The organism is Rhodococcus sp. RS1C4 (assembly GCF_002258225.1).
Taxonomy (GTDB): Bacteria; Actinomycetota; Actinomycetes; order Mycobacteriales; family Mycobacteriaceae; genus Rhodococcoides; species Rhodococcoides fascians_E.
On sequence record NZ_NOXZ01000012.1, the window covers coordinates 1 to 57671 of the forward strand.

At 65.5% G+C, this 57671-nt stretch carries 54 protein-coding genes (1 of these 54 running past the window's edge); 32 read left to right on the forward strand and 22 right to left on the reverse strand.

The features are described 5' to 3' along the window. Positions 1–86: 86 nt before the first annotated feature. The gene (locus CH289_RS04630) at positions 87–638 is read right to left on the reverse strand and encodes a TetR/AcrR family transcriptional regulator (protein ID WP_033189243.1); all 552 of its coding nucleotides are present in this window, start codon (positions 636–638) and stop codon (positions 87–89) included. Positions 639–666: 28 nt separating this feature from the next. Continuing rightward, positions 667–1563, reverse strand: a complete 897-nt coding sequence (locus CH289_RS04635) for a LysR family transcriptional regulator (protein ID WP_019663714.1) — start codon at positions 1561–1563, stop codon at positions 667–669. A 137-nt stretch (positions 1564–1700) separates the two neighbouring features. Between CH289_RS04635 and CH289_RS04640 the strand changes: the two genes are divergently transcribed. Beyond that, positions 1701–2792, forward strand: a complete 1092-nt coding sequence (locus CH289_RS04640) for a tartrate dehydrogenase (RefSeq protein ID WP_094727449.1) — start codon at positions 1701–1703, stop codon at positions 2790–2792. Between the two features lie 2 nt (positions 2793–2794). Further along, positions 2795–3739 carry a phosphoglycerate dehydrogenase gene (locus CH289_RS04645; protein ID WP_019663716.1) on the forward strand — a complete coding sequence of 315 codons (945 nt, stop codon included), beginning with the start codon at positions 2795–2797 and terminating at the stop codon, positions 3737–3739. 34 nt (positions 3740–3773) lie between these two features. Here the strand turns inward: CH289_RS04645 and CH289_RS04650 are convergent, their stop codons facing one another. Beyond that, positions 3774–4352: a hypothetical protein gene (locus CH289_RS04650; protein ID WP_094727450.1), complete on the reverse strand. Its 579-nt coding sequence runs from the start codon at positions 4350–4352 to the stop codon at positions 3774–3776. Positions 4353–4362: 10 nt separating this feature from the next. After that, positions 4363–5049 (reverse strand): TetR/AcrR family transcriptional regulator, encoded by a 687-nt coding sequence (locus tag CH289_RS04655; RefSeq protein ID WP_256977029.1) that lies wholly within the window; start codon positions 5047–5049, stop codon positions 4363–4365. 119 nt (positions 5050–5168) lie between these two features. Here CH289_RS04655 and CH289_RS04665 point away from each other — a divergent pair, with 119 nt between their 5' ends. The 4 genes from CH289_RS04665 to CH289_RS04680 all read left to right on the forward strand — a co-directional run bounded on the left by CH289_RS04665 (position 5169) and on the right by CH289_RS04680 (position 8447). Next, a complete protein-coding gene (locus tag CH289_RS04665; RefSeq protein WP_019663719.1) occupies positions 5169–6656 on the forward strand; it encodes an MDR family MFS transporter in 1488 nt (495 codons plus the stop codon). 55 nt (positions 6657–6711) lie between these two features. Next, positions 6712–6912, forward strand: a complete 201-nt coding sequence (locus tag CH289_RS04670; protein WP_033189238.1) for a hypothetical protein — start codon at positions 6712–6714, stop codon at positions 6910–6912. An 84-nt stretch (positions 6913–6996) separates the two neighbouring features. Continuing rightward, the gene (locus CH289_RS04675) at positions 6997–7716 is read left to right on the forward strand and encodes a haloacid dehalogenase type II (protein ID WP_033189237.1); all 720 of its coding nucleotides are present in this window, start codon (positions 6997–6999) and stop codon (positions 7714–7716) included. Between the two features lie 59 nt (positions 7717–7775). After that, a complete protein-coding gene (locus CH289_RS04680; RefSeq protein ID WP_019663722.1) occupies positions 7776–8447 on the forward strand; it encodes a response regulator in 672 nt (223 codons plus the stop codon). On the opposite strand, the gene CH289_RS04685 is transcribed toward CH289_RS04680, so the two are convergent. Next, positions 8422–8808 carry a response regulator transcription factor gene (locus CH289_RS04685; RefSeq protein WP_230594269.1) on the reverse strand — a complete coding sequence of 129 codons (387 nt, stop codon included), beginning with the start codon at positions 8806–8808 and terminating at the stop codon, positions 8422–8424. The two genes, CH289_RS04680 and CH289_RS04685, sit on opposite strands and share 26 nt — an antisense overlap. A 75-nt stretch (positions 8809–8883) precedes the next feature. On the opposite strand from CH289_RS04685, the gene CH289_RS04690 reads away from it, so the two are divergent. The 6 genes from CH289_RS04690 to CH289_RS04715 all read left to right on the forward strand — a co-directional run bounded on the left by CH289_RS04690 (position 8884) and on the right by CH289_RS04715 (position 17067). Then, the gene (locus CH289_RS04690; RefSeq protein WP_094727452.1) at positions 8884–10443 is read left to right on the forward strand and encodes a sensor histidine kinase; all 1560 of its coding nucleotides are present in this window, start codon (positions 8884–8886) and stop codon (positions 10441–10443) included. 130 nt (positions 10444–10573) lie between these two features. Beyond that, positions 10574–11395 carry an alpha/beta fold hydrolase gene (locus CH289_RS04695; RefSeq protein ID WP_019663725.1) on the forward strand — a complete coding sequence of 274 codons (822 nt, stop codon included), beginning with the start codon at positions 10574–10576 and terminating at the stop codon, positions 11393–11395. Positions 11396–11649: 254 nt separating this feature from the next. Then, positions 11650–13308 (forward strand): serine hydrolase, encoded by a 1659-nt coding sequence (locus CH289_RS04700; protein WP_094727453.1) that lies wholly within the window; start codon positions 11650–11652, stop codon positions 13306–13308. Positions 13309–13345: 37 nt separating this feature from the next. Next, on the forward strand, positions 13346–14632 hold the full coding sequence (locus CH289_RS04705; RefSeq protein ID WP_094727486.1) for a serine hydrolase domain-containing protein: 1287 nt from the start codon (positions 13346–13348) through the stop codon (positions 14630–14632). An 89-nt stretch (positions 14633–14721) separates the two neighbouring features. Further along, entirely contained in the window at positions 14722–15369 is a 648-nt protein-coding gene (locus CH289_RS04710) for a PadR family transcriptional regulator (protein WP_019663728.1), read from the forward strand. Positions 15370–15387: 18 nt separating this feature from the next. Beyond that, complete coding sequence (locus tag CH289_RS04715; protein ID WP_094708687.1) at positions 15388–17067, forward strand: Na+/H+ antiporter; 1680 nt, start codon at positions 15388–15390, stop codon at positions 17065–17067. Positions 17068–17130: 63 nt separating this feature from the next. Here CH289_RS04715 and CH289_RS04720 read toward each other — a convergent pair whose 3' ends face one another. The 9 genes from CH289_RS04720 to CH289_RS04760 all read right to left on the reverse strand — a co-directional run bounded on the left by CH289_RS04720 (position 17131) and on the right by CH289_RS04760 (position 27616). Beyond that, positions 17131–18117, reverse strand: a complete 987-nt coding sequence (locus tag CH289_RS04720; protein ID WP_179276737.1) for a LacI family DNA-binding transcriptional regulator — start codon at positions 18115–18117, stop codon at positions 17131–17133. Between the two features lie 39 nt (positions 18118–18156). Further along, positions 18157–19392: an alpha-hydroxy acid oxidase gene (locus CH289_RS04725; RefSeq protein ID WP_033189226.1), complete on the reverse strand. Its 1236-nt coding sequence runs from the start codon at positions 19390–19392 to the stop codon at positions 18157–18159. Positions 19393–19429: 37 nt separating this feature from the next. Continuing rightward, a complete protein-coding gene (locus tag CH289_RS04730; RefSeq protein WP_037144943.1) occupies positions 19430–20890 on the reverse strand; it encodes a rhamnulokinase in 1461 nt (486 codons plus the stop codon). A 7-nt stretch (positions 20891–20897) separates the two neighbouring features. Next, positions 20898–22958, reverse strand: coding sequence for a bifunctional rhamnulose-1-phosphate aldolase/short-chain dehydrogenase (locus CH289_RS04735; protein ID WP_080738095.1), 2061 nt, complete (start codon positions 22956–22958; stop codon positions 20898–20900). A gap of 3 nt (positions 22959–22961) precedes the next feature. Then, positions 22962–24131: an L-rhamnose isomerase gene (rhaI, locus tag CH289_RS04740; RefSeq protein WP_037144944.1), complete on the reverse strand. Its 1170-nt coding sequence runs from the start codon at positions 24129–24131 to the stop codon at positions 22962–22964. Continuing rightward, positions 24128–25474, reverse strand: coding sequence for an MFS transporter (locus CH289_RS04745; RefSeq protein ID WP_094727455.1), 1347 nt, complete (start codon positions 25472–25474; stop codon positions 24128–24130). The genes rhaI and CH289_RS04745 overlap by 4 nt, the downstream gene beginning before the upstream one ends. Positions 25475–25529: 55 nt before the next feature. Then, the gene (locus CH289_RS04750; protein WP_019663736.1) at positions 25530–25868 is read right to left on the reverse strand and encodes an L-rhamnose mutarotase; all 339 of its coding nucleotides are present in this window, start codon (positions 25866–25868) and stop codon (positions 25530–25532) included. A 148-nt stretch (positions 25869–26016) separates the two neighbouring features. Then, entirely contained in the window at positions 26017–27168 is a 1152-nt protein-coding gene (locus CH289_RS04755; protein WP_179276734.1) for an RNA polymerase sigma factor, read from the reverse strand. A gap of 40 nt (positions 27169–27208) precedes the next feature. Then, positions 27209–27616 carry a YciI family protein gene (locus CH289_RS04760; protein ID WP_027498833.1) on the reverse strand — a complete coding sequence of 136 codons (408 nt, stop codon included), beginning with the start codon at positions 27614–27616 and terminating at the stop codon, positions 27209–27211. A gap of 150 nt (positions 27617–27766) precedes the next feature. Between CH289_RS04760 and CH289_RS04765 the strand changes: the two genes are divergently transcribed. Next, on the forward strand, positions 27767–28561 hold the full coding sequence (locus tag CH289_RS04765) for an alpha/beta fold hydrolase (protein ID WP_020111901.1): 795 nt from the start codon (positions 27767–27769) through the stop codon (positions 28559–28561). Here the strand turns inward: CH289_RS04765 and CH289_RS04770 are convergent. From CH289_RS04770 to CH289_RS04780, 3 genes are all read right to left on the reverse strand, one after another. After that, positions 28558–29979: an alpha/beta hydrolase gene (locus CH289_RS04770; protein ID WP_256977030.1), complete on the reverse strand. Its 1422-nt coding sequence runs from the start codon at positions 29977–29979 to the stop codon at positions 28558–28560. The two genes, CH289_RS04765 and CH289_RS04770, sit on opposite strands and share 4 nt — an antisense overlap. 128 nt (positions 29980–30107) lie before the next feature. Then, on the reverse strand, positions 30108–30785 hold the full coding sequence (locus tag CH289_RS04775; RefSeq protein ID WP_256977031.1) for a DUF3159 domain-containing protein: 678 nt from the start codon (positions 30783–30785) through the stop codon (positions 30108–30110). Positions 30786–30929: 144 nt separating this feature from the next. Then, positions 30930–31832: an EamA family transporter gene (locus CH289_RS04780; protein ID WP_230594266.1), complete on the reverse strand. Its 903-nt coding sequence runs from the start codon at positions 31830–31832 to the stop codon at positions 30930–30932. Positions 31833–31923: 91 nt separating this feature from the next. Here CH289_RS04780 and CH289_RS04785 point away from each other — a divergent pair, with 91 nt between their 5' ends. The 10 genes from CH289_RS04785 (at position 31924) to CH289_RS04830 (ending at position 43519) form a co-directional block, all read left to right on the forward strand. Beyond that, positions 31924–32898 carry a LysR family transcriptional regulator gene (locus CH289_RS04785; RefSeq protein ID WP_020111905.1) on the forward strand — a complete coding sequence of 325 codons (975 nt, stop codon included), beginning with the start codon at positions 31924–31926 and terminating at the stop codon, positions 32896–32898. Positions 32899–32931: 33 nt separating this feature from the next. Beyond that, on the forward strand, positions 32932–36396 hold the full coding sequence (locus tag CH289_RS04790; protein WP_256977032.1) for a bifunctional proline dehydrogenase/L-glutamate gamma-semialdehyde dehydrogenase: 3465 nt from the start codon (positions 32932–32934) through the stop codon (positions 36394–36396). A 17-nt stretch (positions 36397–36413) separates the two neighbouring features. Then, on the forward strand, positions 36414–36818 hold the full coding sequence (locus CH289_RS04795) for an SRPBCC family protein (protein WP_019663745.1): 405 nt from the start codon (positions 36414–36416) through the stop codon (positions 36816–36818). Between the two features lie 181 nt (positions 36819–36999). Further along, on the forward strand, positions 37000–37563 hold the full coding sequence (gene ahpC, locus CH289_RS04800; protein WP_019663746.1) for an alkyl hydroperoxide reductase subunit C: 564 nt from the start codon (positions 37000–37002) through the stop codon (positions 37561–37563). Between the two features lie 130 nt (positions 37564–37693). Beyond that, complete coding sequence (gene ahpF, locus CH289_RS04805; RefSeq protein WP_094727460.1) at positions 37694–39277, forward strand: alkyl hydroperoxide reductase subunit F; 1584 nt, start codon at positions 37694–37696, stop codon at positions 39275–39277. 22 nt (positions 39278–39299) lie between these two features. Continuing rightward, the gene (locus CH289_RS04810; RefSeq protein WP_037144950.1) at positions 39300–40406 is read left to right on the forward strand and encodes a CdaR family transcriptional regulator; all 1107 of its coding nucleotides are present in this window, start codon (positions 39300–39302) and stop codon (positions 40404–40406) included. Positions 40407–40500: 94 nt separating this feature from the next. Then, the gene (locus CH289_RS04815; RefSeq protein WP_094727461.1) at positions 40501–41679 is read left to right on the forward strand and encodes a glycerate kinase; all 1179 of its coding nucleotides are present in this window, start codon (positions 40501–40503) and stop codon (positions 41677–41679) included. Between the two features lie 9 nt (positions 41680–41688). Then, on the forward strand, positions 41689–42195 hold the full coding sequence (locus CH289_RS04820) for a WhiB family transcriptional regulator (protein ID WP_052062064.1): 507 nt from the start codon (positions 41689–41691) through the stop codon (positions 42193–42195). A gap of 137 nt (positions 42196–42332) precedes the next feature. Then, entirely contained in the window at positions 42333–42887 is a 555-nt protein-coding gene (locus CH289_RS04825) for a hypothetical protein (protein ID WP_094727462.1), read from the forward strand. Then, positions 42887–43519 carry a DUF6636 domain-containing protein gene (locus tag CH289_RS04830; protein WP_094727463.1) on the forward strand — a complete coding sequence of 211 codons (633 nt, stop codon included), beginning with the start codon at positions 42887–42889 and terminating at the stop codon, positions 43517–43519. The genes CH289_RS04825 and CH289_RS04830 overlap by 1 nt, the downstream gene beginning before the upstream one ends. A gap of 165 nt (positions 43520–43684) precedes the next feature. Here the strand turns inward: CH289_RS04830 and CH289_RS04835 are convergent, their stop codons facing one another. Next, complete coding sequence (locus CH289_RS04835; RefSeq protein ID WP_019663760.1) at positions 43685–44332, reverse strand: TetR family transcriptional regulator; 648 nt, start codon at positions 44330–44332, stop codon at positions 43685–43687. A gap of 490 nt (positions 44333–44822) precedes the next feature. On the opposite strand from CH289_RS04835, the gene CH289_RS04840 reads away from it, so the two are divergent. From CH289_RS04840 to CH289_RS04860, 5 genes are read left to right on the forward strand one after another with little or no spacing between them, the layout of a single operon-like run. Further along, the gene (locus tag CH289_RS04840) at positions 44823–45677 is read left to right on the forward strand and encodes an ABC transporter permease (protein ID WP_230594264.1); all 855 of its coding nucleotides are present in this window, start codon (positions 44823–44825) and stop codon (positions 45675–45677) included. A gap of 21 nt (positions 45678–45698) precedes the next feature. Next, entirely contained in the window at positions 45699–46721 is a 1023-nt protein-coding gene (locus tag CH289_RS04845) for an ABC transporter substrate-binding protein (RefSeq protein ID WP_020111919.1), read from the forward strand. Between the two features lie 25 nt (positions 46722–46746). Continuing rightward, entirely contained in the window at positions 46747–47520 is a 774-nt protein-coding gene (locus CH289_RS04850) for an ABC transporter ATP-binding protein (RefSeq protein WP_019663763.1), read from the forward strand. 31 nt (positions 47521–47551) lie between these two features. Continuing rightward, positions 47552–49210, forward strand: coding sequence for a M24 family metallopeptidase (locus tag CH289_RS04855; RefSeq protein WP_094727464.1), 1659 nt, complete (start codon positions 47552–47554; stop codon positions 49208–49210). Continuing rightward, positions 49207–49683 (forward strand): RidA family protein, encoded by a 477-nt coding sequence (locus CH289_RS04860; RefSeq protein WP_019663765.1) that lies wholly within the window; start codon positions 49207–49209, stop codon positions 49681–49683. The genes CH289_RS04855 and CH289_RS04860 overlap by 4 nt, the downstream gene beginning before the upstream one ends. A gap of 3 nt (positions 49684–49686) precedes the next feature. Here CH289_RS04860 and CH289_RS04865 read toward each other — a convergent pair whose 3' ends face one another. Next, positions 49687–50823, reverse strand: coding sequence for a PrpF domain-containing protein (locus CH289_RS04865; protein WP_094727465.1), 1137 nt, complete (start codon positions 50821–50823; stop codon positions 49687–49689). Positions 50824–50931: 108 nt separating this feature from the next. Then, positions 50932–52329 carry an SLC13 family permease gene (locus CH289_RS04870; protein ID WP_019663767.1) on the reverse strand — a complete coding sequence of 466 codons (1398 nt, stop codon included), beginning with the start codon at positions 52327–52329 and terminating at the stop codon, positions 50932–50934. 141 nt (positions 52330–52470) lie between these two features. On the opposite strand from CH289_RS04870, the gene CH289_RS04875 reads away from it, so the two are divergent. Then, positions 52471–53403 carry a LysR family transcriptional regulator gene (locus tag CH289_RS04875; RefSeq protein WP_094727466.1) on the forward strand — a complete coding sequence of 311 codons (933 nt, stop codon included), beginning with the start codon at positions 52471–52473 and terminating at the stop codon, positions 53401–53403. A 60-nt stretch (positions 53404–53463) separates the two neighbouring features. Then, the gene (gene ggt, locus CH289_RS04880; RefSeq protein WP_094727467.1) at positions 53464–55392 is read left to right on the forward strand and encodes a gamma-glutamyltransferase; all 1929 of its coding nucleotides are present in this window, start codon (positions 53464–53466) and stop codon (positions 55390–55392) included. Positions 55393–55433: 41 nt separating this feature from the next. On the opposite strand, the gene CH289_RS04885 is transcribed toward ggt, so the two are convergent. Beyond that, positions 55434–55856 (reverse strand): phosphate acetyltransferase, encoded by a 423-nt coding sequence (locus CH289_RS04885; RefSeq protein ID WP_094727468.1) that lies wholly within the window; start codon positions 55854–55856, stop codon positions 55434–55436. A 93-nt stretch (positions 55857–55949) separates the two neighbouring features. On the opposite strand from CH289_RS04885, the gene CH289_RS04890 reads away from it, so the two are divergent. Then, positions 55950–56915: a sugar phosphate isomerase/epimerase family protein gene (locus tag CH289_RS04890; protein WP_094727469.1), complete on the forward strand. Its 966-nt coding sequence runs from the start codon at positions 55950–55952 to the stop codon at positions 56913–56915. A 143-nt stretch (positions 56916–57058) separates the two neighbouring features. Then, positions 57059–57427: an LmrA/YxaF family transcription factor gene (locus CH289_RS29000; protein WP_020111926.1), complete on the forward strand. Its 369-nt coding sequence runs from the start codon at positions 57059–57061 to the stop codon at positions 57425–57427. Positions 57428–57435: 8 nt separating this feature from the next. Here the strand turns inward: CH289_RS29000 and CH289_RS04900 are convergent, their stop codons facing one another. Next, positions 57436–57671, reverse strand: the 3' portion of a protein-coding gene (locus CH289_RS04900) for an ATP-binding protein (protein ID WP_094727470.1). 181 nt of this gene lie beyond the right edge of the window; the window shows 236 of its 417 coding nt (coding positions 182–417); the start codon falls outside the window, past its right edge — the gene reads right to left on this strand; its stop codon occupies positions 57436–57438.

Below are 57671 nucleotides of genomic sequence, written 5' to 3' on the forward strand. Positions count from 1 at the left end.
AGTGGAAACGACAGCCCCTTCGGACCGCGTCGACCCAAAACTAGACACTCCAGCGAAGAAGTGTCAAGGTTTTCTCGGGCGCGGTGTCAGGCCAATCGGTCGAGCGCGGGTTCGAGCCACCTGCCGAGGAACTCACGAAGGGACTCGTCCGTACGCACCGCATCGCTGTCGAAAACGATCACCGACAGGCCGAGGCGCACGGTGATCTCGACGATCTCGTCCAGGTGCCGCTCGTCGACCATGCCGCGATCGACGAGCGAGTCGAAGAACTGCCGCGCAACAGGTTTGGCGCGCGCGATCATCCCGTAGTCGAAGACAGGGTTTCCCTGCTCCGCCACCAGAAGCGCCGCGAGCACGGGATTGGAGCGAAACGCGTCACGTCCCGACACGATCATCTCGGTCGCGAACTCCGCCACGGAGCCGGTGGATTCGAGCCTCGCACGAATGCCGCCCAGAATCTCCAGCACCAGACTGGCCACCGCCTGAGACACGACCTCTTCGCGAGACCCGAAGATGCTGTAGACGGTTTGCCGCGAGACCCCCGCGGCACCGGCGACCGCGGCAACGTTGACCCCCTCGAATCCACCGTCCTCGATCAACCGCAGAGTTGCGTTGAGGACCTTCTGGCGCGACCGCATTCGTCCATTATCTACGTCGTCAGCAGTTTCACGCGGACAGGCGCGGTGGCAGGTGTTCGCGAAGATGGTCGACGGCCGCGCGCACCCGTCGTGGAACCTGCGGAGCCGCCGAGTAGACGGCATGAATGTCCGCGTCGGGGGTAGCGATGTCCGGAAGAACCTGCACCAACGAGCCGTCGCGCAGCATCGGACCGACGTGCCACAGCGATCGCATCAGCAGACCGCGTCCCTCCACACACCACGCGGTGGTGACGTCCCCGTCGTTGCTCGTCATGTTCCCGGAGACCCGCAGCGCCGTCTCGTCGGCGCCGACGCCGAATCGCCACAGCGCGAAGTCACCCGCGTCCTGCCGCAGCACGATGCAGTTGTGCCGGCGGATCTCCTCGATGGTGCGAGGCGATCCGTGTTCGGCGACGTACCCGGGCGAGGCGACCACGATCCGACGGCTGCGCGCGAGCCGCTTGGCGGTGGACCTCGAATCCTGCAGCGCACCAACCCGGATGGAGAGGTCGTACGGCGTCATCGATGCCGCCGGAGGTGTCGCGGAGAGTTCCACGTCCACCTCGAGTCTCGGGTGCAACGCCACGAACTCCGCCATCAGTGGCGCGATGTGCGCCCGCCCCAACCCGACCGACGAGTGAACCCGAAGTCGACCCCGCAGCTCCGCGTAGTGGCCGCTGATCGATTCCTCCAGCTCGGCCACGTCGGCCGAAATGGCCGCGGCACCGCGTGCGTACCGCTCACCTTCCGGCGTCAACGTGAGCCTGCGGGTACTGCGATGGACCAGGCGGACCGCCAACCTGGATTCGAGCTGAGCGAGTCGTTTGCTGACCGAGGAGACGGACACCCCCAGCTCGCGCCCCACAGCGGTGAGGCTCGCCGATCTGGCCACCACCTCGAAGAATCCGAGATCGTCCTTCTGCATTCGACGCCTTTCTTTCCTCCAAGGAAAGAATACTTTGCCAGATGCCCCCTTTCTCCGCGGCTTCTTGCGAATTACTGTCGAACCGAACGTTCACCTACAGACCGACGCCTACAGACCGACACCAGGAGGACCGCTCGATGGGTTCCACGCACAGAATCGCTGTCATCGCCGGAGACGGAATCGGCAAGGAAGTGGTTCCCGAGGGTCTCGCGGTTCTGCAGGCGGCCGCGTCGACGTTCGACTTCACGCTCGACATCGAGGAGTTCGACTACGCGAGTGCGGAGTACTACACCGCCCACGGAAAGATGTTGCCCGACGGCTGGTTCGATCAACTGAATCGCTTCGACGCCATCTTCTTCGGCGCGGTCGGGTGGCCGGATGTGGTGCCGGATCACGTGTCGTTGTGGGGCAGCCTCCTGCAGTTTCGTCGCACGTTCGATCAGTACGTCAACCTCCGGCCGGTCAAGTCGATGCCGGGCGTGACAAGCCCTCTGGCCGGACGCGAGCCGGGCGAGATCGACTTCTATGTCGTTCGCGAGAACACCGAGGGTGAGTACTCGAGCATCGGCGGCACGATGTTCGAGGGCACGGACCGGGAGACCGTCATCCAGGAAACCGTGATGACCAGGACGGGAGTCGATCGAATCCTGAAGTACGCCTTCGATCTCGCCCAGCAGCGACCTGCGCGCCACCTGACCTCGGCCACGAAGAGCAACGGGATTTCCATCACCATGCCGTACTGGGACGAACGCGTCGAGAAGATGGCCGCCGGGTACGACGACGTCCGAGTGGACAAGTACCACATCGACATTCTGACCGCGAACTTCGTGATGCATCCGGATTGGTTCGACGTGGTCGTCGCCAGCAACCTGTTCGGCGACATCCTGTCCGATCTCGGCCCGGCCTGCACCGGGACGATCGGGATCGCACCCAGCGCGAACATCAACCCGGAGAGGATGTTCCCGAGCCTGTTCGAGCCGGTACACGGTTCCGCACCCGACATCGCCGGGCAGGGCGTCGCCAATCCGATCGGGCAGATCTGGAGCGCGTCGCTGATGCTCGAGCACCTCGGCGAGCCCGAGGCAGGCGCCGCGGTTCTGCGTGCCGTCGAGTCCGTTCTGGCCGACGGCTCCTACGCCACACCGGATCTGGGTGGCACGGGTACCACCGCCGGCCTCGGCGCCGCGGTGAAGGATGCCCTGCTCGCGTCCGGCGTCAGCGGCCACTGAGCATGGCACGGATTCTGATCACCACCGACTATCTCGAACCGGGTGACGACGTCGACCGGCTTCTTCGCGGCCGTGGGCACACCACCGTCCACAGCCCGGCACGCGGTGCGCGCCCTCCGGGTGAGATGGCCTCGCTGCTCTCCGTCGCCGACGCCGCCCTCGTGGCGGGAGAACCGATCACGGCCGAGATGATCGATGCAGCACCCGATCTCACCGTCATTGCGCGCAGCGGGGTGGGTTACGACACCATCGACGTGGACGCGGCCTCGCGGCGTGGGGTCGCCGTGTGCAACACACCGGGGGCCAACAGCAACGCCGTCGCCGAGATGGCGTTCATGCTGGTCTCGATGTGCGCTCGACGCGTCGGCGAGACGCTCGCCGGGGTGGCGAGCGGAGGTTGGCCGCGGCACGACACCGTCGAACTACGCGGGTCGACGCTGGGGATCATCGGATTCGGGCCGAGCGGGTCACGTCTGGCCGAGCTCGCCGCGTGTTTCGGAATGAGAGTACTGGTTCACACGTCGTACCCCGACCCCGCGAGGCGGGTGCAGTACTGCGGTCTCGACGAGGTGCTTGCCGAGTCCGATTTCGTGTCGCTGCACGTGCGGCCGACGGCCCGGAACAAGCGCATGATCGGCGTTCGCGAACTGTCGATCATGAAAAGCACTGCTTCGCTGATCAATACGGCCCGAGGTTCCCTGGTCGACGAGGACGCCGTGGCGGACGCGGTGCGCTCGGGCGGTATCGCAGGGGCCGGGCTCGACGTGGTGGACGTCGAGCCGTTGCCGACCGCCAGTGCGCTGCGCGAGCTTCCGAGCGTCGTGGTCACTTCTCACCTCGCCGGCCAGACCGCGCAGGCACGCGCGAGCGCGAGTCGCTCGGCAGCGGAAGACATTCTGCGAGTCCTGGACGGGGGCGAGCCGCTCGGTCGGGTGAACCTGACCTGACTCTGCCTGGCCTGAGACTGCCGGCCCTGACAGTTCAGTGCGAGGTGTAGACCTTCAGCAACACGATGACGGCGGCCAGAGCCGCGGTCACCAGGCCGGCGACGAACACCTTGAACGTGAGGGGTTCGCCGCGTAGTCGCTGAGCGACGATCTGCAGTGTCGCGATGCGGAACACCACGACCCCACCGGCGATGAGCTGCGCCCAGTACGTCGGCAGGATCCACAGCCAGGCGAGGGCGAGGATCGCCGCCGGAACGGTGCCGGACGACGCGATGGGGACGGCGTCTCGGATCTCGTCGATCACCGTCTGCTTCTTCTGGGTGTCGGTCGATCCGTGCACCGACTCGGGAATGTTGCTGCGCGCGACGATCTCGGCGAACACGTGGGCAACGAACGTCGTCGATGCGGTGGCCAGCACGAGGAGGAACGCGTCGCCGTCGTCGATGCTCGCGGGCGACGCCGCGACCACCGCGGTCAGCACGAGGATGTTTCCGTAGACGTACGCCGACAGCCTGGCGGCAGCGCGGGTGGGGGTCAGCGGTCCGCTCGCCCGAGTGGACAGGCGCCGGTACGCAGCCGTCCGAACGATGCGGCTCCGCAGTGTGGCAATCATGTGGAGAAGACTATTGCTGCCCGATCACCTGTCGCAGTTCACCGCGCGTAGTTCGATAGATTTCCGCGAGATCGGCGTCCTCGCCTGCATCGACGCGTGTGGCCCACTCGTCGAACGCGATCCGAAGCGTCATCCCCGCACTCTCGACCGTCAGCCGTGCGAACGTGCGTGATCGCGTGCCGTTCAGGGCGCTCGTCAGCGCGTCGGACAGGCGGCACAGCGCGGTCGCATCCATCGCGATCGCAGTGGCTCGCAACTGCGCGTCTCCGTTGATGAGTCGACGCGCACGCAGCACGCGGCTCGTGGTTTCCTCCGAGGCTCCGACGAGCCGAAGAGCGGCGCGTTCGTAGATCGCTTCCATCCCGGCGAGGTCGATGTCGCGTGCGTCGGTGTGCTCGAGCCACTGCTCGATCTCGGCGTCCAGATCGAGATCCACCGACAGGATCGACTCTTCCTTCGTCTTGAAATGACGAAAGAACGTACTGGGCGACACGCCTGCCGCTTTGGCGATCTCGTCGACGGTCGTCGCGGCCACTCCCCGCTGCTCGAACAAGTCGAGCGCAGCCAGGTTGATGTCCAGCCGGGTCTCGCGCCGCCGTCGTTCCCTCAGATCGAGCACCGGCGGCGCGTGATCGGACTGCGCATGATCGGACTGCGCGTGATCGGACTGCGCTGGCGCCCCACCCGCATTGTTCATCTCCGCGTCACCCTTTCTGTTGGCCTCAACATACCAGTCCATTCCAAGTTGACAGTCACTGTCAGTTCGCCGCACACTGTCAACAAGAACGTCGGCCACACTTCGAGGAATCACTGAACATGCAGACAGACGCGATGGATACTTCGCCGAGCAAGAACGAGGCCTCACAGCTGCCGCCGGGCGGGAAGCTGCTCATCGGCGTCCTGGTGGTCGCGGCATTCGTCATGATCCTCAACGAGACGATCATGAGTGTCGCGCTGCCGCGGTTGATGGTGGACCTGAGCATCACCGCAACGACCGCACAATGGCTGACCACCGGCTTCATGCTCACCATGGCCGTCGTCATCCCGACGACCGGATACCTGTTCCAGCGCTTCACGTTGCGTCAGGTGTTCGTCGCCGCGATGACGTTGTTCACCGTCGGCACCCTGCTGGCGGCGTCGGCTCCCGGGTTCGAACTGTTGCTCGCGGGCCGCATCGTCCAGGCCAGCGGCACCGCCCTCATGCTGCCGTTGCTGATGAACACCGTCCTCAACCTCGTTCCGGCCCACGAGCGAGGAAAGATGATGGGCGTCATCTCCATCGTGATCGCCGTGGCTCCTGCCGTCGGCCCGACGATCTCCGGCATCATCCTCGACGCACTCGACTGGCGCTGGATGTTCTGGCTCGTGCTGCCGATCGCGTTGATCGCCTTCGGCATCGGCGTCGGACTGGTCAAGAACGTGACGCCGACCAGCAGGCCATCCTTCGATGGGTTGTCGGTCGTACTGTCCGCGCTGGCATTCGGTGGACTCGTCTACGGGCTGAGCAGCATCGGCCACTCCGCCGAGGGATCGTCGATCCCCGTGTGGATTCCGTTGACCGTCGGAGTGGTTGCGCTGGCGATCTTCGTGATGCGACAGATCGCCCGTCAGGACTCGGAGCGTGCCCTGCTCAACATGCGGCCGTTCTCCACACCGACGTTCACCATCGGACTCGGCATGCTGATGATCAGCATGATGGCCCTGTTCGGTGCCTTGATCCTGCTGCCGATGTACCTGCAGAACATCCTCGGACTCGACACGCTGACCACCGGACTCATGCTTCTGCCCGGCGGTCTGACGATGGGCTTGCTCGCGCCGTTCGTCGGACGCGCGTTCGACCGAATCGGCCCGCGGCCCCTCGTCATTCCCGGGGCGATGATCGTCAGCGCTGCTCTCTGGGCGATGACCCTGCTCGACGCCGAGTCCTCGCTCCCGATGGTCGTCGCGATCCACTGTGTTCTGTCGGTCGGTCTCGCCACGATCATGACACCGCTGATGACGTCGTCGCTGGGATCGCTGCCGAAGCACCTGTACTCGCACGGCAGCGCGATCTTCAACACCCTCCAGCAGTTGGCGGGCGCCGCCGGTACGGCACTGTTCGTGACCGTCATGTCCACGACGGCAGCCTCACGCGTTGCCTCCGGAGTCGCGGAGACCGCGGCCAGCCAGGACGGTATCCACACCGCCTTCCTGTGCGGAGGCGTCGTCTCCCTCGTCGCGGTAGCGGCCTCGTTCTTCATCCGCAGGCCTGCAGCCGACCAGCCGGCCGAGCGCGTTCAGCCGGAGGAAGTGAGGACCGCCTAGCGCCCGTACCGTGCCCGGCGGTTGAAGCCGCTGGACAACGGTTACTCCAGTCGGCATGACCAACACCCCTGACCACAGCAACACCCCTGACCACAGCAACACCGATGCCCGCTCCGAGGATTCTCCGAAGGGCGGGCATCCTGGTCCCGTCGACGAAGGCAAGAACGGCGGCATGGCCACCCGCGAGCTCGCTCCGGATCTCGCCGACGGGGATGCAAACGACGGGGATGCAGCTGAAGGCAAGTCCTCGGACTGACGCCCGGCGTCGAACTCGCACCACGTGCGGTCCGCGATATCCGGCGTTACGGTGTTGAGCCGAGCCGAGCAGTGAGGACCGTCCGTGGATCTTGCCCAGTACGACGCATTGAGTTTCGATTGTTACGGCACTCTGATCGATTGGGAAACCGGAATCGCCGCGGTTCTCGCGCCCTGGGCGCGGGATGTCGGGCTGACGATGTCCGACGAGGAACTGTTGCTCGCGTACGCCGCGAACGAGGCGCAGGCCGAGGTGGATTCACCCGGGTCGCTGTATCCCGACATCCTCGCCGACGCGTTCCGTCGCACCGGCGAGGTTCTCGGGGCTCCGGTCTCCGATACGTGGGCGACGCGCCTGGGCAGTTCGGTCCCCGAGTGGCCCGCGTTCGCAGACAGTCACGACGCTCTGGCGGCTCTCGCGTCGAGATACTCGTTGATCATCCTGTCCAACGTTCACCGCGACGGATTCGCCGGAAGCAACGCCCGTCTCGGCGTTCGATTCGACCGGATCATCACCGCGGAGGATGTCGGAGCGTACAAGCCGGCACCCCAGCACTTCGACGCTCTCGACGCCACGCTCGCGGATCTCGGCATCCCGAGGACCCGACTTCTGCACGTCGCGCAGAGCCTGTTCCACGACCACGTCCCTGCTGCGCGCCACGGCCTCGACTCCGTGTGGATCAACCGTCGACACGCACGACCGGGGTGGGGCGCGACACCCGAGCCGACGGGCGACGTCGGCTACGGTCTCGAGTTTCCGTCCATGGCGGACTTCGCCGCCGCAGCTTTAGAGTCGAACGACTGATGACGGCGGACGCACCGCCGATGCACACTGCTCTCTCGACACCAGCGTGAGGGAGCGTGATGGCAGGGCTGCGGGTAGTGATCGCCGATGACGACGTACTGCTGAGGGAGGGGCTGTCCAGCCTGCTGACTCGGGCCGAGCTCGACGTGGTCGGCACGGCAGGCGACGCCGAGGAACTGCTCGCACTGGTGGACCGTGAGCGTCCGCAGTTGGCGATCGTCGACATCAGAATGCCGCCGACCTACACCGCGGAGGGGCTCGACGCCGCACTCCGCATTCGCAGCGAATTCCCGGGCGTCTCGATGCTTCTGCTCTCCGCTCACGTCGAGGTGGAGCATGCGCTGGAACTGCTCGACGACATGAAGAACGGGTCGGCCCAGGGCATCGGGTATCTGCTCAAGAGTCGCGTCACCGATGTCGACGATTTCGTCGGCGTCGTCGAACGCGTCGCCGCAGGATCGTCCGTGATCGATCCTGCGCTCGTCTACGAGTTGGTTGCGGCGAAACGCCGCGACGATCCGCTGGGCGCGCTGACCGCACGGGAACGTGACGTGCTCACTCACATGGCCGAGGGGCTGTCCAACGCCGGTATCGGACGTCGCCTGTGGATCACCGAGGGCACCGTCGAGAAGCACGTCCGCAGCATTCTCACCAAGCTGGATCTGGCCGAGACCGCGGACGACCACCGACGCGTGCGCGCCGTGATCATGTATCTCGACACACTGTCGTGAGCAGCGTTCGGATCGACTCGGCCGACAGGTCGAACTTCGGCAGGAACCCGACGGCCGAGCTCGATTCCACGAGGTCCGCGAAGTCGTCTTCGTCGTGCGTGGACACCAGAATGATCGACGGCCGTGATTCGGCGCCCGCCTCGGCGATTGCTTCCACCACGTCGAACCCGCTCTCGTCACCGAGGTCGATGTCGACCAGAACCAGATCCGGGCGTGCGCCCAGGACGATCTCCACCGCCTGCGCGAGCGTCGACGCAGTTCCGACGACCGTGACGTCTGTCGCCTCCAACATTCGGCGCGCCGACAGGCAGAACGCGTCGCTGTCGTCGACGATGAGGCAGCTGCGGGCGAAGGACTTCACTTCACCCAGGGTGTCAGACGCCGCCTCGGCCGACATGCCCGCTAGCCGGAATACTCGTCCCGCGGGCTACGTCCGATGACTACGTCCGTTGCACGCAAGGAGCGCCTCGTCACCCTGGTGCTGCGTCCCAGCTCCCCTCCCGTCGCCTGCGGAATCGCCCTCGCCGCGGCGCTCGTTCTGGTCGAGATCGTCGTGGTTCTGATGCTCAAACGGATCGCACCCGAGAACGCCTTCGGCGCGGTCTTCCTGTTCGGTGTGCTGGTCGTCTCCGCCGGTTGGGGATTTCGGTTGTCGATCGCGACCTCGATTGCCAGCGCCGCGGCATACGCGTACATCCACGTCATCGAAAGCAGCGAAAGCCTGGTCCCCGCAGTCGTCGTCTTCCTGGCTCTCGCGCTGCTGACGAACACGCTCGTCGGGCAGTCCCGTTTGCGTGCAGTGGAATCGGCGCGGCAGAACCGCCGAGCCACGGCGTTGGCGCGACAACAAGCGTCGCTTCGACGGGTCGCCACCCTCGTCGCCTCCAGGGCCGAGCCGGACGAGGTCTACGCCGCCGTCACCGCCGAGCTCGCCGGAGGTCTCGGCATCGAGCACGTCTCCGTCGTGCATTTCGAACCCGTGCATTTCGACCCCGTGCAGGCTCGTTCGGGGTTGGACAGCTCGACGCCGGGGACGTACGTGGTGCTCGCGGGGCGTGACACCACCGAAGGACATCGGCTCACTCCCGGTGAAAGGCTCACGCTCGGCGGACACAACGTGTGCACCGCGGTCGCCGCGACGGGCCGACCCGCGACGATCGACTTCACCACCGCAACAGGCGATATCGTCGACCGTCTCCAGGGCCGAGGAATTGCACTCGGCCTGGGCGTACCGATCAGCGTCGACGGAAGAATCTGGGGTGCGATCGTCGTCGGCTCCACCGAGAGCTCGGTCGAGCCCGATCTGCAAGACCGACTGACCGACTTCGCGGACCTCCTCGCCACCGCCGTCTACAACAGCGAGACGCGAGAAGAGCTCACCCGGTCGCGGGCTCGTGTCGTCGCCGCTGCGGACCAGGCCCGACGGAGCATCGAACGAGACCTGCACGACGGCGCGCAACAGAGAATCGTCTCTCTCGGAATGGAATTGAGAACAGCACAGGCCGTCGTTCCCGAGGATCTGCGCGAGCTGAGACAGAGCCTGGACCGCAGTGTCGACACACTCGCGCAGATACACTCCGATCTCCGCGAGCTCTCACGCGGCATACACCCCGCCATCCTCTCGCGCGGCGGACTGGCGCCTGCACTCAAGACGCTTGCTCGTCGCAGCCCGGTACCGGTATCGCTCACGACGGACATTCCGGTCCGCCTGGACGACTCCATCGAAGTGGCAGCGTATTACGTCGTCGCCGAATCACTCACCAACACAGCCAAATACGCCGGCGCCTCACATGTCCAGGTGACTGCGGTCGTCACCGACGGCGACCTGACCCTCACCGTCGCCGACGACGGTCGGGGCGGCGCCGACCCCACCCTCGGATCGGGCCTGATCGGTCTGCACGACAGGGTGGCGGCAGCAGGCGGCACGCTGGCACTGCACAGCCCTCCCGGTGCGGGCACGTCTCTCACGGTCACCATCGCGGCGCCTACCGGCTAGCCGGTATCGCGCCCGGCCGAAATCAGGCACACGGTGTGGACGCCAGCCGCGACGACATCGACGCGCGCGTGGACGAGTGTTCTGGGTACCACCCTTTCGGGGCCCAGCATTTCCATTCGAGGAGCTCACCATGCCGTACATCACCACAACCGACGGAACCGAGATCTACTACACCGAGCAGGGCACCGGTAAGCCGGTGCTGCTCAGCCACGGGTGGCCGCTGTCCTCGGATGCGTGGCAGCTCGAACTCAAGCTGCTCGCCGACGCCGGATACCGCGCCATTGCCCACGATCGCCGCGGCCACGGACGTTCCTCGAAGACCTACACCGGCAACGACATGGACACGTATGCTCGCGACCTCGCCGAACTCGTCGAGGCACTCGATCTGCAGGAGCTCACTCTCATCGGTCACTCCACCGGAGGCGGCGAGGTCGTCCGCTACGCAGCGCAGCACGGCGGAACCCGCGTCGCCCGGGTCATCACGGCGGGTGCCGTACCTCCCATCATGCTGAAGTCCGACGCCAATCCGGAGGGCACCCCGATCGAGGCGCTCGACGACATCCGCAACGGCGTCCTGACCGACCGGTCGCAGTTCTACAAGGATCTCGCCGAGCCGTTCTTCGGGGCCAACCGCGACGGCGCACAGGTGTCGCAGGGAGCGAAGGACGACTTCTGGCGTCAGGGCATGCTGGTGAACCTCGCCGCGGCGTACGACTGCGTCAAGGCGTTCTCCGAGACCGACTTCACCGAGGACCTGAAGGCTCTGACCGTTCCCGTGTTCATCGCTCAGGGCGACGACGATCAGATCGTGCCGATCGCCGCGGCAGCGCTGAAGTCCATCGGCCTCGTCAAGGACGGCACGCTCAAAGTCTATCCCGGTGCACCGCACGGCATCCACGGCGATTACCAGAAGGCCTTGGACGCAGACATTCTCGCTTTCATCGCGAAGTAGCGCGGGCCGTACCTCTCTTCCGTGCGTGTGGAGTCACGACCGTGGTGGTTCCACACGCACGGCACGGAATCTGCCCGATACTGCAAATTACATAGTGCAACATGCAGTCACGGGTGTATCGTCATCGCCACAGTGCGCAGCGTCCATCGTCGGGATCGGCGCGCCTGCCAAATCGATCTGTGCTCGTGGACTCGTGGACAGTGCCCACGAACCGTCCCCGTGAGAACACGTGACGCTTCGGACGGAGCAACTCGATGGTCGGGACATGCACTCCCCTCGTTCGTGCGCGATTGTCGGCTCTCACCGTCCTCGCACTCGGGATGACCGTGCTTCTGGCGTGTAGTTCCACCGCCGGCACGGACTCCGCTTCCAACGCCGACTCCAATGCAGGATCGGAGACGAACGCGAGCGCACTCGCCGAGACTCCTCCGCAGGTTCCACCCGCGTCGATCGACCGGGCAGCCGTCGACGCCGCCGTCGGACAACTCGACGGGTACGTGGAGGACATGATGGCACGAACGGGCGCTCCCGGTATCGCCGTCGCGGTCGTCTACCAGGACGAAGTGCTGTATTCGAAGGGATTCGGTGTTCGGAAGGTCGGCGAACCGGACCCGGTGGACACCAGCACGATGTTCCAGCTTGCCTCGGTGTCGAAGCCCGTTGCGTCGTCGGTGGTCGCCTCGCTGGTCGGCGAAGGCAAGCTCGAGTGGGACGAGCCGATCCGCCGGTTCGAACCGGGTTTCGCGGTGTCCGATCCGTACGTCACCGAGAACGCCGGCTTCACCGACCTGATGTCGCACCGCTCCGGCCTGCCCGACCACGCAGGCGACCTCCTCGAGGACCTCGGCTACAGCTACGACGAGATCATCGCTCGCTTGAATCAGGTTCCGTTGGAACCGTTTCGAGACAACTACGACTACACCAACTACGGGTTCTCCGCAGCAGGCGTGGCAGCAGCCAAATCCCAGGGCACCACGTGGGCGGAACTGTCCGAGGAGAAGATCTACGAACCCCTCGGCATGACCAACACGACGTCGAGCCAGCAAGAATGGGTCGACTCACCCAACCGTGCCTTCAATCACGTTCCGACGGAACCGGGTTCGACAACGTGGGAAGCGAAGTACGTCAGCGATCCCGAAGGCCAGGCCCCGGCGGGTGGTGCAGCGTCCTCCGTCGACGACATGGCCCAGTGGATCCGCATGGAACTCGCGGGCGGGGAGTACGACGGCACCACCGTCGTCGAGCCCGAAGCCCTGCAGTTCACCCACCAAGCGCATTCTCTCGCCCACCCCGCGGAGACGCCAGGAGCGCGAGACACTTTCTACGGCATCGGCTTCAATGTCGGCACCGACAGTCAGGGCCGCGTCGAGGTCAGTCATGCAGGGGCGTTCGGACTCGGCGCGAGCACCGACGTCGTGATGCTACCGAGCGAGCAACTCGGCATCGTCGTACTCGCCAACACCGCACCCGTCGGTGTCTCGGAAACCATTGCGGCACAGTTCATGGACTACGCCAAGAACGGTGATCTCACCGTCGACTGGGCGCCGTTCATCGCAGGCCAGTTCGAGAAGATGGTCGCGCACGGCCGTTCCGAGACGGACTACGAGAATCCGCCCGCGTCGACGACGCCTGCGCGGGAGCCGAGCAGCTACGTCGGCACGTACACAAGCCCGTTCTACGGCGCTGCCGAAGTCACTGCCGAAGGCGACGAACTGGTGCTGAAACTCGGCAAGGAACTGCAGTCGAGTTACCCCCTCACCCACTACGACGGCGACACCTACTGGTTCGAACCCGTCGGCGAGAACGCGTCGGGGCCGACAGGCGCCGAGTTCGCCCTCACCCCCGGAGCGCCGACCACACTCACCGTCGAGTATCTCGATCCTCTCGGACTCGGCACGTTCACCCGCTCCTGACTTCGTAGACGCCCACGACACGAACGGACCCCAGATGATGCACCGCACTTCAGGCAAACTACTGACCATTCTGTTCACTGCAGGACTGCTCGTCGCGGCATGTTCGTCGGGCAACGACAGTGCTGTGTCCGAGAGTGCTGTGTCCGAGAGTGCTGATTCGTCCTCGGCCCTCGTGCCGTTCGACACTGCGGCGATGGACGCGGTAGTGGACGAGATGGCGAAGGAATACCGCGAGATCGGCATGGTGGTGTTGATCCGGACTCCGAACGGCGAGTACGTGAACACCTGGGGCAGCACGGATGCTGGTACCGCGACGCCACCTACGCTCGACACCAAGGTGCGCGTCGGGTCCAACACCAAGACGTGGACGGGCACCGTCATCCTGCAGATGGTTCAGGAAGGCAAGATCTCCGTCGACGATCCGGTGAGCCAGTATCGCCCCGATGTTCCCAACGGTGAGAACATCACCATCGGACAACTCCTCGACATGCGCAGCGGTCTCTACAGCTACACCCAGACCGTCGAGCTCAACCGAGCGCTCGACGAGGATCCCGAAAGAGTCTGGCAACCAGAGGAACTGGTTGCACTCGGGCTCTCGAACCCGCCGACGTCCGCTCCGGGCACCGAATACAACTACTCCAACACCAACACCGTGCTGCTCGGGCTGATCGCGGAGCAGTTGGACGGAAAGCCGATCGCGCAGATCTACCAGGATCGACTGTTCTCCGCGCTCGAGTTGACGGACACCTCGTTCCCGGCGAACACCGACACCTCCATTCCCGCGCCGTACACCGCCGGATACTCCTACAGCGGAAACCTCGAAACCCTGGGCGAAGGAAAGGAATCGCTGTCGCCCGAACGTATCGCCGCCATCGACGCAGGCTCCGTCACGCCGAGAACGACGACGAACGACAACCCGTCGTGGACGTGGTCGGCCGGACAAGGAATTTCGACGGCGAACGAGATGGCCACGTGGGTGAAGGCTCTCGCCGTGGGCGAGCTGCTCGACGCCGACACCCAGCAGCTCCGGATGAACAGCATCACCCCGAGCGACGACACGGGAACCGCAGCGTACGGCTACGGAATCGCACAGATGGGTCCGCTGTACGGGCACATCGGCGAGATGCCGGGATACAACTCCTTCATGGGATACGACCCGGAGAACGACGTCACGTTCGTAGTCTGGGCCAACCTCGCCCCGGCGGTCGACGGCAGCGCACCCGCCGCCAAGGTCGCCCGAGAACTGTTCCCGTTCGTGTACGCGGCGCCGTCCGCCGAAGCCTCGAACGCCGTCGAGGAGCACAGTGACGATGCCGGCGAGTGACAGGCAGGCACATGACAGCTCGGGCCGATAGTTAGGATCGGGACGTCGGCGCCGATCGGCGATCGGTCTTTCGGCAGGAAGGACCATCGGTGGCGCAGGGCGATCTGAACACAACCTCGTACGTCATCCTCGGATTGCTCGCCACGCGGGATTGGACGGCCTACGACATCTCGGTGCAGTTCGGCCGTGGAGTCGCCGAACTGTGGCCCCGGGCCGACCGCCAGCTGTACAACGCGCCGAAGAAGCTGCTCGAACGGGGCCTCGTCTCGGCATCGACGGATCCTGTGGGCACCGGCCGCAGCCGCACCGTCTACTCGATCACCGACGCAGGCCGCGACGCCCTCGCATCATGGCTCGCGACGGCGTCCAGGCCGTCGGCCATGGAGTTCGAAGGCATGATTCGGGTGCTGTTCGCCGAACAGGGTTCGCTCACCGACCTGCGCAACAACATCACCACGATGCGCGATCAAGCCCGGCAGACCCGTGCACTGTTCCTGGCCCACGCCGAGCGTCTGCACGACGTCGACAACTCGACGTTCCCCGAACGCCAACACCTGATGACGCTGGCCAACCGCTTCATGATCGGCCACTTCACCCACATCTCCGACTGGGCGGAGTGGGCTCTGACCGAAACCGATACGTGGTCGGACACGACGTCTCCGGCCACCACTCACCGCGAACGCAGCCGCGCCATTCTCGAGGAATCTCTGGAGCAGGATCGAACGCCGCCGGACTGAACACTCCGGCCTGCAGGTTTGAGAGCACGCCGGGGTGGAATCCATGCTCGTGAACTCACCCAGCGGCGCAACTACGTGCTGAGCATCCTCGGACTCGTGTTGGCCGCGACGGCGCTGATAGTGCTGGCGCAGGTCGTGTCCGAGAAGTCGTCGATCCCTGCCGCAGCGTTGCTCACCGTGGCAGGTCTTGCGGTGTCGACGTCGTCGCTACCGGACATCGTATTGGACCCGGAACTCGTGCTGACGCTGGTGATTCCGCCGCTGCTCTACAGTGCAGCGTTGAACTCGTCGCTGGTCGCGATCCGTCGCAACGTGTGGACGATCCTGAGTCTGTCCGTCGCGTTGGTCGTGGTGACGGCCTCCATCGTCGGCGTCGGATTGGCGCTGCTGATACCCGGGGCGACCCTCGCCGCGGGAATGGCCCTGGGAGCTGCCGTCGCACCGCCCGATCCCGTGGCTGCACTCGCGGTCGGCAGGCGAGCCGGCATACCGCCGAAGTTGATCACGCTGATCGAAGGCGAGGGACTGCTCAACGACGCGACCGCGCTGACGATGCTGACTGTCGCGGCCACCGCGATCGCGTCGCAGGACATGACCTTCACGCACGCGGGCGGACTCTTCGTGCTGGCCGCGGTCGGCGGAGTCATCGTCGGGTGCGCGATCGCGCTCGTCATCAGATTCGTGCAGATGTTCCTCGGCGATGCGCTTCTGCTCAACGTCGTATCCCTGGCCACACCGTTCGTCGCCTACGTCGCCGCGGAGGAAGTGCACGCGTCGGGAGTGCTCGCTGTCGTCGTCGCTGCTCTCTTCATCGGCCACGACACTCGCCACGCCGTGTCCGGAGCGAGCAGATTGCAGACGGGCGCCGTGTGGAGATTGATCGATCTGCTGCTCGAGGGTTTCGTGTTCCTGCTGATCGGCGAACAATTGCCGACGGTGATCGAGGGGCTTGCGGCCTACCCGCTCACCACCGTCGTCGGCGCCGTCGCGGTCACGCTCGCCGGCGTGCTGCTCGTCCGTCCCCTGTGGCTGCTCGGCACCGAGGCAGCGGCACGCATGGCCGACCGGTCTTCCTCTCGGTCTTCGCGGCTGTCGGGACGCGAGGTTGTGGTGATGAGCTGGGCGGGAACTCGCGGAGTGATCACCGTCGCCGCCGTGTTCTCGCTACCGCTGACGACGGAATCGGGTGAGCCGTTCGAGATCCGAAATCTGTTGCTGTTCTGTGCTTTCGTGGTCGTCCTGGTGACCGTGGTGGCGCAGGGCACGACGTTCGCCCCTCTCGTGCGACTGCTGAACGTGCGGGCCGACCCCGCCGCCGAATCGAGGTTGCGCAACGAAGCGCGCGTGGGCGTGACGAAAGCGGCCTTGCAGCAACTCGATCACATCGCCGACGAGGAGGAGATCGACGACGACGGCCGCGCGCTCATGCGCCGCGAGCTCGAGGAGCGCATCGACCGGTACAACCGCAGGCTCGATCATCTCGACGAGACCGACGACGACGCACCCGTCATCTCCCCCGAGCAGCAGGCCGCGACAACGGTCCGCCGTCGCCTCATCGACGCCCAGCGCGAGGAACTGGTGCGCTGGCGTGACGCCGGGCGCCTCCCCGACGCCGGGATGCGGAGCCTCGAGCACGAACTCGACCACGAGGAGCATTCCTTCAAACAGCACCCGGACGAGACGGACCAACCGGGCTAGGTTTTCCTCAGCGCAGTTTCCTCAGTGCAGTTTCCTCAGTGCAGTTTCCTCAGTGCAGTTTCCTCAGTGCGTGGAATCGCGGATGGTGAGCGTCGGCTGGAACTGCACGTGGCGTGGTTCGGCGCGGTGGTCCTGTGCCGATTCCTCCAGCAGATCCACCGCAGCACTGCCGATGTCGCGGCTGGGCTGCCTGATCGAGGACAGCGACACGACGGCCGACGCTGCGAAATCGATGTCGTCGTAGCCGATCACGGCGATGTCGTCGGGGACGACCGAGTTGCCCAGCATCACCAGGCTCTGCAGAACTCCCAGTGCGAGCAGGTCGTTGGCGCAGAATATGGCATCCGGTCGATCTTTCGGGGCGCGCTCGGCGATCGAGGCCGCAGCCGCTCGGCCTGCCAGCACGCTGGGCTCGCGGGTCGGCACGACCTCGATGACGGCGCCCGCCGCCTCCGCGGCCATGCGCGCGCCTCGCAGTCGATCCGCGACCTGTCTCAGCGAGGTGGGCCCACCGACGTAGGCGATTCTGCGCCGGCCCTGCTCACACAGATGACGGACGGCGAGTTCGCCTCCGGCGATGTCGTCCACCGCGACGGACGAGAACGACGTACCCGTTCCGTCGCGGTCGACCAGTACCACCGGGGTGCCTCGGGACTGGAGGAGTTCGAGTCGCTCGAGATCCTCCCCGACCGGAGACACCAGCAGGCCGTGGACACGTTGCTCGTCGAACGTGTCCAGGTAGAGACGCTCACGTTCCGGATCGTCGTCCGTGGACCCCAGCAGAACGGTGAGCCCTCGGTCGGTGGCACTGGACTCGACGCCTCGTGCGATCTCGGTGAAGAACGGGTTGCCGATGTCGAGCACCACCAGCCCGACGCATCGAGACCGGCCGGCACGCAGCTGCCGGGCAGCGTCGTTGCGGACGAATCCGAGTCGGTCGATCGCGGACATGACACGTTTCACCGTCGCGGGCGCAACCTTGTCGGGTGCATTGAGCACGTTGGACACCGTGCCGACGGACACACCCGCCGCCGCAGCAACCTGCTTCATGCTCTTCGCCACGACTGCAGTCTTACCAGCCGACCACGGTCACCGTGGGCGCGGGACCAACCGCTCGAGCTGAGTGACGTGGCCAGGGCCCAGTTCCTCCAACGCGGTGACACCCAAGAGACGCATGGTGCGTTCGACCTGCTCGGACAGAATGTCCACGGCACGGTTGACCCCGGCTTCGCCGCCCGCCATGAGCCCGTACAGGTAGGCGCGGCCGACGAGCGTGAATCGGGCTCCGAGGGCGATCGACGCCACGATGTCGGCGCCGGACATGATGCCGGTGTCGATCATGACCTCGGTGTCCTTGCCGACCTCGCGGGCCACCTCGGGCAGAAGGTGGAACGGAATCGGAGCACGGTCGAGTTGTCGTCCGCCGTGGTTGGACAGAACGAGACCGTCGACGCCCAGTGCGGTGACGGCCTTGGCGTCGTCGAGCGTCTGGATTCCCTTGACGACGAGCTTGCCCGGCCACTGCTCCTTGATCCACGCCAGGTCCTCGAAGGTGACCGTCGGGTCGAACATCGTGTCGAGCAGTTCCGCCACGGTGCCGGACCAACGGTCGATCGACGCGAACGACAGCGGTTCGGTGGTGAGGAAGTCGATCCACCACTGTGGACGCGGCAGCGCGTTCAACACGGTTCCCGGTGTCAGTGCAGGCGGAATCGTCATGCCGTTGCGCTTGTCTCGCAGCCTCGCTCCCGCCACAGGAACGTCGACGGTGACCAGAAGGGTGTCGTACCCCGCCTTCGCGGCACGGTCGACGAGGCTCATCGACCGCTCGCGGTCCTTCCACATGTACAGCTGAAACCAGTTGCGACCGTGCGGGTTGGCGTCGCGGACGTCCTCGATCGAGGTCGTTCCCATCGTGGACAACGAGAACGGGATGCCCGCGCGAGCTGCCGCATGCGCACCGGCGATCTCCCCCTCGGTCTGCATCATGCGGGTGAAGCCCGTCGGGGCGATACCGAAGGGCTGCGCCACCGGTGCGCCGAGCACGTCCCATCCCGTCGACACCTTGGACACGTCGCGCAGGATCGACGGCGAGAACTCGATGTCCTGGAACGCCTGACGCGCCCGGCTGATCGACAGTTCGGCCTCCGCCGAGCCGTCGGTGTAGTCGAACGCCGCCGTCGGGGTTCGACGCTTGGCGATCCGGCGAAGATCCTCGATGGTCAGGGCGGCGTCGAGCCTGCGCTTCTTGCCGTTCAACTCCGGCTTCTTGAACTGCATCAGGGGCGCGAGATCGCGCACCTTGGGGATTTGCCTCTTGACCATGGTCAATCCTTTGTCGTGTTTGTCATAGCGCTGTGGTTCAAAGGGATGCCGCCCGGCGGGAGGACGCAGGTTCGTGACGAACGGGAGGGAAGGTGGTTGCGACCGTGTGCCGCAGCCGTGTCAGATCTCCGGAGATCAACCCGTGGGTCCGTGCCTGTACCAGCACGTTACCCAACGCGGTCGCTTCGACGGGCCCGGCCAGTACGTCGAGTCCGGACCTGTCGGCGAGAATCCGGCACAGCAACGAATTCTGTGCTCCGCCGCCGACGACGTGGATCCGCCGCACGTCGATGCCTGCGAGTTCCGCGGCGTCGTACACCGCCGCGCTGAAGGCGACGGCCAGGGATTCGACGATCGCCCGAACCATCTCCACCCGTGACGACGGAACCGCAAGGCCACGATCGGAGTACCAGGCCGCGATTCGTGTCGGCATGTCGCCGCGAGGAAGGAACATCGGATCTTCGGCGTCGAAGACATGCGTGGGGGCCGGGCAGTGTGCCGCTGCCGCCAACATCTCCGGCAGGTCCACCGCCGCGCCGTCGGCTCGGCTCCATTCGCGCACCGATTCCGACAGCAGCCACAGACCCATCACGTTGTGCAACAACCGGTTGCGACCGTCCACTCCGGCTTCGTTGGTGAACCCCGCGTCGCGCACTCGGGAATTCACCACCGGCGAGGAGGTCTCGGCGCCGACGAGACCCCAGGTGCCGCAGGAGATGTAGACCGCCGAATCAGGATCCATCGGTACCGCGGCAACGGCGGAGGCGGTGTCGTGGGAACCGACAGCAGTGACCGACACCGACGGATCACCGTCCACGACACCGGGCAGGATGGGCCCGAGAACCTCGCCCGGGTCGACGACATCGGGAAACAGCGACCTGTCGATTCCCAGGAGATCCAGCAGGACATCGTCGAGCACGCCGTCGGTACCGAAAATGCCCGTCGTCGACGCGTTGGTACGCTCGGCGACCTCGCGGCCGGTGAGCCAGTACGACACGAGATCCGGCACCAGTAGCACGCGGTCCGCTGGTTCGAGCAGACCGTCGGCCCGGTCCACCGCAAGCTGGTACACGGTGGTGAACGGGAGGAACTGCAAACCGTTGCGGGCGAACAACTCCGCGCGGTCGACGACGGATTCCACGAGCTCGACGCCCCGCTGGGATCGTTCGTCCCGGTAGTGGTGCGGCAACCCGACCAGGCGACCTCCGCGCATGAGGCCGTAATCGACGGCCCACGAGTCGACTCCGACGCTCACCAGGTTGTCCGCGTCGCGAGCGGCGTCGGCGAGACCACGCCGAACGTGCCCGAACAATCCGGGCACGTCGGTGTGCAGCGCTGCCCGCGACCCGTTCCAGAGCCGGCAGGGTTCGTTGGGAAAACGGGTGACGACGTCGAGACGCAGCACGTCCCTGCCTGCGGTATCGCTGCCGACGGTGCCGACCACGACGCGACCGCTCGTCGCACCGAGGTCGACGGCCGCGACCTGAGCTGTACTCATGCCCGTCTCATCTCAGGAAGGCGGCGGCGACACCCGCGTCGACGGGCACGTGCAGTCCGGTCGTGTGCGAGAAGTCCGACGTGCACAGTGCGAACGCGGCATTGGCGATGTTCTCCGGCAACACCTCTCGCTTGAGCAGCGTGCGCTGCGCGTAGAACTTGCCGAGGTCGGCCTCGTCGACGCCGTAGACCGCAGCGCGGGACGCTCCCCAGCCGGCGGCGAATATGCCCGATCCCTGCACCACCCCGTCGGGGTTGATGCCGTTGACCTTGACACCGTGTTCGCCGAGTTCGGCGGCGAGCAACCGAACCTGATGTGCCTGATCGGCTTTCGTCGCCGAGTAGGCGATGTTGTTCGGTCCGGCGAACACCGAGTTCTTCGACGAGATGTACAGGATGTCGCCGCCCATCTTCTGGGCGATCAGCGCGGCCGCCGCAGCGCGCGAGACGAGGAACGATCCGCGAGCCATCACGTCGTGCTGCAGATCCCAGTCCGCGACGGTCGTCTCCAGCAGAGGCTTCGACAGCGAGAGGCCTGCGTTGTTGACCACCAGGTCGATACCGCCGAACGCGAGCACCGTCGCGTCGACGGCTGCCTGCACCGCAGCTTCGTCGGTGACGTCGGCCCGAACTCCGATCGCCACGTCCGTCGAGCCGATCTCGGCGGCGACGTCGGATGCTTTCTGCGCGTCGAGGTCGGCGATGACGACGCACGCGCCCTCCGCGGCCAATCGTGTGGCGATCGCCTTGCCGATGCCCGACGCCGCGCCGGTGACCAGGGCGATGCGCGTCGCGAGCGGCTTGGGTTTCGGCATCCGAGCGAGCTTGGCTTCTTCCAGCGCCCAGTACTCGATGTCGAACTTCTCCGACTCGTCGATGGGGCTGTAGGTGGACACCGATTCGGCGCCCCGCATCACGTTGATCGCGTTGACGTAGAACTCGCCTGCCACCCGGGCGGTCTGCTTGGTGGCGCCGTAACTGAACATGCCGACGCCGGGGATCAACACGATGGCCGGATCGGCGCCGCGCATCGCAGGTGAGTCCTCGGTCGCGAAGCGCTCGTAGTAGGCCTGGTAGTCCTTGCGGTACGCCTCGTGCAGTGTCTGCAGGCGTTCGACGGACTGCTCGATCGATGCGTCCGCAGGCAGGTCCAGAACGAGGGGCTTCACCTTGGTCCGCAGGAAGTGGTCGGGGCAGCTGGTGCCGAGCGCGGCCAGACGCGGATGCTCGGCGGCAGCCAGGTAGTCCAGGACCACGTCGGAGTCGGTGAAGTGCCCGACCTTGGGTTCGTCGGTGGATGCCATCCCTCGGATGTACGGGGCCAGGGCTGCTGCCTTGGCGCGTCGCTCGGCCTCCGGCAGGGCCGAGTAGCCGTCGAGCGCGGCGCCGAACGGTTCTGCTCGGCCGTGTTCGGCAAGGTAGGCCTGGGCAGCGCGGATGATCTCGAGCGAGTTCGCCTCCGACTCCTCGGACGTCTCACCCCATGCGGTGATGCCGTGTCCGCCGAGAATGCAGCCGATCGCCTGCGGGTTCTCGGCTTTGATAGCGGCGATGTCGAGTCCGAGCTGGAATCCGGGTCGTCGCCACGGAACCCACACCACCGTGTCGCCGAATATCTTTCGGGTCAGTTCGGGACCGTCCGCGGCGGTCGCGATCGCGATGCCGGAGTCCGGATGCAGGTGGTCGACGTGTGCTGCGTCGACGAGTCCGTGCATCGCCGTGTCGATCGACGGCGCCGCTCCCCCGCGTCCGTGCAGGGTGTAGTCGAACGACGCGACCATCTCGTCCTCGCGGTCCAGTCCCGGATAGACATCGACCAGTGCGCGCAGCCGATCGAGCCGCAGGACGGCCAGGCCGGACTCGGTCAGCGTTCCGAGATCGCCGCCGGATCCCTTCACCCACATGAGTTCGACATCGGCACCGGTCACCGGGTCGGTGTCGGTTCCCTTGGCGGAGGTGTTACCGCCGGCGTAGTTGGTGTTGCTCGGGTCGGACCCGAGACGGTTCGATCGTGCCAACAACGCTGCGACAGTCTCGTTCATCGTGTTCGCTTCCTGCTGTGTCGTCATTGCTCATGCACCCCAGGAGGTCTGGGTGCCGCCGACGCGGTCGGCTTCGATCTGCTGCTGATAACCCGATTCCGCGAAGGCTCGCATCGGGTCGGCCGGTAGACCGCGGCTCTCTCGCCACTCGGCGAGCCGCGGACGCACGTCGGTGTAGAAGGCATCCATGAAGATGCCGTTGGCGCCCAGTACGTCTCCGGCTTCCTGCGCCGTGGTGAGTGCCTCGGTGTCCACGAGAGCCGCACGCAACGTCATCTCCTGGACGTTGAGGACCGAGCGAATCTGCCCGGGGATCTTCGCCTCGACGTTGTGACACTGGTCCAGCATGAGCGCGAGGTCCGATTCGGGTGCGAGCCCTCCGCCGCGGATGACCTCGAACAGAATCCTGAACAGCTGGAACGGATCCGCCGCGCCGACGATCAGGTCGTCGTCGGCGTAGAAGCGTGAATTGAAGTCGAAGGAACCGAGTTTGCCGAGGCGCAGAAGCTGCGCGACGATGAACTCGATGTTCGTTCCCGGCGCGTGGTGCCCGGTGTCGAGGCACACTGCCGCGCGCTCACCGAGCGCGACGGTGTGCGCGTAGGACGTGCCCCAGTCCGGCACGTCCGTCACGTAGACGGCAGGCTCGAAGAACTTGTACTCGAGCACCAACCGCTGGCCCTCGCCGACGTGCTGGTAGATCGCGGCCAGCGATTCCGCGAGACGGTCCTGCCGACCGCGAATATCGCCCTGACCCGGATAGTTGGTGCCGTCGGCCAGCCAGACCTTCAGATCCTGCGAGCCGATCTCGGTCATGACCTCGAGGCACCGCAGATGGTGGTCGATCGCCTTCTGTCGCACGGCCTTGTCGGTGTGCGTGAGACTGCCGAACTTGTAGTCGTCGTCCTGGAAGGTATTGGAGTTCACCGTTCCCAGACGAACACCGAGATCGGCGGCGTAGGACTTCAGTGCCGTGAAGCTGTCGACGTTGTCCCACGGGATGTGAAGCGCGACAACGGGAGCCAATCCGGTGAGCCGATGCACGGTGGCTGCGTCGGCGATCTTCTCCTCGATCGTGCGGGGTGTGCCGGGGGTGCCGAACACCTTGAAGCGGGTTCCGGAGTTTCCGAACGCCCACGACGGGAGTTCGATGGCGAGGGCGTCGAGGATCGCGTCGGGACTGACGGTATGTGTGGTCACAGTGCAGGCTCTCGGGTCTGGGTGACTCCGTCTCGGGAGTCGGGAAGTTCAGGGGACACGACCGCACCGTATCGCTCGGTCTCGATCTCCGGCAGGGACTTTCCACGCGTGTTCGGTGCGAAGATCGCACCGATCGCGAGGGCGACGGTGAGCAGGCCGATGAGCAGCAGGCCGACGGTGGTGAGTCCGGTGGCGGCGAGCAGGGTCGGGAAGAAGTAACTCAGCAGGCCGGTGGCGGTGCGGACGACGAAGAACATGAAGCCCTGGGCGCTGGCGCGGTACGGCGTCGCGAACAGCTCGCTCGCCCAGAGGCTGTAGAACGCCTGGGCACCGATGCCGCTGGAGGTACCCCAGGTGATGGCGAAGATCAGCAGCGTCGGGAGTCCGTTGTCGGTGAAGAACACCAGGATTGCCCAGGCCGCGATGCCGAGCAGAGCCCCGATGGAGTAGAGCAGCTTCTGGGACACGCGATCGGCGAACTTCATGAAGCCGAAGTACGTGGCGAGCACGGTGCAGCCCCACACCAGAACCTGCAGGAGGTTCTGTTCGACGGCGCTCTCGACGCCTGCGCTCTCGTACACACGCGGCATGAAGATGCCTGCCTGTCCCGCGACGGTGTTCCAGAAGCCGTAGATCCCGATGAGGACCAGCAGCGCGGTGATGTTCACTTTCTTGGTGAACAGGCCCTTCAATCCGGCTGCGCCGAAGGTCTTCTCGCGTGCAGCCGCCCCTGCGGTGTCGCCCGTTTCGTTCTTCCAGATCACCGACTCGGGCAAGCCCTGGCGAATCCACCACACCACCGCGGCCACGACGAAGAGGTGCAGGAAGATGATGCGAGAGCCGAGTAGATCCAGGGGCGCGAGCAACGCAGCGAGTGCGAATCCGACGAACGGCCCGACCGACCACGCCAATTGCGCGGTTCCGACGTGTCGTGCCCGCTCACGCGACGGCGCCTGTTCGGCAATGTACGTCCACGATGCGGGTACACCTGCTCCGACGGCGATGCCGGTGATCACGAACGCGGTCAGCAACATGGCGAAGTTCATCGCGAACGCTGCGATCAGCACACCGACCATGTAGACCATCAGGTCGTAGGTGTAGATCGCCTTGCGGCCGAACCTGTCGCACAGCGGACCGCCGATGCCGGCGCCGATCGCCGCACCGAATGCATTGGCGCTGAACGCGGCCAGCAGCCCGACGGCGAGGTTGCTGATGCCGAACTCGTTCTGCCACAACGTCAACGACGTGGCGATGGCGATGATCGATCCGGCTTCGATGTAGTTGCTCATCGCGACCGATATGGTCGCTCGCCACCCGGTGGTGGACTTGGCGCCGATCTTCATGAGGGCTCCATGTAGTGAGGGGGGGTCAGTGTGAGGGGGGTCGGTGTGAGGGTGATCAGGGGAGATGGAAGTAGTGGTGCAGAAACTCGAGAGGGGCGTCGGGGCGGGCCGCGGGTTCGAAGTACTGGGCCATGGTGGCCTGCCAGCGTGCGTCGACGTCGGTCGCGCTCATGGCCGTGGTCATCGCCGCGGGGTCGTCCGACTCGACGTAGCCGACGACGAGACCGTCCTCGGGTCGAAGGAACAGCGAGTAGTTCTTCCACCCCGTCTCGCGCAGAGCATCGAGCATCTCCGGCCAGACGGTCTCGTGCGCGGCCAGGTAGTCCTGCACCCGCTCGGGGCGCAGTTTCAACAGGAAGCACAGCTTCTTCGTGTCGGACAGAACCGATGCCATGGAGGACCTTCTCGACGATCAGAGTGTGGGGGCCACCATCGACTGTTGCAGATTCGACGGGATTGAAACGTTTCAATCGATGGCTTGGATCACATTAGGGCTCTCCAGTGCGCCGCGTCAACCCCTTGGTCTTCCGGAGCCGGGCTCGTCACTCGGACTCGCGCAGCACCTTGCTCAGACGCGCTGCCTGCACCGACAGGTGATGCCGCTCGGCGAGGTTCGATGCTGCCTGCGCTGCCTCGCCGTACAGCCGCGCGGCCGAGACCAGGTCCCCCGCCTTTTCGTGGAGGTACGCCGAAGCAGCGGCGAAGCGGGGCACGCTCGGATCCACTGCGCCGAGCGCCGCGAGACCCGAGGCCGCGCCGTCGGCCTCCCCCACGGCGATCGCCCGATTGAGCTGCACGACGGGGCTCGCGGTGATGGCGAGAAGTTCGTCGTACCAGCTCACGATCTGCACCCAGTCGGTCTCGTCGACGCTTCTGGCGTCGGCGTGCAGTGCGGCGATCGCCGCGTGCACTTGGAACTCGCCCAGTCGGTCGCGTCCCAACGCGGCCTGCAGGATGTCGACGCCTTCGCCGATCAGCGTGGTGTCCCACTGCGATCGGTCCTGCTCGGCCAGGGGGACGACGCTGCCGTCGGGCCGTGTCCTGGCACTCCGGCGGGCATGATGCAGCAACATCAGCGCGAGTAGTCCCGACGTCTCCTCGTCGGAGGTCGACGCGGCCAACTGCCGGGTCAGTCGGATCGCCTCGGCCGCGAGGTCGACGTCGCCGGTGTACCCCTCGTTGAAGATCAGGTAGAGCACCCGGCGAACCGTCGACAGATCTCCGTTCTCCGTGAATCGCACGTGCCCGACGGTTTTCTTCGCGCGGCTGATGCGCTGACCCATCGTCTTCTCCGGGACGAGGTATGCGTCGGCGATCTGCTCGGTGGTCAGGCCACCGACCGCGCGCAACGTCAACGCGACCGCCGCCGACGGCGTCAACGACGGATGAGCGCACAGGAAGAGCAGTTGCAGGGTGTCGTCGACGTTCTCGGTGTCCCCCGGTGGCGGCTCGGCCCAGGTCCGCAGCTCCCGTGTTCGACGGGCCTCGTCGGCTCGATGCCCGTCGAGAAACTTCCGCCAGGCGACGGTGACGAGCCACCCCTTGGGGTCCGACGGCATCCTCGTCGGCCAGGACGTCGTGGCCTGGATCAACGCTTCCTGCACGGCGTCCTCGGCTGTCGCGAAATCGAGTCCGCGACGAGTGAGGACGCCGATCACAGCGGGAGTCAACTGCCGGACCAGGACGTCGTCCATCCCGGGCCGATCCGGAGACGTGCCGGACCCGAGGTGCATGTCAGTCTTCGATGGTGGTGGGCGTGCTCATCAGCGGGCGGACTTCGAGCCACTCGTGAATCGGCTCACCGCCTGCACCGGGTGCGGCGGACAGTTCGGCCGCGAGCTCCAGCGCGCGGTCGTAGGAGTCGACGTCGATGACCATCCATCCGGCGATGAGATCCTTCGTCTCGGCGAACGGGCCGTCGGTGACCGGCGGCTTTCCCTGGCCGTCGTACCGGACCCACGCACCGGCCTGCTTCAGCGCCTGACTGTCGACGAACTCGCCGGTCTGCTGCAGCTTGGCGGCGAAGTCGTCCATGTACTTCAGGTGGGCCTCCACCTCGTCCTGTGTCCATTCGTTCATGGGGACGTCGTTGACTGCCTCGGGAGCGCCGCGGTAATGCTTGAGAAACAGGTACTTGGCCATGATGATCTCCTCGTCTCTGTGCAGCCTCTGTGGTTGCATCCAACCCTGGGACGGAACCGGGTGAGCGTTTTCGACATCGTCCCCGAAGATATTTCTCCGATTCGGCAAAAGAGTAGGTGTTACCTCTATTCACAGCTACTATGTGCTCCCATGAAGATGCGGTACGACGTCGCCGGTAGCGGGCCCACTCTCGTCCTCGTTCACGGAGTGGTTCACCGGAGGCAGGCGTGGGATCCGATCCTCGATCTACTCACGCCCTATCGACGGGTGGTCACCGTCGACCTGCTCGGTCACGGCGAGTCCCCCGCACTCGAGGCGAACGTAAGCGATCCGCTCGGCTACGTCGTCGATGCCCTCGACGATCTGCTCGGAGACTTCGACACTCCGGACGCGAAGCCTCACATCGGTGGTAACTCCCTGGGGGGCTGGCTGGCGATCGCCATGGCGTGCCGCGGGCGGGTGGCGTCGGCGACCGCGCTGTCTCCCGCCGGGTTCTTCGTGAACGACCTCGATCGACGCCGGGCGATCGGCACGTTCCGCGTTCTGCGGACCCTGGCCCGCGGAATGGGCGAGCATGCGCCTCGTCTGCTCTCCTACAAAGCCGTGCGCTACCCGGCCATCTCCGCGTTCTTCGCCCACCCCAGCCGTGTGCCGTACGCCGACGCCGTGGTGGACACCGCGTCCCTGGTCTCCAACACCTTCGTCGACGAAGGATTGGACGCGGTGTTCGAACTTCCCGTCGCGGCCGAGCCGCAGGTTCCCATCACCATCGCCTGGGGCCGACGCGACCTCACCCTGCCGATCTACGAGCGTGCAGTCGCGAAGCGGAACCTGCCGCACGCCACGTTCATCACCGTGCCGGGCGTCGGCCACGTCCCGATGAGTGACAACCCAGAGCTCATCGCGTCGATCCTGTTGGCGGGAAGCGAAACTCGCACGGCCTAGTCGAGAGCGCAGCGGGCCCCCTCCGGTGGGGATTTCAGGTCTACGAGGTACTCGGCCACGACCGTGTCGACGCAGTCGTTCGCTCCGGAGAACGCGACGGTGTGCTGGTCTCCGTCGACGGAGAGCAGTGACCCACCCAGCGTCTCGGCAAGGCTGACACCACCCGCGTAGGGCGTGGACGGGTCGCCGGTGATGGAGATGGTCAACGTGTCGGGCAGACCGTCGATATTGGTTGCGTACGGGAATCCCAGAGTGGGTTCGACGGGCCAGGATTCACACGGGTCGCGTGCGCCTTCCGGCCCCAGACCGGAGTCGGTGAACGGCGCGATGCCCTGAATTCGCTCCTTGAGCTCGACCTCCTGTTCGGCAGTGTTGCGCTGCTCGTCGTTGCAGTTGATCGCGTACAGCGCCTCGGCGAAGTTCGGGTAGGCGCCGTCGACGTCACGCCCACCGAACACGTCACTGATCTTCAGCAACGTCTCCGCCTGCCCCACCTGTAGTTCCGCGATGCCCTTGGTGATGACCGGCCAGACGGTCGAGTCGTACAGCCCGGCGATCACGGCCCCGTAGGCGGCGTCGAAGTCCATCTTCCTGCCGTCCGGGGTCACGATCGGATCGTCGATCAGCGGGCGGACGATGTTCTGGAAATTCTCGACGGACCTCGTCGGATCCTGCCCGAGAGGGCAGTCGGGCTCGGTGGCGCAGTCCGCAGCCATGGCGTCGAATGCCTCCTGGAACGCCGTGAACTGATCGATCCGACGGTCCGCTGTGCTCTGCAGTGGATCGATGGCACCGTCGAGCACCATGGCTCGAACGTTCTGCGGGAACATCTCTCCGTAGACCGCGCCCAGGCGCGTGCCGTAACTCTGCCCCAGGTAACTGAGCTGGTCGTCGCCCAGCACTTCGCGCAGCACATCCATGTCCCGGGCTGCGTCACGAGTTCCGACGTTCGCCAGAACGTCCTCGCCGCCGGACCGCTCGGCACATTGCCGAACCAGCTCGCGTGCCCCGTCTTCCGACAGTGACCTCGCTCCCGTCAGAACTGTCGTGTACGCCTCGCCTGCTTCGTTCTCGGCGTCGGTGAAGCAGTCGATGGCCGGCGTCGACGCCGCGACGCCGCGCGGATCGAATCCGACGATGTCGAACTTCTCGGTCAACGGACTGTCCGCCAGCGTTGTCGCCGCGGCTGCGGCCATGCTCATGCCAGGCCCTCCGGGGCCGCCCGAGTTGAGCAGCAACGACCCGATGGGCTCGCCTTTCGCGGGGACTTTCAGCAACGCGATCTGCGCCGTCCGTCCGTCGGGATCGTCGTAGTCGAGCGGGACGTCCACGCGCGCGCACCGAAACGTCGGATCGCTGACGAACGCTGCCTCGTCGGTCGACGTCGTGCCGTACCCCTCGCACGGCTCGAACGTCACCGCCTGATCATAGAAGCGATCCAGATCTGCAGTCGTGTTCGGCTCCGGCTCGGACTGGCTGCATGCCCCGAGGACGAGAACTGTTGCGGCCAGGACGCTTACGCTCCGGCGCGGTCGGTGACGATAGTTCACGGGTGGCTCACTCCCTGTGTGTTCGGAAAGGTGTCGTTCACGAGACGCTTCGTGGAGCCTCGGAAAGCCCAGACGGTGACCAGGATCGCGAGGGCGAACAGCGGGGTGCCCATGGAGATCTTCGCGAAGGCCAACCATCCGGTGGCGTCGGTGTCGTAGAGGTGATCCTGCACGATGTAGCGGGCACCGAACAGCAGCGCGAAGGCGCCGGTCGCGATGTCGTGCGCACGCAGAGTGGAGCGATCCGATCGCCACGGGTACTTGTTGCCGTGCAGCGCGTTCCACAGGAGTCCGGTCAGTGGTCGACGCGCGAGCAGGGATGCCACCATCAGCGCACCCATGACCAGGCTGGTCCAGATTCCGATCAGGAAGTATCCGCCGGCCGAGCCCGTCCACGCGGCAACGGCACCGGCCGTCACGACGCCGATCAGTCCACCGCTCGCCTGGACGATCGGTTCACCGCGCACCATTCTCAGCGCTGTCAGCACGACGGCGATGGCGACGGCGATTCCGATGGCAATCGGAAGCGAGGCCACCGCGTTGGCGGTCACGAAGGCGACCACAGGGACCGCCGTGTAGATCATTCCGCTCACGCCGCCGAGGTTGTCCAGCAGGAGTTGGGTGGCGTCGGCTTTCTTCTCGTCTCGAATCGGTGTGGGGTCCGGAGTCGTCATCGTGTCCTCCTCGTGTCGGAGTCGTCGCTCGGTCGTCTGTTCCCAGAGTCGTCGACACGCACGCTCCACAACAGTGCAGACGGGAATCGAAACCGCGCTACTTCGTCACGGGTCGGGCATGACAGATGTCATGCAGGCGCCGGCTCAGACGGCTTCGACCTCGGGCCGGGCGGGTACCGACGCGACGCGCTCGGCCGTCAGGACGGTTCCCACCGTCGCGGCGATGACCAGTCCGATGGCAGTCAGCCGGATCGCCCCTGCGGCTTGGTGCAGCAGCAGCCATCCCGCCAGTGTCGCGAAGATCGGTTCCAGGGCCAGTAGGACGCCGAAGACGTTGCGCGGAACGATTCGCAGCGCAGCAAGTTCGAGGGTGTACGGAACGACCGACGACAACAGCGCCACCACCGTTGCGAGGGCCAGGGTTTCGGGGTCCGCGAAGGCGGTGAGCCCTTGCATCATCCCGACGGGAAGGACGCAGACCGCGGCGATCACCATTGCCGCAGCCAGGCCTCCTGTGCCGGGAACCGTTGCCGCTACCCGTGCATTGGTCAGGATGTAGAGGACCCAGAACGACGCGGCGAACAGCGCGAACATGATGCCGACAGGATCGAGACTTGTTGCGTGAACCGCGGATTCGACGCCCAACAGCACCATTCCGACCAGCGCGAGGCACGCCCACCCGACGTCGGCGCGCCGACGTGACAGGACGGCGGCCAGAACGAGTGGACCGAGAAACTCGATCGATACGGCCACGCCGAGGGGGATTCGATCGATCGCGGCATAGAAGCATCCGTTCATGGCGGCCAATGCGAATCCCAGCGCAGCCATGCTCTTCCACTGCTCCCTCGACCATCCGCGTACCCGTGGACGCACCAGCAGGAGCAGCAGAGCGGCTGCGATGGCCAACCGGGCTGCAGTGACGGCCCACGACCCGGCGACAGGAAATATCTGAACGGCAAGTGCCGCGCCGAACTGCAGGGACAGACACGACCCGACCATCATCGCTACTGCTGATCCCGTGCCGGGTGTCCGGGAGGTTGCCGTCATGACAGTGAATGCTTCTCGCGTAACTCACGTAAGTCCAGCGAATCATTTTGTAGAATAACGGTCATTATTGCTTACCTATGACGGGAACCCGATGCTCAACGTCCCTCGCCTGCGGATCCTCCTCGAATTGCAGCGGCGCGGCACGCTCGCCGAGGTAGCCCGTGTGATGTCCTACACGCCGTCGGCGGTGTCGCAGCAGCTGTCGCTGCTCGAGAAGGAGTCCGGCGTTCGGCTGCTGGAACCGGTGGGGCGAGGGGTGACACTGACCGACGCCGCCATCGGACTCGCCGCTCACGCCGAGATCGTCCTTCGCCAACTCGAGGAAGCCGAGGCGGATCTCGCGTCGGCTCAGTCCGCAGTTCAGGGAACACTGCGGGTCGCGTCGTTTCAGACGGTCGTGTTCGCGATCGTGCCTGCAGTGCTGGACCTGCTGGCTGCCGAGGAACCGTCGTTGACCGTCGAGTTCGACCAACTTCAGGTCGTCGCTGCCTACGACGGCCTGTTGTCGCACTCCTTCGACCTGATTCTCGGTGAGGAATACCCCGGTATGCCCGAGCCGGTCCGAGCCAACATCGACCGGGCGGATCTCGCCGTCGATCCACTTCTGCTCGCCGTCCCGTCCGAGGCCGCGTGGTTGCCGTCCGCGCGTACCGACCTGGCAGGCCTGTTCGACGTGCCCTGGGCGATGGACCCGCCGGACAGTGCGACAGGAACGTGGGCCCGGTCGGTGTGCCGTGCCGCAGGATTCGAGCCCCGAGTCCGCTTCGTCAGCCCGGACCCCCTGATGCACGCCCATCTGGTGCGCACCGGCCACGCCGCGGCGTTCATTCCCGCACTGATCGCCGCGAACCAGTCCGACGGACTTGATCTCCGCGCACTGCCGGGGCGTCCGGACCGCACCATCTACACCGCAGTTCGTGCCGGACGCGGCGGGCACCCCGCGATCCGGGCGTTCCGAGCAGCGCTCGCGTCGACGGCGGCAGCTCGAACCTCCGAGTGGAACACCGCCGACGGACTTCGCATACAGAATGGACTGGTGACACCCGAAACAAGCCCTGCCCCCTAGTCGAAGCCCGTCAATCCCGGAGGAGTGTGGACCATGGCACCGAGGACGCGCGAAGAGCTGGCGGACGACGCGGTTGCCCTGGCACGGCGTTGGCTGACTCTCTCCGCCGACCGTCCCGCCGACCGTGCCGCCGTGCGTCTCGCGGGCCTGCTGCGCGACGAGCGTGGTCTGGAGTTCGCCGTGGGGTTCATCGACGGCGTCGTACGGCCGGAGGACGTGCGGGTCGCCGCCAGGAACTGGGCGCATCTGACGGACGGTGATCTGCCGCAGTTCCTGGGCGTGCATCTGCGTGTCGCCCTTCGTCTCGGCAACGTGGCCGCGAGGGTCGCACCGGCATTGGTCGTGCCCATCGCGAAGAAGGCGTTGCGAGCGATGGTCGGCCACCTCGTGCTCGACGCCTCGCCGCGCGCACTCTCTCGCGGTCTCGCTCGCATCCGCCGGAACGGAATGCGTCCGGGCATCAATCTGCTCGGCGAGGCCGTGATGGGGTCGGCCGGGGCTCGGGCACGTCTCGACGGAACCACGGCGTTACTGGCGCGATCGGATGTCGACTACGTGTCCGTCAAGGTGTCGGCGGTCGTTGCGCCGCACTCGCCCTGGGCGTTCGAGGAGGCCGTCGCACACACCGTCGACGAGCTCGCACCGCTGTACTCGGCGGCCGCGCAGTCCGGCACACCCAAGTTCATCAACCTGGACATGGAGGAATACCACGATCTCGATCTGACGATCGCGGTGTTCACGACCCTGCTGGACCGACCTGAACTTCTGTCGCTCGAGGCGGGAATCGTGTTGCAGGCGTACCTTCCTGACTCGTTGTCCGCGATGATGCGGTTGCAGGACTGGGCCGCCCGGCGTACTGCACGCGGAGGTGCAGCGGTCAAAGTCCGCGTCGTCAAGGGCGCGAATCTTCCGCTCGAGCGAGTCGAATCCGCTCTGCACGGATGGCCCCTGGCCACGTGGTCGTCCAAACAGGACACCGACACCAACTACAAGCGCATCCTCGACCACGCGCTCGAACCCGATCGAATCCGCAACGTGCACATCGGCGTTGCCGGGCACAACCTCTTCGACCTCGCCTGGGCACGGTGTCTCGCCGAACAGCGCGGCATCGACTCCGGATACGAATTCGAGATGCTGCTGGGCATGGCGTCGGCGACGGCGCAGGTGATCGCCGAGGACACCGGAGGGATGCTTCTCTACACCCCCGTTGTCGGCGCCGACGAGTTCGACGTCGCGATCGCCTACCTCGTCCGCCGACTGGAAGAAGGAGCAGCGCCGGAGAACTTCATGCCCTCGATGTTCGAACTGACCACCGAGAGCGGGCAACCGACCCCGCAGTTCACGATGCAGGAGAATCGATTCCGTGCTTCCCTGACCGCCCTGGACGACTCCGTCCCCGCGCCGCGACGGAGCCAGAACCGCACCACCGACAGCGCCGACCGCACCGATGTCGCAGTACCTTTCGCCAACACCCCCGACACGGATCCCTCCTCGGCCGCCAACAGAGGGTGGGGCCGCGGCATTCTCGAGCGCGCCGAGGCGTCGGGCATCGGGGAAGACCTCGTCGTCGAGTACACCGTCGACGATCCCGTCCGCCTCGACGAGCTGATTCAGCAGACGTGCGACGCAGGGGTGGGCTGGGGTTCGCTCCCGTCGACCGAGCGAGCACGCATCCTGAGGTCCGCGGCGCGCGAGCTGTCTCGCGCACGTGCGGACCTGCTCGAAGTCATGGCCGCGGAGTGCGGCAAGACCCTGGAGGAGGGCGACCCCGAGGTCAGCGAGGCCATCGACTTCGCCGGGTACTACGCCGAACTCGCCGAGGAGCTTGCGCAGGTGGACGGCGCTCTCCATCGGCCGAGGCGTCTGACCGTCGTCACACCACCGTGGAACTTCCCGGTGGCGATACCGGCGGGATCGACCCTGGCCGCGCTTGCCGCGGGTTCTGCCGTCGTGATCAAGCCTGCGCCGCAGGCGAAACGCTGCGGTTCGGTGATGGTCGACGCTCTGTGGCGGGCGGGCGTGCCGCGAGATGTGTTGCGCCTCGTCCACGTCGACGAGGCGTCCCTCGCCGGCACCCTCGTCGCGGATCCGCGGGTCGATCAGGTGATCCTCACCGGTGGCTACGAGACGGCGGAGCTGTTCCACCGGCTACGCCCCGGCATTCGGCTGTTCGCGGAGACGAGCGGTAAGAACGCCATGGTCGTCACACCCGCTGCCGATCTCGACCTGGCGGTGAAGGACCTCGCGAAGTCTGCCTTCGGCCACGCGGGCCAGAAGTGCTCCGCAGCGTCCCTGGCGATTCTGGTCGGATCCGTCGGCACATCGGACCGTTTCCTGGGCCAGCTGGTCGACGCCGTCCGGTCCATGAAGGTCGCGTACCCGACGGACCCGGAATCGCGCATCGGTCCACTCGTCGAACCTGCGAGCGGCAAGGTTCTCCGGGGTCTCACCCACCTCGATCCCGGTGAGTCGTGGTTGCTCGAACCCCGCGCACTGGACGACGAGAGCCGGCTGTGGTCGCCGGGAATCCGCGTCGGCGTTTCTCCTGGTTCCGAGTTCCACCGAACCGAGTACTTCGGTCCGATCCTCGGCATCATCACCGTCGCCACCCTTGCCGAGGCGATCGAGGTACAGAACGACGTCGACTACGGGCTCACCGCTGGCCTTCACTCCCTCGACGACGCGGAACAGGCGCAGTGGATTCAAGGCGTCGCCGCAGGCAATCTCTACGTGGGCCGAGGAATCACCGGAGCCGTCGTGCGACGGCAGCCCTTCGGCGGGTGGAAGAAATCGACGGTCGGCACGGGGAGCAAGGCCGGCGGACCGAACTACCTCGTCGGCCTGTCCGACTGGTCGCCCCTCCCCTCGTCCGGCACGACCGTCGGCTGTGTGGCCGACGCGTGGGCGGAGGCCTTCCTGCGCGAGACCGCAGCGGTCGGCGACGACCTCGACTTTCTACGGCGCTCTCTGGCAAGCGATCTCGTGGCGTGGGACACGGAGTTCGGCACCACCCGTGACGTATCGCATCTCGGGGTGGAGGCGAACGTGCTGCGCTACCTTCCTACCCCGGTGACCGTACGAGCGGAGGCCGACGCTCGCCCCGTGGAGGTTCTGCGCGTCGTCGCCGCCGGGTTGCGAGCCCGTTCCCCTCTTCGCCTGTCCGTGCACGCGTCCGTCGCTCTCGGGGAGGACGTGCTCGGGTTCCTGACAACCAATGACGTGACGGTCGACACCGAAACGGACTGGGCGCGTGCGGTTTCGCGCGGCGGGACGGACAGAACCCGCGTCGTCGGGTCCGGAACCGACGTGCCCACCGGGCCGTCTGCCGCAGTGTGGTCGGGCGCCGTGACCGAAGCGGGTCGCGTCGAGATGCTGCCGTTCCTGCGTGAGCAGGCCCTCAGCATCACCCACCACCGGTTCGGTACCTACCGCGAGATGCCTCGGGTGGACGCTCTGCTGAACATCACGCCAGGCGGCGGCCGTTTCGATTCGCCGTGAACGGCTACTCACACCGCATGCGCCTGAACCTTCGTCGCGGGATGCCCGTCGTCGAACTCCCTATGTCCGTTCCGCCTGCCGCGGCATGGGAGGTTCTGGTGGACCTGACGGCGTGGCCGGTGTGGGGTCCGACGGTGGCCGGCGCCGAACTGGACCGCCCCGGTCCGCTTGCCCTGGGTTCCCGAGGCCGGGTGTTCACCCCGGTCGGGGTGCCTCTGCCGTTTCGCATCACCGAGTTCGAGGACGGTCGTCTCTGGGCGTGGCGGGTGGCGGGTGTTCCGGCGACTCGACACGAGGTGATCCCCGACGGCGAGGGCTGCGTGGTGAGCTTCGGCGTACCTATCTGGGCGCCCGCGTATCTGACGATCATGGCCGTTGCGCTCCCCCGGATCGAGCGATTGGCAGCGGAACGCGCGCACTGATCGCGGGAGGCTGTGTAGTCCGTCACGCCCGGTCCTAGGTTTGATCGAGTCCAGAAAGCCCACGCTGGATCGATAAGCTCGAGCTATCGAGATCTGAGCAATCATCGATTGGCCCGATCAATCCAAGATCATTAGGGTCGTCAACCGACACCAACGCACCCGAATACGAATGAGGCCGTACATGTCGCTCATCAACAAGAAGATCAAGCCGTTCACCGCTGAGGCCTTCAAAGACGGTGCCTTCGTTACCGTTTCCGACGAGGACATCAAGGACAAGTGGGCGGTCTTCTACTTCTACCCCGCCGACTTCACATTCGTCTGCCCCACCGAGCTCGGCGACCTCGCCGATCACTACGAAGAGCTGCAGCGTCTCGGCGTCGAGGTGTTCTCGGTCTCGACCGACACCCACTTCACCCACAAGGCGTGGCACGCGTCGTCCGACACGATCGGCAAGATCAAGTACACGATGATCGGTGACCCGACACTGAAGATCAGCACCGACTTCGAGGTTCTCCGCGAGAACCAGGGCCTCGCCGACCGCGGCACCTTCCTGGTCGACCCGGACGGTGTCGTTCAGTTCACCGAGGTGACCGCAGAAGGCATCGGCCGCAACGCATCCGAGCTTCTCCGCAAGGTCAAGGCCGCACAGTACGTGCGCAGCCACCCGGGTGAGGTCTGCCCGGCGAAGTGGGAAGAGGGCGAAGACACCCTCGCACCGTCGCTGGAGCTCGTCGGCAAGATCTGATTCGTTCGGATCGGTGCGCGGCGGCACAGGAGCGTAATGCCCTGTGCCGCCGGTGCATCCCCCACGTTCGGATCACTCGGCCCGAGCTGAGAATCCACGACCATCCCTTCCGATCTCAGGAGAAAACCTCATGCTCGACGCCGCACTTGCCAATCAACTGAAGTCCCTGCTCGAGAACGTGACGCAGCCGATCGAGCTCGTGTCCTCTCTTGGCGACGCACCCAAGTCCGTCGAGCTCGGCGAACTCCTCGACCAGATCGCCGGCCTGTCGGACTCGGTCACCCACTCCCGCACCGGTACCGACCCACGCAAGCCGTCGTTCGCCATCCGCCGGATCGGCACCGACATCGAGGTTCAGTTCGCCGGTATCCCGCTCGGACACGAGTTCACCTCGCTCGTGCTCGCGCTGTTGCAGGTCGGTGGCCACCCCTCCAAGGAAGACGCCGCGCTGCTCGCCCAGGTCCGCGACCTCGAAGGCGACTTCTACTTCGAAACCTACTTCTCCCTCTCCTGCCAGAACTGCCCGGACGTGGTGCAGGCGTTGAACGTGATGTCGGTGCTCAACGCCAACGTCAAGCACATCGCCATCGACGGTGCGCTGTTCCAGGACGAGATCGACGACCGCGGCATCATGGCCGTTCCGTCGGTGTTCCTCAACGGTGAGCCCTTCGGGTCCGGCCGCATGACCCTCGAACAGATCGTCGGCAAGCTCGACACCGGTTCCGCGGAACGCACCGCGACGGCGATTTCCGAGAAGGACCCGTTCGACGTGCTCGTCGTCGGAGGCGGCCCTGCGGGTGCAACCGCAGCACTCTACGCTGCGCGCAAGGGAATTCGCACCGGCGTCGTCGCCGAGCGCTTCGGTGGTCAGACGCTGGACACCATGGGTATCGAGAACTTCGCGTCCGTTGCGTACACCGAAGGACCGAAGTTCGCCGCCGAGCTGGAGAACCACGTTCGCCAGTACGACGTCGACATCATGAACGTCCAGAACGCCACCAAGCTGACCCCCGCCGCCACCCCGCAGGGACTCGTCGAGGTCGAACTCGCCAGCGGCGCACGACTTCTCTCCCGTAGCGTGATCCTGTCCACCGGCGCACGGTGGCGCTCGATGAACGTTCCCGGCGAGAGCGAGTACCGCAACAAGGGCGTCACGTACTGCCCGCACTGCGACGGCCCGCTGTTCAAGGGCAAGCGCGTCGCCGTCATCGGTGGCGGCAACTCCGGTGTCGAAGCAGCCATCGACCTGGCCGGCATCGTCGCGCACGTGACCCTCGTGGAGTTCGACTCGCACCTGCGCGCCGACGACGTGCTGCAGCGCAAGCTCCGCAGCCTCCCCAACGTCGACATCCTGGTCAGCACCCTGAGCACCCAGGTCATCGGCGACGGTTCCAAGGTCACCGGGCTGGCGTACAACGACCGCACGAACGACACCGCGCACACCGTCGACCTCGACGGAGTGTTCGTTCAGATCGGCCTGCTACCCAACACCGAGTTCCTCTCCGGCACCGTCGATCTCACCCCGCGCGGGGAGATCATCGTCGACGATCACGCACGGACCTCGGTACCGGGCGTCTTCGCAGCAGGTGATTGCACCACCGCGCCGTTCAAGCAGATCATCGTCGCGGCAGGATCGGGCGCGACGGCAGCGCTCAGCGCGTTCGATCACTTGATCCGCACCAGCACCCCGGCCGAGGAAGCAGTCTCGGTCTGACGCTCCCGGGTACGCTCGGGCGATGCTGACCGCCGAACTCGCCCAGCGCGTGGTCGACCAAGTGCGTCCAGTCGTCGCACACAACGTCAACATCATGGATGCCCACGGCATCATCATCGCGTCCGTCGATCCAGCGCGCCTGGGCACGCTGCACGACGGCGCGGTGCGAGCACTCGAGCGCGGGGACGTCGTCCGGATCGACGCCGACGGTGCCGATCCGGACATGCGCGAGGGTGTGAACGTGCCGTTCTACCTGAGCGACGACGGGGCGGAACCCGGCGCAGTGAAGAACGAAGCGGTGGGGGTCGTCGGAATCACCGGCGACCCCGCCGTCGTCGAGCCTCTCGCCCGCATCCTCGTGCTCACCGTGTCGCTTCTGCTGAAGCAGGAGCAGCACCTCGACGACGCGCGGTGGAGGGAATCGTCGCTGCGAGATCTACTGAACGCGATGATCGTCGACTCCCGAGTGTCCGAGGCTCGCGTCGTGGCCATGCTCCGCGACGTGGGCAGACCGATCCGGCCGCCGTGGTCGATCGTGACTGCCCGCAGTACGTCGACCGGCCCCGCTGCGCTCGGTCGGTTCCGCAACAGCGTGGTGGGCATCGGCAACGTCGTCGCATGGGAACGCGACACCACACTGTGGCTCCTCGTCGGTTCGTCCGACGCGAGCACCCGCGCCGTCGTCGTCGATCGACTGCGCGCCGCAGGCGCCTCCGTCGTCACCGGGCGTGTGGGAGCATCCACGCCCGAACTGGTCGTCGACGTGCAGCAGATGGACGTACTGCTCCGGCACCACCTGCCGGACGGCGTCGTCCACGAGCTCACCGCACTCGACATCGACATCCTCGTCGGCCGTCAGCCCGAGGCCATCGCGCTGGACTCCGCGAGGCGAATCGTCGGCCCACTGTCGGACGCGTTGCGCGAGACCGCGGCAGTACTGATCGAGAACAATCTGTCGATCGTGACGACGGCATCCGCTCTGCACACCCACCGGAACACCGTCGTGCAGCGGTTGAACCGCATCGAGCAACTGACGGGGCTGGACCTGCGGGTCTTCGACGACGCCGTGGCCATGAAGCTGGCTCTCGCGTCGGCCCGACGGGTCGACGCGGACGACATCCGTCGATGACTGTGCGCCGTGCACCGATATCTGCCACAATTTCACTCGAACAATGTGCACGAAGCCCATACCTCGACCGGAGTCGGTGACCTAACCTACTGTCATGGAACAGCACAGAACCGACGCGCGGCGAACCACGATCGTCGTTGCCCCGGATTCGTTCAAGGGCTCCGGCACGGCCGCCGACGTGGCGTCGGCGATGGCCGCCGGCTTCCGGGACGTGCTGGGACCGGAAGCGAGGATCGTCGAATGCCCGATGGCCGACGGCGGGGAAGGGACGCTGGATGCGCTCGCAGCATCCCTCGACGCGCGGATCAGCGAGATCGACACCGTCGACGCGATCGGGCGAACCCGATCCGCGCGGATCGCGGTGTCCGCCGACGGCAGGACCGGCGTCATCGAAGCTGCTGAAGCCAACGGTCTCCCTCATGTCTCCGACGCCACGCTGCAGCCTCTGCGAGCGGACAGTCACGGCGTGGGCGTACTCGCCCGGCAACTTCTCGACGACGGGGTCTCCGAAATCCTGCTGTGCATCGGCGGGAGCGCGAGCAACGACGGCGGTACCGGTTTCCTGTCCGCCCTCGGCGCACGGTTTCTCGACGGCGCGGGCAGCGTCGTCGAGCCGGGTGCCGCCGGTCTGGCCGACATCGACAGCATCGACGTCAGCGGCCTGCATCCGCGCGCGGGCGAGGTGACCGTTCGGATCGCCGTCGACGTCGACAATCCGTTGCTCGGGAACAGCGGTGCCGCAGCGGTGTTCGGGCCGCAGAAGGGCGCAACCCCGACGGACGTGGAGACCATCGACTCCGGTTTGGCGCATCTCGCCGACGTGCTGAAATCCGCCACCGGGACCGACGTCACCACGACCGAGGGCATGGGCGCGGCGGGCGGGTTGCCTGCGTCTCTTGCGGCCTACCTCGATGTGCAGCTGATGCCCGGATCGGACATGGTCATGAGTGCTATCGGGTTCGAGGAACTGTGCTCCGACGCATCCATGATCGTGACCGGCGAGGGATCCTTCGATTCGCAGTCGTTGCGAGGCAAGGTCGTTGCCGGTGTGCGACGGGCCGCGCCTCCCACCTGCCCCGTCGTCGTCATCGCCGGACGGGTCGTCCTGACGCCCGAGGAGATACGCGACGCGGGGATCGCCGCGGCCTTCTCCATCGCGGCGGGTCCGTCCACCCTCGCGGACATGTCCTCGCGGACAGGGGAACTGGTACACGACACGGCCGCGCACGTCGCAGGCCTGTACAAGACGCTCGCGCAGCACGCGGCGGTGTGAAGGAGAACGATGTCGCTCGATCCGCATTCCGCCGTCACGCGCTACCGTTCGTTGCCGCCGAGCCTGCCTCAGCCCGTCGCCGAGCAGTGGGATTGGCAGCTGCGTGGGTCGTGCAGACACGAGGACCCTGTGCTGTTCTACCCGCCGACCAGCGCGCGGGGTAGATCGCTCGCGGCCATGGAAGCTCGGGCCAAAGCCATCTGCACCGGCTGCCCGGTGATGCGCACCTGCAGGGACTACGCACTGGAAGCCGCCGAGCCGCACGGTATCTGGGGTGCCACCACATCGAAGGAACGGGCCCTGGCCGGTGCCTCGTTCGACATCGGGCCGGCACCGACACCACCGGCACCGACACCACAGCCCCCGGAACCCCCGGCAGTGGAGAAGATCGACGAGACCGAGCAGCCACCGCGCCGTATGCACCGCATCGGACCACCACAGCGACCCTACCGGCGCATTCCTCGACCGGACTCGGCCCAGCCCGTCACCCCGGACCGGCCGCCGACGAAACCCTGACCTCCCCCAGGACACGGACTACGTCTCGGAGAACACAATGTGGTTACGTTGGGTAACAACTTGGCGAGAATCGCCATTTCTGCATCCGCGGCACCTACGGTGAGCACACATCGCTCGTCGAAGATGGGGAGCCGGACATGAAACGTGGAACCACACTGACCTCTCTCGTCGTAGGGTTCGCCGCCACCGTCGCGCTGACGCTCGGCGCCGGGGGCACAGCTCATGCGAGTCCACCCGTCGACCCCGTTGCCGCCCTGCAGGCCGTGGGTGTACCGGCCGACGTCGCCGGACTTGCCGCCGTCGCCGCGCCTGTCGCGAACGGGGTCGACACCGTCAACCTCGCGAATCGGACAGGCGGCTTCCCCGGTGCGAAAGTGGACGCGATCATCGACCACCCAGCTCGCCAGATCACCGTGGTACAGCGCTGGCTCGACTACCAACCGTCGGACCTGCGCGTGGGCTGGGTCAACCTGAGCACAGGCCGATCCGGTCTGACCGGCCTCCCGAACGCGGTACCGGGCACCCTCGACGGCATCTACCCGGCCATCGATCGCACGGCGGTGCTACCGACCGGCGCCGGACCGGTCCTACTCGTGGTCTACGGTCGCGTTCCGGGGTGGACCGGACTGATCCCGCTCGCCCCCGAATACTTCGGTTATCTCACCCCGGCCGTCACCGTGCTCGGCGTCTGATGACGCGCTTCTTCCGGTCGCGTGACGCCGCCGAACCCGATGCTCCTGTTCGCACTGCAGCTGCGTGCGCGATCATCGCGCTCTCGGTAGTCGCATTCGGTGGATGCGCGAGTTCCGACGACGTTACCGCCCCGAGCCCCGGGGCGACGAGCACTTCTCGAACCCCGACCGCACCGGCCGCACCGGCCGCACCGACCGAGCAGGTCGAGCAGGTCGAGCAGGTCGAGCAGGTCGAGCAGGTCGAGCAGGTCGATCCGGCAACCCTGGCCGCCGACGGCAACGGCATCGCGTGGACGTCGCCCACCAAGAACATCTCCTGCCGAATCTCCTCCGACACCTACGGATCCGGTTGCCAATCGCGCGACGCGCCAGTGCCTCGGGGCGCGGCCTGCACCAACCCCACCTTCACCGTCGATGAACTGTCCAAGGGGTTCTTCCTGCACCCGGACCGAGTGGAACCGACCTGCTTCAACCAAGGAGTATTCGCCTCGGAGTTCCCAGTAGTACTCGAGTACGACCAGTCCGTCACCTTCGACGGATACACATGTACATCCAGGCGCACCGCAATGATGTGCAGCACCGCAAACGGACACGGATTCGAACTGTCGAGGGAAACAGCGAACTGGTACTGACCATTCGCCGCTGGCGGCCCTGTCGCACAACCGCGCGTCGTCCATGAGTGATCGTGCGTCGACCGCAGTGCTACGAATTGCCCGATACTTCACGAATTCGCGGAATAGCGCCGAATCGACGAAGTATCGGGCAATTCGTGTCTTCCGACCACACTCTGTGCAGCGTCAGCCGACCGTCACGTATCCGATGACCATGTCGGTGAGCATTTTTCGAAGACGCTCCCGGTTCTCGGGCGCGACGGGGTCGAACTGGAACAGCCAGTCGAAGGTGTACTGGTTGGAGACGCGGAAGAAGCTGAAGCTGGTGATGGTGAAGTGGAGGTCGACGGCGTCGATACCGTCCTTGAAGACTTTTGCTTCACGGCCGCGGTGGAGGATGTCGGACAGTAGATCCAGTGCCGGGCCGGCGAGTTCGCTGCGCTCCCCGGATTGTCCCAGGTAGAAGGCTTTGAGCGTGTTCTCGCTCGCCATCAGACGGACGAAGTCGGGGTTCCGCTCGTGGTAGTCGAAGGTCAGCTCGACGACGCGCCGGAGTGCGTCCACGGGATCGAGTTCGTCGACGTGAACCCGCTGCTCCTCGGCGCGAATGTTGACGATCGCGCTCTCGAGCACCGATCGGTAGAGACCTTTCTTGTCGCCGAAGTAGTAGTAGATCATCTTCTTCGTCGTCTTCGTCCGTAGCGCGATGTCGTCCATTCGGGCGCCGGTGAAGCCCTTGGCCGCGAACTCCGCCATGGCCTCCGTCAAGATGTTGCCCCGAACATCCCCGCCGCGTGCACCTCGGCGGCCCTGAACCTCGGACGCTGTCGACATCGTGTCGAACCCCCTGGCTGTCTCCACTCGTTACCTACGCCTGTTCGGCGACTTACACCAGACAGTGAACCACGGCACCGGCCGATCCGGTGGACGAAGACGTCGATCGCGGGGCCGGAAGGCCGGCACACGCCCATTCTTTTTGGCATCCGTCGATTCAACTGGGGCATCGACGCCGGTAGAGCGGCACGAGCAGCTGTCTCCATCGGTCAGCGCGTGGACATTGTCTGCCGGCGATCTATGGACGTGTCGACGATCACGTTGTACGGTTCGCCTAGTTCACCAAAAAGTGAAACTCTGTTCATGCAGACGAAGTAGTCGCTGCCGATCGCGCAATCGGGAGCAGATGCACCACCGAGCGGTGCAGGCACACCGGAATGCCTGCGCCCACCAGTCCTCGTCGAGCCCGCACCGTGTCGGCAACCCCAGTCGTCGTTCGGTCACAACGATCCAGCCCTGAATTCGATCCCTCACCGAAGGATGAATGGCCATGACAGCATCCGAAATACAGACAAGCGCAGCGCCCGCAGGCGTTCCGACTCCTGCCGCACCGCCGGTTCGAGTACCGACCCGCAGGCCGTGGCCTCGTCGCGACTCGCTCGTCACCGGCACCAAAGCCGTCGTCGGCATCCTCGGGCTGTTGGGCCTGTGGGAACTGGCAGTGGCGATAACCCGACCTCCTGAATACATTCTGGTCGGACCCATCGCGGCGTTCGCCGAATTGTTCTCCCGCTTCGACTATTTCGCGACGAACGCCTGGGTGACGATCGGCGAGGCGCTGGCAGGATTCGTCGGCGGCACGTTGCTCGGCATCGTGTGCGGGGGCCTGCTGCACTATTCACCGACGATCAGGACGTTTCTCTATCCGGCCCTCGTCACGATCGACACGATTCCCAAGGTCGCCCTGGCACCTCTGTTCATCGTGTGGTTCGGCTTCGGCTTCGAGTCGAAAGCATTCGTCGCCATGGCAATTGCCTTCTTCCCACTGGTCATCAACACGTTCGACGGTCTCAGCACCGTTCCGCACGAGCTGAAGGAACTGGCGCGGATCAACAAGGCGTCGACATGGAAGCGTCTGACGAAGATCGAGTTCATCTACGCACTTCCGTCGATCTTCTCCGGTGCCAAGATCTCGATCTCCCTTGCTGTGGGCGGCGCCGTCGTCGGTGAGTTCATCGCCGGGTCGAAGGGCCTCGGATACGTGATCATGCTCGCCAACAGTCAGGTGGATCTGGCCGCCATGTTCGCGGCGTTCTTCGTACTCGCCGCCATCGCGCTGGTTCTGTTCTTCGTCGTCGACTTCGCCGGCAAGAAGCTCATGCCCTGGAAGTCCCACGCGAAATGACCGATCGAACTGGAGACCAGAATGCGTAGGACACGCACTGCGGCGTTGATGATCGCCGCCGCCCTCGTCGCACCGTTGACCGCCTGTAGCGCAACAGGATCCGGCGAGAAGATGTCACTGATGGTCGACGTCGGATACCTGCCCAAGCACGCACCCTTCTTCGCGGCCGTGGATCGTGGATTCTTCGAGGAGGAAGGCCTCGACGTCACCGTGATGCCCGGATCCGGGTCGGGTAACACCGTCGCCGCCGTGGATACCGGCAAGGTCGACGCCGGGTGGGCCGATTTCGGTGTCACCGTCCTCAACCAGGGTCGCGGCGCTCAGGTGACGCAGGTCGACCTGCTGCAGGCCCGGTCGGCCTACGCGGTGGTTGCATTGTCCGACGGTGACATCCACAGTTGGGAAGACCTGCCGGGCAGAACCATTGCAACCGAGGGTGCAGGCGCGATGACGGCCATGTGGCCGTACGCCCTGAGCAAGTTGGGCCTCTCCGCCGACGACGTGAACGTGATCCACGCGGCCAGCAGCGCCAAGATTCCCGGGCTCGTCTCGGGCCAATGGGACGCCAATTTGGCTCTCTCGGTATCCGACGGTCCGGCTATCGATGCCCTCGGCAAGGAGCCGGTGGTGTTGAAGTGGTCCGACCTCGGCATCGACCTGTACGGCAACGGAATCGTCTTCTCCAACGAGCAACTGCAGAACAACCCGGAGCGCGTCGTCAAGTTCAACCGGGCGCTGCAGAAGGCATACCTGTGGTCCTGCGAGAACCCGGAGGGCGCTGCCGACTCGTTCCACAAGGAGGTGCAGGGGTACGAGACCAGCACCGTCGTTCTTGCCCTGGACGAACAGTGCGCGCTGAACAATCGCCTCGGCGAGGAGTCGGAGCCCTTCGGCCTCATGACCGACGACGGCGTCCAACAGATGATCGACGTCTCACGAGAGTTTCTCGGTCTCGATCCGAACTCGACGCTGACGCCCGCACAGGTCTACAGCAACGACTACATCGACCCACTACCCACTTCCGACGAGATCTCCGCACCATGACCGCCTACCTGACCGGGAGAGAACAATGAACAAGGCAGTTGAAGTCAACAACGTAGGGGTCTCGTTCCGATCGCGCGACGGAGACACCAACGCGGTCCTCGACGGCGTGAACTTCGACGTCGAGCACGGCCAGTTCGTCTCGATCGTCGGCCAGTCCGGCAGCGGCAAGACGACCCTTCTGAAAACCATCTCCGGGCTCCAGGCGGCGACGAAGGGCGAGGTGCTCATCAAGGGCGATCCGATCGCCGCGGGTGTCGAAGAGATCGGCATGGTCTTCCAGAGCCCGGTCCTGCTGCCGTGGCGCAACAACCTCGACAATGTCCTGCTGCCGCTGGAGTTCAGAGGCACTCGCGACAACGCATCGAAGGCCAGGGCACTCGAACTCCTGGACATGGTGGGGCTGAAGGACAAAGCCAAGCGCTACTCCTACGAGTTGTCGGGCGGTATGCAGCAGCGAGTCGCCATCTGTCGGGCTTTGGTATCGGACCCGGAACTGCTCTTGATGGACGAACCGTTCGGTGCACTCGACGCGATGACCCGCGACACCATGAACTTCGAGATCCAGCGCATCTGGCAGAAGACGGGATGCAGCGTCGTCTTCGTCACCCACAGCATCTCCGAGGCCGTGTGGCTGGGTGACCGCGTCGTGGTCGTCGGAGACCGCCCGGGCCGGATCATCGCCGACATCACGATCGACTTGCCCCGCCCCCGCGACAAAGAGCACCGCTATTCACCCACGTTCGCCGACTACGTCACCGAAGTCGAGTCGCACATCGGGGTCACTGCCGGAATCAGCTGACCTCGACCAGTTTTCAACGACAGGAGTATTCATGTTGCGTCTATCCGCACATCTCGACACGCTGGCCGACGAGTTCGGCCTGCACCCCCGGAAGAGTCTGCTGTTCTCGGCCATTCGGTTGGACTCTCATCCGCTCGTCACGCCACTGATCGCATCCCGCGACGGTGAGGACGCCATCCTCCTCGTCCGCCAGCAGGAACAGGGCAACGTCCTCTCGGCCGGCGTCGCCCCCGAGCGCATCCGCTTCTACGCACCGTGGGTCACCATCGATCCACGTCCCATCGCCGATGTCACCGTCGCGCAGAGTCTTACCGCCCTGGTGAAGGACCTTGCCGACGACGACGCCGTGCATCTCGACGCCGACGTGGTCTACAGCCACCAGTTGACGCTCTCGGACAGCCTGACGGTCACCACCGAACCTCTCGCTCCGAGTCCTGTTCGTGTTCACGCGATCTCGACGTCGGAGATCGTCGATCGGTTCACCGACTGGCGTCGACGTGGGGCCGACGTCGCCACCGCGCTGATTTCCGACGTGCCGCACCTGCAGGGTCTGACCGAGGATTTCGGTGCCGCGGACACTCGTTTCACGGGCTTGGAATCCATTGCCGCCGAACGCGGTGTCGACGGTCTGGTCGTGCTCTCGCCGCCGAACTTCTCCGAGATCACCGGCAGGTCGGCACGCGGTGACGTCGCGGTGTGGGCACCGGGGAGCGACCGGGTGTTCGTGATCACCACCGCCGACGCAAGCGAGTACGGCGACGCGGTCGGTGACTATGCCTCTCTCGCCGAGGCCGTCGCGGCGCTGGTGCCCGGGAAGCGGATCGGTATCGAGGAAGAATTCATGTCCGTCGGAATCGCCGGACAGCTCGTGGCCGCCGGGTTGAGTCCGGTCTCCGCGTCGATCGATCTGGCGCACTGGCGCGACATCCGCGATCACGAAGACCTACCGTTCCAGGTCATCGCTGCCCGCACGAGCGTGTACGCGATCGAGGAGGCACTGGCCTGGGCCGAACAGGAAATCGACGCGGGAACCGAGTTCACCGAACTGGACATCTACACCCGCTACGTCGACTTCATCGACAAGTTCACGACCGAGAATGCCATCGGGTTCGTCGTCGAGCCGTATTTCACCAACCTGCACTCGTCGAACCGCATGCTGTTCCCGGGCCCACCCGTAGACTTCCCGATCAACGGGGACACCACGTGCATTCAGCTCGACGCCGGGGTGCAGGTGACCATCGACGGCGTCGTCGTCGCGACGTCCGACATGGCGCGTTCGCTGCCCCGCACTCCTGCAGCCAAGGAGGCGTACGAGTTCTTCTTCACCGTCGTGCGGGAGGGCATCATCGGTCAACTTCGTCCCGGCGTCGTCTGCGAGGACGTACACGAAGGAACACTGCAGTTCCTGGCCCCGCACCTCCCCCGCATGATCGAGATCGGAATGCTGGGCGAGGACACCGATTTCGACACCATCTATCGTCGCCGCAACGTCGGCCATCTCATGGGCAAACAGGAGTCCTTCGCCAACGAGCTGCGTCCCGGATACAAGCACGCCTTGGACGTCGGATCGTACGGCGCCGCCGAGATCCCCTGGCGGTACGGAGATGTGGCGATCGGTACCGAAGATCTCTGGTTCATCGGCCGGAGCCGAACCTACAACCTCACTCGACGCGACAGGACCACGGCATGACCGACACCAGCACCATCGATCCCCGGCAGCGTCTGGCAGAACGGAACCTGAGCCTGCCCGAGCTGGGCGCCCCGGCGTACTCGTACGACGCCTGGACGCAGCACCGCGACGTGCTGTACCTGTCGGGACAGATCTCGCGGACCCCGAGCGGAGAGGTCCTCAGCGGCAAGGCAGGGGTGGACGCCACCACCGAGGACGCCGCGGCCGCCGCCGAGGTCGCCGCTCTCAATCTGCTGGCCAGAATCGACCAGGCCGTCGGACTCGAGAACGTGACGCAGGTTCTCAAACTGAACGTCTGGATCGCCAGCGGACCGGACTTCACGGACCAACCGGCCGCTGCCGAATCCGCGTCGGGACTTCTGATCGACGTGTTGGGCCCTGCGGGTCGTCACGCTCGAACGACGTTGCCGACGCATGTGCTGCCGAAGAATGCTCTGGTGGAGCTGGAAGCCGTCGTCGCTGTAAGGCAGTAGCGTTCAGCCACCGACCGAGGCCAGGATCGGCGACGGTACGGCCACGAACAGTTCGGCGGTGGCGATGCGGCGAACCGCCCGACGCAGCGTGACCGAGTGCAGCAGTCCGGCCGAGTCCAGGGCGATGTCGACGTCGAGAACCCCCGCGGCGGTGCCGATTCGGATGGAACCCGGCCATCCGATACGGGCATTGGTGGCGACCACCCCACCGGACACGGTGGCTGCGGCGGCAACGGCGACAGCGGACGTCAGACCGATGGCCGGATGGGGCGCCATCATCGACAGCATGCGGACGGAGATGTCGTAGTCGGCCGCGTCGACGTCGACACCGGCGGTCGTGCGGTAGTCCCGCGGCGGTCCGACGACCCCCACCTTGGGGATCGCGTGGGTGATCGGCTCGTCGGGCGCGCTGAGTCCCATGCGAAGCGCTGCTTGTCTACGCAGTGCTACGAGAACCGGCAGATGCAGGGCGAGAACGTCGTTGGGTTCGGACCCGCCGAGTCCCAGGTCCGAGGCGTCGAAGAGAGCCGCCGGGGCGCCCGCTCGAACGAGGGTGCCCCGGTACTCCTTTCCGTCCAGTTCGATCCTGTCGACGGCTTCACCCGCCGGCAGAAGCGAGACTCGATCGGCAGCAAGATCGGTGAAGGTCAGCCCGACGGGGACGCCGAGTGCGGTGGTGCCGGGCACTGCGGCGTCGCCCTCGGTGGGGACTCGGCCGCCGGGTGTCGCGATGTCCGCGGCGAGAATGGCACCGGTGTTCTCGTTGCGCATCCGGACGACGGTGACCGTGTTGCCTACGGGAACCAGTCCCGCCTGCACCGCGTAGAGACCGATCGCGGTGGCGCAGTTGCCGCAGTTGCTTCCCCATTCGACGGTTCGATTCTCGACGGCGACCTGCGCGAACAGGTAGTCGACGTCGATGCCGGGAGTGGCCGAGCGTCGCACGATCGCTGCTTTGGACGTTGTCGAGCTTCCCCCACCCACGCCGTCGAGTTGGCGGGGATCTCCCGACCCGAAGGCTGCGGTCAGGATCGCGTCCAGTCCCCCGGCGTCGGCGATGTAGGGGTCTATGTCCACGGCATTGAACAGCCAGCACTTGCTGGTGCCGCCGCGCATCCAGGTTCCTCGAAGAGTGAACATCCGGTGTGCCTTTCGATCATGTTCTGAAGCTTGATCCCAGCGTGCGTTCTCAGCGCGTCAAGGACAATTACGAAATATGTTCGCGAGGTTCAGGAGAACTTAACGCGATCACAGCATCTCCGGCACGACGACGAGGATCAGCCAGCACAGCGCAGGTGCGATGGCGACGACGATGCCTGCATTGAGGAGAAGCTGGCGGTAGAAACGCGGGCGCTCGATGTTCTGAGCGTTGGCCAGCACCAGTGCGCCGTTGGTGGAGAACGGGGAGACGTCGACGACGGTCGCCGAGATCGCGAGGGCAGCCACTACTCCGACGACGGGCAGCGCTCCGGTCCCGAGCAGCGGCATCGCGAGCGGGATGATCGCGGCCAGCAGCGCCGTCGACGACGCGAATGCCGAGGTGACGCCGATGACGTAACAGAGAACGATCGCGACGACGATCGGTGCGCCGATCGTGATTGCCATCTCGGCCAGGTGATCGATGGTGCCGACCTCTTCGAGGATCGAGATGTAGGTGACCATGCCTGCGACCAGCAGGACCGTCGACCAGCTTATGTCCGCGATCGCCTCGCTCTGCTTCTTCAAGTCGGTGAAGGCCAGGACGGCGCCCGCGCCGATCGCGATGAAGCTGATCGGCAGATGCAGGACCAGGACGAGAACGAGAAGCGCGCCGATGAGGAACAACGTCAGCTTCTGCACTGCCGTGACGGGCTCGGGCGCGCCGAGCACTGCGGTGCCGCCTGGCCTGGCGAGAACCTGCGTGGCCTGACGACCACCGCCGGCCGGGACTCCCGCACCCCCGTCGCCGCCGGTCCGGGGAGTCATGCGAGGTGAGCCGTCACGCGACCCGCTGGTGGGCTCGGGTTCGCTGGTGCCGGTGGCGGTGTACTCGAGACCGCGGACACGCGCCAACGTGGCGTAGCCGACGACGGTCAGGACCGAGAGCAGCAGGTTGATGCCGTAGCTGGCGAAGAAGAGGGTCCACGGGTTGATGGACAGCCCGTTGGATTCGACGATGTCGCGGACCAGCACACCCGACACGGAGATCGGTGAGAATGCGCCTGCGTGAGCGCCGTTGATGGCCATGATGCCCATGACCAGAGGGCTCATCCTGGTGCGAGCGGCGAATCCCATCGCGGCGGGCGTGATCAACGCGACGGCCGCCGGGCTGAACGTCCCCAACGCGGTGAGTACCGATGCGGCGAAGAAGAACACCCACGGCACCACCGTCACTCGGCCGTGAACGGCCCGGATACAGCTGTTCACCAGTAGGTCGATAGTGCCGTTCTTCTTCGCCATTCCGAAGAAGTAGGTGACGCCGACGATGGTAAGGACGATCGAACTCGGGAAGGCCGTGAGGATTTCCTTGTCGTCGTATCCGAGCGCGAAGTACCCGACGGCGAACGCGCCGATGAAGCCGAGGATTCCGATGTTGATCGGGAAGAAGGTTGCAATCACGAACATCGCGACCAGGGCGACGAGTGGCAGTAACTCGATGGAGGTCATGGGAGGTCTTTCGGTGGCTGGGTCGATCCTTGGTTACATTCAGCGCTTGAACGTTGTCCACGTCACATTATTGACCTCTGCCGTTCAGAACAATATCGTTCTGCTACCAACTCGTTTAGCTCAACTGAAAGCAGACCGGCCGTGCAGCATTCTTTCGACGTGGTGACTCTGTTCCTCCTGCTCGACATTGCCGAGGCGGGTTCGCTGACCGCAGGCGCCGAACGTGCGAACATGACCCCGTCCGCTGCGTCCCAACGCATCGCCAAGCTCGAACACAGCATCAAACAGCCGGTCCTGACACGGCTCCCCCGCGGCGTCCAGTTGACGGAAGCAGGAGAGATCCTCACGAGCAGGGCCCGACTGTTCCGCCGTGAGATGCGGGCGGCAAGCGGTGATCTCGAAGCAATCCGGGGATTGACGCGTGGATCGGTGAGACTCGGCTCGTTCCCCACCGTCAGCGCATCACTGCTCTCGGACGCACTGAAGGACTACCACGCACGATGGCCGGGGGTCGACGTCCGCGTCAGGTCGGCGGTACGCCCTCAGCTGCTGGACATGCTTCACTCCAGCGAAGTGGATCTGGCCCTGCTGTGGAGCTACGCATGGACGGAGGAAGCCGAGAGGTCGCTGTCGCTCGAATCGTTGATGGAGGACGAGACTCTCCTGCTCCGCCCGATCACCGACACTCACCCAGACAGGGAAGTTGCGCTGTCCGACCTCGAGAAGTCGAGGTGGATCATCCGTAGCAGCGACCACCCGGCCGCCGAAGTGCTGTTCCGCAGTTGCCGCGCAGCAGGATTCGAGCCGGAAGTGGTGTACGAGGCCCACGATTATCAGGAGATCGAAGCCATGGTCGCCGCCGGAGTCGGCATTGCAATGGTCCCCAGACTTGCAGTGGTACACCATCGCCCGGATGTACAGACCGTTCGCTTCCGCGCACAGGACAACGTTCCGACACGCGTCATCTACATCGCGTCGCTTGCCCGCCGCCAGTACACACCCGCGATGTACGCGATCTCCAGCGCCCTGCGGGGTGCCGCGGACCGCATCACAGGAGCCCCTGCAACGGCGTGAGCCGGCGCGATCACGCCTGAAGCGACGCGTCACCACCACACCGTGAGGTAGCGTCGGGCAATGGGTGTCTCGGAGTTCGGTGCGAAGAAACTGACCATTGCGGCCTGCGCTCTGGTGCTGATTCCCATCACCGCCTGCACCACGTCACAGGACGACGCCTCCGCGCCCGAGCCCTGCACGTTGCCCGCGTCGGACTCGGTGACGACGGTGGACGCGGCGCCGTCGGCCGGCGGTGACATCGGTACCAATCCGGAGATTGCCACCGGGTATCGCTCCGGGATGGAACCGGTCGACACCACCGACTTCGCTGTGTCGACGGCCAATCCGATCTCCACCGACGCTGCGTGCGAGGTGCTGGCGGACGGCGGAACCGCCGCCGATGCATTGATCGCCGCGCAGACCGTCCTCGGTCTGGTGGAACCACAATCGTCGGGAATCGGCGGAGGCGCGTTCCTCCTCTACTACGACGCGGCGTCGGGCGACATACAGGCGTACGACGGACGTGAGGTCGCACCCGCGGCAGCCACCGGTGACTACCTGCGGTACATCGACGACGTGAACAGGACGGTGCCCCAGCCCGACGCACGGTCCAGCGGCAGATCGATCGGCGTGCCGGGCGTCATGCGTATGCTCGAGCAAGCCCACGCCGACCACGGAAAGCAGGACTGGGCGGAGCTCTTCGATCCGGCAGTCGCGCTCGCGGACAACGGCTTCGAGATCAGCCCGCGAATGGCACAGTCCATTGCCGATTCCGCGCCGAAGCTCGCGCTCGACCCGTCGTCGAAAGAGTACTTCCTGAATCCGGACGCGTCCCCGAAGGCCGAGGGAACGGTACTGACCAATCCTGGGATGTCGAAGACGTTGTCCGCCATCGCATCAGGCGGCGCCGACGCCTTCTACACCGGCGACATCGCGCAAGCCATCGTCGACGCCACCGCGGACACCTCCGCCGGCCGGACACCGGGACTGCTGACCATGGAGGACCTGGCCGCCTACGAGCCGAAGACCAGAACCGCCGTCTGCACCGAATACCGAGACCACGACATCTGCGGAATGCCCGGTCCGTCGTCCGGCGGGATAGCCGTCGCGTCGACGATGGGGATTCTGTCCAACTTCGATCTCGGCCAGTACGCGCCCACCGACATGGATGCCGACGGCGGTGTCCCGACGGCCGAGGGCGTACATCTGATCTCCGAAGCGGAACGACTCGCCTACGCAGACCGCGACTTCTACGTCGCCGACCCGGATTTCGTGCCGCTGCCCGGCGGTTCACCCGACGCCCTCCTCGACCCCGAATACCTCTCGGGGCGTGCGGCTCTCATCGATCCTGCGCGCAGTATGGGCAAGGCCGAGCACGGCGACTTCGGCCCCGTGCAGTTCGCGTCGTCCACCGAGAAGGAACACGGAACCAGCCACATCTCCGTCGTCGACAGCTACGGAAACGCCGCGTCGATGACGACGACCGTCGAGTCCGCGTTCGGCTCGTTCCACATGGTCGACGGCTTCCTGCTGAACAATCAGCTGACGGACTTCTCCGCCGAGCCCGTGGCACCCGACGGCACTCCGTTGGCCAACCGAGTGGAACCGGGCAAGCGCCCACGCAGTTCCATGGCGCCGACGCTCGTCTTCGACAGGACTGACGACCGCAGCCGAGGCGACCTCGCCTTGGTCGCAGGTTCGCCCGGCGGATCCGTCATCATTCAGTTCGTCGTCAAGACACTTGTCGGCGTTCTCGATTGGGGAATGAACCCCCAGCAGGCCGTCTCGATGGTGGACTTCGGTGCGGCGAACTCCCCTGCCACCAACTACGGCGGTGAACACCCGAACGTCACCGGCCCCGACGACCCCGTCGTACGACAACTCGAGCAATGGGGACACCAGGTCTCCACGGCGGACCAATCCAGCGGCCTCAGCGCCCTCCAGCGCACCGACAACGGTTGGACCGGCGGCGCCGATCCTCGTCGAGAAGGCATCGTGCTGGGGAACTGATGGACTCCGACCGTTTCGGCCCAGATCGACGTTGGTCAGATCTATTTTTCGTCGAGACCCGTTGCTGCTGAAAGGTACTCACGTGCGTCCCGAAATGTTTGCGTCACGCCGCGTCCCGCGACGCCGCGGTACCGACTGATCTGATCGTCGTCGAGAAGATCGAGCACCGTGCTGGAATCGGTGTGCATCCATCCGCCGTCGCGGACCAGTTCGTGGGCACGTTTGCCCTGCAGGGCAGAAATGCCCTCGACCCGGATTCCATTCGGGTCGGTCGACGCCGCGATGTAATAGGCCTTCTTGCCGGGGTAACCGGCCTTGACCTTCGCACGCAACCGCAGGACCGCGTCGACCGCGTCGTCGATGGCAGACGACTGCTCGTCGGAACCCGGGTCGGCAGCAGCGACTCGCACAATCTCCGCATCCAGTCCAGCAAGCAACGTGGCCAGGTATTCGAGATCACTCATCCCCTCATGATGCCCTACGACGAACGGACTATGTCTTTACAAACCGATCTAGCACGTTCTAGTGTTGGCTGACCACCACACCAGGAGACTGACATGCAGATCGGACTGATCACGGATTCGCTGAGCCATCTTCCGTTCGAGGAAGCGCTCGACATCGCCGCCGAGGCCGGTCTGTCGTCAGTGGAGATCGCTACCGGCAACTGGTCGACTGCGCCGCACGCGAACCTGTCCGAACTCGTGGAATCCGAAGCGGCCCGCGCGAAACTGACCGACGCAGTCCAAGCGCGACATCTCACGATCAGCGCGCTCAACGCGAACGGCAATCAACTCCACCCCGTCACGGGACCTGCCCACGACGACGTCGTCCGCCGCACCATCGAGGCCGCCGGGTTGCTCGGGGTGCCCACCGTCGTTCTGATGTCCGGACTACCCGGTGGGCCCGGCGACTCGTCGGCCAACTGGATCACCACCTCGTGGCCTCCCGAAAACCTCGCGATTCTCGAGTACCAATGGAACGAGATCGCGCTTCCCTACTGGGATTCATTGGCACGCTTCGCGAAAGACCACGGCGTGCGGCTTGCAGTCGAAATGTGCGGCTCGCAACTCGTCTACAACGTCTCGACGATGAAACGACTCGCCGACGCAACCGAACCGACCGTCGTCGGGGCGAACCTCGATCCATCGCACCTGATGTGGATGGGCGCAGACAACCCGTCGGTCATTCGCAGCCTGGGCAGCCGCATCTTTCATGTGCACGCCAAGGACGTACGGATCAACCGACACAATGCAGCGCACAACGGTGTGCTCGACACCGTCGACGTCACCGATCCGCATGCGCGAGCCTGGAATTACGTCACACTCGGACTCGGGCACCCCGAAGGCGCGACGTTCTGGGCGGACTTCGTCTACACACTGCGTTCCGTAGGGTACGACGGCACGCTGAACATCGAGCACGAGGACGCACTGGTCAACGCTGCGGAAGGTGTTCAGAAGGCCACTCGCCTACTGCAGCAGGTAATTCTCGAACACGCACCCGACTGGCAACCCGCACAGATCTGAGCGGCGCTGACTTACCGGTTGAGCGCGCGAGTTACCGAGAACGGGTCGAAGTCACTGCCCCACCACGGTAGCGTTGCTGTCGAGACGACTTCTCCGGACCGTATCTCGGCGACCAGATCTCGCCCGACGATGGTCCCGGCGGCGTGTACGCCACGGAGCATCGACCCGAGAAGCACAGATCGCCGCCGCAGCCGCGCACTCCACCCCACGCGAGGGCCTGGCTTCATTCATCGCGCAGTGTCAGAACGTGGTGTCCGGCAGCGAATTCACCGCAGGCTGCCCATCGGGCAGCCGCAGTCTCTCGCGCCACCACTCCCGCGGTCGCAACATCGCTGGTCGAGCACGGCATCGAGCAATCCACCGCAGAATCCCTCGCGAACACGATCTTGGCAGCAATCGAAGGCGCCGTGATGGATGTGCGTGGCACAGCGCTCGACGATGTCGAGCAGCACCTGACCGTGCTGCTCGATCACCACCTCACCCAGGCAGACCCCCGCCGACAGCGGGCCTGATCAGCTTTTCAGTCGAGCGCCCACGTCATCGATACGACGGTTCCCACTGCGGAGTGGTCGAGGTCGAGGTGATCGCTGACGGCTGCGGCCAGATCGAGTCCGTGGCGGCGGTGGGGCGTGGGATCAGGAGGTTTCCAGATCCCGGCGTCGGCGACGGTGATCGTGATGGTCGAAGGCTCACGGACGGCAGTCAGCGTCATGATTCCGGGTTCGTTGGAGGTGGTGTACGCGTGCTCGACGACGT

Coding starts and splice junctions, on each gene's coding strand:
- CH289_RS04890 (WP_094727469.1), top strand. CDS start 55,950: ATGCAGATCGGACTGATCACGGATTCGCTGAGCCATCTTCCGTTCGAG.
- CH289_RS04845 (WP_020111919.1), top strand. CDS start 45,699: ATGCGTAGGACACGCACTGCGGCGTTGATGATCGCCGCCGCCCTCGTC.
- CH289_RS04860 (WP_019663765.1), top strand. CDS start 49,207: ATGACCGACACCAGCACCATCGATCCCCGGCAGCGTCTGGCAGAACGG.
- CH289_RS04870 (WP_019663767.1), bottom strand. CDS start 52,329: ATGACCTCCATCGAGTTACTGCCACTCGTCGCCCTGGTCGCGATGTTC.
- CH289_RS04755 (WP_179276734.1), bottom strand. CDS start 27,168: ATGGACGACGTCCTGGTCCGGCAGTTGACTCCCGCTGTGATCGGCGTC.
- CH289_RS04670 (WP_033189238.1), top strand. CDS start 6,712: ATGACCAACACCCCTGACCACAGCAACACCCCTGACCACAGCAACACC.
- CH289_RS04650 (WP_094727450.1), bottom strand. CDS start 4,352: ATGATTGCCACACTGCGGAGCCGCATCGTTCGGACGGCTGCGTACCGG.
- CH289_RS04725 (WP_033189226.1), bottom strand. CDS start 19,392: ATGGTCAAGAGGCAAATCCCCAAGGTGCGCGATCTCGCGCCCCTGATG.
- CH289_RS04780 (WP_230594266.1), bottom strand. CDS start 31,832: ATGACGGCAACCTCCCGGACACCCGGCACGGGATCAGCAGTAGCGATG.
- CH289_RS04810 (WP_037144950.1), top strand. CDS start 39,300: ATGCTGACCGCCGAACTCGCCCAGCGCGTGGTCGACCAAGTGCGTCCA.
- CH289_RS04850 (WP_019663763.1), top strand. CDS start 46,747: ATGAACAAGGCAGTTGAAGTCAACAACGTAGGGGTCTCGTTCCGATCG.
- CH289_RS04820 (WP_052062064.1), top strand. CDS start 41,689: ATGTCGCTCGATCCGCATTCCGCCGTCACGCGCTACCGTTCGTTGCCG.
- CH289_RS04840 (WP_230594264.1), top strand. CDS start 44,823: ATGACAGCATCCGAAATACAGACAAGCGCAGCGCCCGCAGGCGTTCCG.
- CH289_RS04745 (WP_094727455.1), bottom strand. CDS start 25,474: ATGAAGATCGGCGCCAAGTCCACCACCGGGTGGCGAGCGACCATATCG.
- CH289_RS04865 (WP_094727465.1), bottom strand. CDS start 50,823: ATGTTCACTCTTCGAGGAACCTGGATGCGCGGCGGCACCAGCAAGTGC.
- CH289_RS04640 (WP_094727449.1), top strand. CDS start 1,701: ATGGGTTCCACGCACAGAATCGCTGTCATCGCCGGAGACGGAATCGGC.
- CH289_RS04690 (WP_094727452.1), top strand. CDS start 8,884: ATGACTACGTCCGTTGCACGCAAGGAGCGCCTCGTCACCCTGGTGCTG.
- CH289_RS04785 (WP_020111905.1), top strand. CDS start 31,924: ATGCTCAACGTCCCTCGCCTGCGGATCCTCCTCGAATTGCAGCGGCGC.
- CH289_RS04735 (WP_080738095.1), bottom strand. CDS start 22,958: ATGACGACACAGCAGGAAGCGAACACGATGAACGAGACTGTCGCAGCG.
- CH289_RS04700 (WP_094727453.1), top strand. CDS start 11,650: ATGGTCGGGACATGCACTCCCCTCGTTCGTGCGCGATTGTCGGCTCTC.
- ahpC (WP_019663746.1), top strand. CDS start 37,000: ATGTCGCTCATCAACAAGAAGATCAAGCCGTTCACCGCTGAGGCCTTC.
- CH289_RS04750 (WP_019663736.1), bottom strand. CDS start 25,868: ATGGCATCGGTTCTGTCCGACACGAAGAAGCTGTGCTTCCTGTTGAAA.
- ggt (WP_094727467.1), top strand. CDS start 53,464: ATGGGTGTCTCGGAGTTCGGTGCGAAGAAACTGACCATTGCGGCCTGC.
- CH289_RS04760 (WP_027498833.1), bottom strand. CDS start 27,616: ATGGCCAAGTACCTGTTTCTCAAGCATTACCGCGGCGCTCCCGAGGCA.
- CH289_RS04730 (WP_037144943.1), bottom strand. CDS start 20,890: ATGAGTACAGCTCAGGTCGCGGCCGTCGACCTCGGTGCGACGAGCGGT.
- CH289_RS04665 (WP_019663719.1), top strand. CDS start 5,169: ATGCAGACAGACGCGATGGATACTTCGCCGAGCAAGAACGAGGCCTCA.
- CH289_RS04885 (WP_094727468.1), bottom strand. CDS start 55,856: ATGAGTGATCTCGAATACCTGGCCACGTTGCTTGCTGGACTGGATGCG.
- CH289_RS04720 (WP_179276737.1), bottom strand. CDS start 18,117: ATGAAGCAGGTTGCTGCGGCGGCGGGTGTGTCCGTCGGCACGGTGTCC.
- CH289_RS04765 (WP_020111901.1), top strand. CDS start 27,767: ATGAAGATGCGGTACGACGTCGCCGGTAGCGGGCCCACTCTCGTCCTC.
- CH289_RS04680 (WP_019663722.1), top strand. CDS start 7,776: ATGGCAGGGCTGCGGGTAGTGATCGCCGATGACGACGTACTGCTGAGG.
- CH289_RS04645 (WP_019663716.1), top strand. CDS start 2,795: ATGGCACGGATTCTGATCACCACCGACTATCTCGAACCGGGTGACGAC.
- CH289_RS04630 (WP_033189243.1), bottom strand. CDS start 638: ATGCGGTCGCGCCAGAAGGTCCTCAACGCAACTCTGCGGTTGATCGAG.
- CH289_RS04775 (WP_256977031.1), bottom strand. CDS start 30,785: ATGACGACTCCGGACCCCACACCGATTCGAGACGAGAAGAAAGCCGAC.
- CH289_RS04855 (WP_094727464.1), top strand. CDS start 47,552: ATGTTGCGTCTATCCGCACATCTCGACACGCTGGCCGACGAGTTCGGC.
- CH289_RS04825 (WP_094727462.1), top strand. CDS start 42,333: ATGAAACGTGGAACCACACTGACCTCTCTCGTCGTAGGGTTCGCCGCC.
- CH289_RS04655 (WP_256977029.1), bottom strand. CDS start 5,049: ATGAACAATGCGGGTGGGGCGCCAGCGCAGTCCGATCACGCGCAGTCC.
- CH289_RS04705 (WP_094727486.1), top strand. CDS start 13,346: ATGCACCGCACTTCAGGCAAACTACTGACCATTCTGTTCACTGCAGGA.
- CH289_RS04695 (WP_019663725.1), top strand. CDS start 10,574: ATGCCGTACATCACCACAACCGACGGAACCGAGATCTACTACACCGAG.
- CH289_RS04835 (WP_019663760.1), bottom strand. CDS start 44,332: ATGTCGACAGCGTCCGAGGTTCAGGGCCGCCGAGGTGCACGCGGCGGG.
- CH289_RS04815 (WP_094727461.1), top strand. CDS start 40,501: ATGGAACAGCACAGAACCGACGCGCGGCGAACCACGATCGTCGTTGCC.
- CH289_RS04795 (WP_019663745.1), top strand. CDS start 36,414: ATGCGCCTGAACCTTCGTCGCGGGATGCCCGTCGTCGAACTCCCTATG.
- CH289_RS04830 (WP_094727463.1), top strand. CDS start 42,887: ATGACGCGCTTCTTCCGGTCGCGTGACGCCGCCGAACCCGATGCTCCT.
- CH289_RS04790 (WP_256977032.1), top strand. CDS start 32,932: ATGGCACCGAGGACGCGCGAAGAGCTGGCGGACGACGCGGTTGCCCTG.
- CH289_RS04635 (WP_019663714.1), bottom strand. CDS start 1,563: ATGCAGAAGGACGATCTCGGATTCTTCGAGGTGGTGGCCAGATCGGCG.
- ahpF (WP_094727460.1), top strand. CDS start 37,694: ATGCTCGACGCCGCACTTGCCAATCAACTGAAGTCCCTGCTCGAGAAC.